This window comes from Micrococcus luteus (assembly GCF_022664405.1).
Classification (GTDB): domain Bacteria; phylum Actinomycetota; class Actinomycetes; order Actinomycetales; family Micrococcaceae; genus Micrococcus; species Micrococcus luteus.
The window spans coordinates 1-41953 of sequence record NZ_JAKRLB010000023.1 but is presented as its reverse complement, the minus strand read 5'-3'; the positions used below and the strand labels follow the sequence as shown (position 1 = coordinate 41953).

At 74.1% G+C, this 41953-nt stretch carries 34 protein-coding genes and 5 tRNA genes; 21 read left to right on the top strand and 18 right to left on the bottom strand.

The features are described 5' to 3' along the window. Nucleotides 1-146: 146 nt before the first annotated feature. On the bottom strand, nt 147-1445 hold the full coding sequence (ispF, locus tag MF605_RS10235) for a 2-C-methyl-D-erythritol 2,4-cyclodiphosphate synthase (RefSeq protein ID WP_134415925.1): 1299 nt from the start codon (nt 1443-1445) through the stop codon (nt 147-149). A 132-nt stretch (nt 1446-1577) separates the two neighbouring features. Beyond that, nucleotides 1578-2060 (bottom strand): CarD family transcriptional regulator, encoded by a 483-nt coding sequence (locus MF605_RS10230; RefSeq protein WP_036384689.1) that lies wholly within the window; start codon nt 2058-2060, stop codon nt 1578-1580. A 201-nt stretch (nt 2061-2261) separates the two neighbouring features. Here MF605_RS10230 and MF605_RS10225 point away from each other — a divergent pair, with 201 nt between their 5' ends. Further along, on the top strand, nt 2262-2813 hold the full coding sequence (locus tag MF605_RS10225; protein ID WP_036384688.1) for a hypothetical protein: 552 nt from the start codon (nt 2262-2264) through the stop codon (nt 2811-2813). 91 nt (nt 2814-2904) lie between these two features. Here the strand turns inward: MF605_RS10225 and MF605_RS10220 are convergent, their stop codons facing one another. Together MF605_RS10220 and MF605_RS10215 are read right to left on the bottom strand one after the other, a co-directional pair. After that, nucleotides 2905-3585, bottom strand: coding sequence for a response regulator (locus MF605_RS10220; RefSeq protein WP_041104721.1), 681 nt, complete (start codon nt 3583-3585; stop codon nt 2905-2907). After that, nucleotides 3582-4811 (bottom strand): sensor histidine kinase, encoded by a 1230-nt coding sequence (locus MF605_RS10215; protein ID WP_036316036.1) that lies wholly within the window; start codon nt 4809-4811, stop codon nt 3582-3584. Before MF605_RS10215 ends, MF605_RS10220 begins: the two co-directional genes overlap by 4 nt. Nucleotides 4812-4974: 163 nt before the next feature. Here MF605_RS10215 and phoU point away from each other — a divergent pair, with 163 nt between their 5' ends. Beyond that, entirely contained in the window at nt 4975-5643 is a 669-nt protein-coding gene (phoU, locus tag MF605_RS10210) for a phosphate signaling complex protein PhoU (protein ID WP_036316039.1), read from the top strand. 61 nt (nt 5644-5704) lie between these two features. Here phoU and MF605_RS10205 read toward each other — a convergent pair whose 3' ends face one another. Beyond that, nucleotides 5705-6463 carry a phosphoglyceromutase gene (locus MF605_RS10205; RefSeq protein ID WP_063189350.1) on the bottom strand — a complete coding sequence of 253 codons (759 nt, stop codon included), beginning with the start codon at nt 6461-6463 and terminating at the stop codon, nt 5705-5707. Between the two features lie 49 nt (nt 6464-6512). Between MF605_RS10205 and MF605_RS10200 the strand changes: the two genes are divergently transcribed. Continuing rightward, nucleotides 6513-7355 (top strand): hypothetical protein, encoded by an 843-nt coding sequence (locus tag MF605_RS10200; protein ID WP_060974309.1) that lies wholly within the window; start codon nt 6513-6515, stop codon nt 7353-7355. Between the two features lie 25 nt (nt 7356-7380). On the opposite strand, the gene MF605_RS10195 is transcribed toward MF605_RS10200, so the two are convergent. After that, nucleotides 7381-7677: a DUF2516 family protein gene (locus MF605_RS10195; RefSeq protein WP_036384680.1), complete on the bottom strand. Its 297-nt coding sequence runs from the start codon at nt 7675-7677 to the stop codon at nt 7381-7383. A gap of 81 nt (nt 7678-7758) precedes the next feature. Here MF605_RS10195 and tmk point away from each other — a divergent pair, with 81 nt between their 5' ends. Next, nucleotides 7759-8418, top strand: coding sequence for a dTMP kinase (tmk, locus tag MF605_RS10190; RefSeq protein WP_134415927.1), 660 nt, complete (start codon nt 7759-7761; stop codon nt 8416-8418). After that, nucleotides 8415-9605 carry a DNA polymerase III subunit delta' gene (locus tag MF605_RS10185; protein WP_036384674.1) on the top strand — a complete coding sequence of 397 codons (1191 nt, stop codon included), beginning with the start codon at nt 8415-8417 and terminating at the stop codon, nt 9603-9605. The genes tmk and MF605_RS10185 overlap by 4 nt, the downstream gene beginning before the upstream one ends. 29 nt (nt 9606-9634) lie before the next feature. Here the strand turns inward: MF605_RS10185 and MF605_RS10180 are convergent, their stop codons facing one another. After that, nucleotides 9635-10369 (bottom strand): HAD family hydrolase, encoded by a 735-nt coding sequence (locus MF605_RS10180; protein WP_044658508.1) that lies wholly within the window; start codon nt 10367-10369, stop codon nt 9635-9637. A 181-nt stretch (nt 10370-10550) separates the two neighbouring features. Between MF605_RS10180 and MF605_RS10175 the strand changes: the two genes are divergently transcribed. Next, nucleotides 10551-10624 (top strand) — tRNA-Thr (locus tag MF605_RS10175). A 74-nt stretch (nt 10625-10698) separates the two neighbouring features. Here MF605_RS10175 and MF605_RS10170 read toward each other — a convergent pair. Both MF605_RS10170 and MF605_RS10165 read right to left on the bottom strand, forming a co-directional pair. Then, nucleotides 10699-11148: a hypothetical protein gene (locus tag MF605_RS10170; protein WP_044658507.1), complete on the bottom strand. Its 450-nt coding sequence runs from the start codon at nt 11146-11148 to the stop codon at nt 10699-10701. Then, nucleotides 11145-12206, bottom strand: coding sequence for an NAD(P)H-quinone oxidoreductase (locus MF605_RS10165; RefSeq protein WP_081097720.1), 1062 nt, complete (start codon nt 12204-12206; stop codon nt 11145-11147). The genes MF605_RS10170 and MF605_RS10165 overlap by 4 nt, the downstream gene beginning before the upstream one ends. Nucleotides 12207-12343: 137 nt before the next feature. Between MF605_RS10165 and MF605_RS10160 the strand changes: the two genes are divergently transcribed. The 3 genes from MF605_RS10160 (at nt 12344) to MF605_RS10150 (ending at nt 17620) form a co-directional block, all read left to right on the top strand. After that, nucleotides 12344-12431: transfer RNA gene (locus tag MF605_RS10160), tRNA-Ser, on the top strand. Between the two features lie 142 nt (nt 12432-12573). Then, nucleotides 12574-14838, top strand: a complete 2265-nt coding sequence (locus MF605_RS10155; protein ID WP_134415929.1) for a bifunctional metallophosphatase/5'-nucleotidase — start codon at nt 12574-12576, stop codon at nt 14836-14838. Between the two features lie 31 nt (nt 14839-14869). Then, entirely contained in the window at nt 14870-17620 is a 2751-nt protein-coding gene (locus tag MF605_RS10150; RefSeq protein WP_208857703.1) for an ExeM/NucH family extracellular endonuclease, read from the top strand. 84 nt (nt 17621-17704) lie between these two features. Here the strand turns inward: MF605_RS10150 and MF605_RS10145 are convergent, their stop codons facing one another. After that, nucleotides 17705-19660, bottom strand: a complete 1956-nt coding sequence (locus MF605_RS10145; protein WP_134415931.1) for an FAD/NAD(P)-binding protein — start codon at nt 19658-19660, stop codon at nt 17705-17707. Between the two features lie 291 nt (nt 19661-19951). Here MF605_RS10145 and MF605_RS10140 point away from each other — a divergent pair, with 291 nt between their 5' ends. Continuing rightward, nucleotides 19952-20830: a PRC and DUF2382 domain-containing protein gene (locus MF605_RS10140; protein ID WP_049146144.1), complete on the top strand. Its 879-nt coding sequence runs from the start codon at nt 19952-19954 to the stop codon at nt 20828-20830. A 196-nt stretch (nt 20831-21026) separates the two neighbouring features. Continuing rightward, a tRNA-Ser gene (locus MF605_RS10135) sits at nt 21027-21115 on the top strand. Nucleotides 21116-21195: 80 nt separating this feature from the next. Here MF605_RS10135 and MF605_RS10130 read toward each other — a convergent pair. Further along, nucleotides 21196-22047, bottom strand: a complete 852-nt coding sequence (locus tag MF605_RS10130) for a hypothetical protein (protein ID WP_134415933.1) — start codon at nt 22045-22047, stop codon at nt 21196-21198. A 195-nt stretch (nt 22048-22242) separates the two neighbouring features. Between MF605_RS10130 and MF605_RS10125 the strand changes: the two genes are divergently transcribed. Both MF605_RS10125 and MF605_RS10120 read left to right on the top strand, forming a co-directional pair. Beyond that, nucleotides 22243-23358, top strand: coding sequence for a polysaccharide deacetylase family protein (locus MF605_RS10125; RefSeq protein ID WP_242821282.1), 1116 nt, complete (start codon nt 22243-22245; stop codon nt 23356-23358). Nucleotides 23359-23454: 96 nt separating this feature from the next. After that, nucleotides 23455-23607 (top strand): hypothetical protein, encoded by a 153-nt coding sequence (locus tag MF605_RS10120; RefSeq protein ID WP_242821281.1) that lies wholly within the window; start codon nt 23455-23457, stop codon nt 23605-23607. Nucleotides 23608-23652: 45 nt separating this feature from the next. On the opposite strand, the gene MF605_RS10115 is transcribed toward MF605_RS10120, so the two are convergent. Next, nucleotides 23653-24804, bottom strand: a complete 1152-nt coding sequence (locus MF605_RS10115; RefSeq protein WP_279638162.1) for an MFS transporter — start codon at nt 24802-24804, stop codon at nt 23653-23655. 141 nt (nt 24805-24945) lie between these two features. On the opposite strand from MF605_RS10115, the gene MF605_RS10110 reads away from it, so the two are divergent. Then, nucleotides 24946-26421 (top strand): phosphomannomutase/phosphoglucomutase, encoded by a 1476-nt coding sequence (locus MF605_RS10110; RefSeq protein ID WP_134415935.1) that lies wholly within the window; start codon nt 24946-24948, stop codon nt 26419-26421. Nucleotides 26422-26431: 10 nt separating this feature from the next. Here the strand turns inward: MF605_RS10110 and MF605_RS10105 are convergent, their stop codons facing one another. Then, nucleotides 26432-28627, bottom strand: a complete 2196-nt coding sequence (locus tag MF605_RS10105; protein WP_134415937.1) for a RecQ family ATP-dependent DNA helicase — start codon at nt 28625-28627, stop codon at nt 26432-26434. A 71-nt stretch (nt 28628-28698) separates the two neighbouring features. On the opposite strand from MF605_RS10105, the gene MF605_RS10100 reads away from it, so the two are divergent. Both MF605_RS10100 and MF605_RS10095 read left to right on the top strand, forming a co-directional pair. Continuing rightward, nucleotides 28699-29157, top strand: coding sequence for an RrF2 family transcriptional regulator (locus MF605_RS10100; RefSeq protein ID WP_002858036.1), 459 nt, complete (start codon nt 28699-28701; stop codon nt 29155-29157). Nucleotides 29158-29251: 94 nt separating this feature from the next. Next, complete coding sequence (locus MF605_RS10095) at nt 29252-30442, top strand: globin domain-containing protein (protein WP_134415939.1); 1191 nt, start codon at nt 29252-29254, stop codon at nt 30440-30442. A 67-nt stretch (nt 30443-30509) separates the two neighbouring features. Here the strand turns inward: MF605_RS10095 and MF605_RS10090 are convergent, their stop codons facing one another. Further along, the gene (locus MF605_RS10090; RefSeq protein WP_049147908.1) at nt 30510-32354 is read right to left on the bottom strand and encodes a phosphoenolpyruvate carboxykinase (GTP); all 1845 of its coding nucleotides are present in this window, start codon (nt 32352-32354) and stop codon (nt 30510-30512) included. 244 nt (nt 32355-32598) lie between these two features. On the opposite strand from MF605_RS10090, the gene MF605_RS10085 reads away from it, so the two are divergent. Then, nucleotides 32599-32672: transfer RNA gene (locus tag MF605_RS10085), tRNA-Arg, on the top strand. A gap of 79 nt (nt 32673-32751) precedes the next feature. On the opposite strand, the gene MF605_RS10080 is transcribed toward MF605_RS10085, so the two are convergent. From MF605_RS10080 to upp, 3 genes are all read right to left on the bottom strand, one after another. Beyond that, nucleotides 32752-33276 carry a SixA phosphatase family protein gene (locus tag MF605_RS10080; protein ID WP_002854135.1) on the bottom strand — a complete coding sequence of 175 codons (525 nt, stop codon included), beginning with the start codon at nt 33274-33276 and terminating at the stop codon, nt 32752-32754. A gap of 70 nt (nt 33277-33346) precedes the next feature. Then, nucleotides 33347-34135, bottom strand: a complete 789-nt coding sequence (locus MF605_RS10075; protein WP_036341497.1) for a winged helix-turn-helix domain-containing protein — start codon at nt 34133-34135, stop codon at nt 33347-33349. A gap of 475 nt (nt 34136-34610) precedes the next feature. Then, complete coding sequence (gene upp / locus MF605_RS10070) at nt 34611-35246, bottom strand: uracil phosphoribosyltransferase (RefSeq protein WP_119217943.1); 636 nt, start codon at nt 35244-35246, stop codon at nt 34611-34613. Nucleotides 35247-35329: 83 nt separating this feature from the next. Between upp and MF605_RS10065 the strand changes: the two genes are divergently transcribed. Continuing rightward, complete coding sequence (locus MF605_RS10065; protein WP_060775573.1) at nt 35330-35836, top strand: nucleoside deaminase; 507 nt, start codon at nt 35330-35332, stop codon at nt 35834-35836. A 74-nt stretch (nt 35837-35910) separates the two neighbouring features. After that, a tRNA-Ser gene (locus tag MF605_RS10060) sits at nt 35911-36001 on the top strand. Nucleotides 36002-36067: 66 nt separating this feature from the next. Here the strand turns inward: MF605_RS10060 and MF605_RS10055 are convergent. Continuing rightward, nucleotides 36068-37156 (bottom strand): alpha/beta hydrolase, encoded by a 1089-nt coding sequence (locus MF605_RS10055; protein WP_134415941.1) that lies wholly within the window; start codon nt 37154-37156, stop codon nt 36068-36070. 105 nt (nt 37157-37261) lie between these two features. On the opposite strand from MF605_RS10055, the gene MF605_RS10050 reads away from it, so the two are divergent. Both MF605_RS10050 and MF605_RS10045 read left to right on the top strand, forming a co-directional pair. After that, complete coding sequence (locus MF605_RS10050; RefSeq protein ID WP_174232859.1) at nt 37262-37720, top strand: 23S rRNA (pseudouridine(1915)-N(3))-methyltransferase RlmH; 459 nt, start codon at nt 37262-37264, stop codon at nt 37718-37720. Next, a partial coding sequence (locus MF605_RS10045) for an ATP-dependent helicase (protein ID WP_242821280.1) occupies nt 37717-41953 on the top strand: 4237 nt, incomplete at its 3' end. The genes MF605_RS10050 and MF605_RS10045, both read left to right, overlap by 4 nt.

Here is a 41953-nt window from a genome sequence, read left to right as displayed (position 1 = left end):
CGTGAGTCATGAGTGGGTCTTCTCGGGCAGGTCGGTGGTGTAGGAACTTCCATCCTGCGGGAGAGGCCCACTCGTCTCATCTCAGCCCGGTACCCATGTCAAGAACCTCATGACCCACAACACCTAGTCGGTGCGCCGACGCGGGCTCAGGCCGCGGGGACGACGAGCGCGGTCGCGATCCCGACCAGCCCCTCCCTGCGCCCGATGAACCCCAGCCGGTCCGTGGTGGCGGCGGAGACGGACACGGGGGCCCCGCCGAGGGCGGCGGAGAGGGCGGCCTCCATCTCCGCGCGGCGCGCGCCCACCTTGGGCCGGGGGGCGACCACCTGGACCGCCACGTTCCCGACGGCGACGCCCGCCTCCGTCAGCAGGCGCAGCACCTCGCGGAGCATGTCCGCGCCGGAGGCGTCCGCCATCTCCGGCCGGTCGACGCCGAACACGGCCCCGAGGTCGCCGAGGCCGGCGGCGGAGAGCAGGGCGTTGCACGCCGCGTGGGCGGCCACGTCCCCGTCCGAGGTCGCGGCCACGCCACGCTCGCCGGGCCAGTGGATGCCGCCGAGCCACAGGGGCCGGGGGGCATCCTCGGGTGCCCACGCGTGCACGTCGGTGCCGATCCCCACGCGCGGCAGGGGGGCGGCCGCGGCGGGGCGGGCGGGCTGGTCCATGGGAGTCTCCTCCTGGGGGATGCGGCGGGCGAGTTCGAGGCGGGCGAGGTCGAGGTCGGCGGGGGCGGTGACCTTGAACGCGGCCGGGTCGCCGGGCACCACCACGACCTCGTGCCCCGCGGCCTCCATGACCATCGCGTCGTCGGTGAGCGCCGCGGCGTCGAGCGTGGGGTCCGTGCGCACGGCCTCGTGGGCCGCCAGCAGGGTGTCCAGGTCGAAGCCCTGCGGCGTCTGGATCGCGCGCAGGCCGGCGCGGGCCGGCGTGGCCGCGACGACGTCGACGCCGCCCCGGCCGGGGGTGACCTGCTTGACGGTGTCCGTCAGGGGCAGGCCCGGGACCGCGGCGACCGCGCCGGTCCCGAGCGCCGCCGTCACGGCCCCGAACACGCTCGGCGGGGTCAGCGCGCGGGCCGCGTCGTGGACGAGGACGCGGCGGGGCGCCCCCGCCGGGGCGAGGTCGGCCAGAGCGCGGGCGGCCGCGGCGAGTCCGGCGCGGACCGAGTCCGCGCGCTCGGCGCCGCCGGGCACGCAGTGCACGGGCACGTCCAGGTGCGGGCCGGCGTCGACCTCGGCGGCCACGCGGCCGGCGTCGGCCTCCACCGGCGGGGTGAGCACCACGACGGCGTCCAGGGCGAGCCCGGCGGCGCGCGCGGCGGCGACGGAGGCCAGGCAGTGGTGCAGGAGGGTGCGGCCGTCCGCGAGGGGGGCGAGGGCCTTGGGCAGCCCGGCGCCGAGGCGGGTGCCGGCGCCGGCGGCGGCGATCACGAGGGCGGTGGGCATGGCCTCATCCTAGGGAGCGCGCCGGGGTCCGTGGCCCGGGACCCCCATGGCGGCGACGGCCGTGGCCGGGGACGAGACAGGGGAGGGGCCCGCGTCGTGGACGCGGGCCCCTCCCCTGTCGTGTGCTGCTCGTCAGCCCTCGAGCACCTTGTCCAGGCGGCCCTCGGCCTCCTCCTCGGTGACCTTCTTGGCCAGCGCCAGCTCGGACACGAGCACCTGGCGGGCCTTCGCGAGCATGCGCTTCTCGCCGGCGGACAGGCCGCGGTCCTGGTCGCGGCGCCACAGGTCACGGACGACCTCGGCCACCTTGTTGACGTCGCCGCTGGCGAGCTTCTCCAGGTTCGCCTTGTAGCGGCGGGACCAGTTGGTGGGCTCCTCCACGTGCTCGGCGCGCAGGACCTCCATGACGTGCTCGAGCCCCTCCGCATCCACGACGTCACGCACGCCGACGAGGTCGACGTTCTCCGCAGGGACCTCGATGGTCAGGTCTCCCTGCGCCACCTTGAGCTTGAGGTACATCTTCTCCTCCCCCTTGATGGTGCGCATCTTGATCTCCTCGATCCGCGCAGCACCGTGATGGGGGTAGACGACGGTCTCTCCGACCTCAAAAACCATGTTGTTGTGCCCCTTTCAGTCGTCTCATTCTATCATGCGGCCTCGTCATGCCGCGCGCGCCGTCACATCGTCGGCCTCCGGATGTGATAGTGGACGACCCGGCGCCACGGGCCGGCCGGCGTCCCGGGATGCGGTAGCCTGACCTGGCAGGACCCCTGCCTCGGGGCTCCTGAGCACGTCATCGCACCTGAGGAGACCTCTGTGAAGAACGCATCCCGGCCCGCCCGGCGCCACCTCGCCGCAGGTGCGCTGGCCGCGGTCGCCCTGCTGGGCGCCACCGGCTGCTCCGCCGTGAGCCCGATCGCCACCGCCATCCAGTACTCCCCCTCGGACGGCATCAACGGCCAGGAGCAGGACTTCCTGAGCTACCGCAACCTCGCCCTCGTCGGCGACGGCGAGTCGGGCCCCGCCCGCCTGATCGGCACCGTGGAGAACACCTCCGGCCAGGATCAGACCTACACCTTCCAGGCCGAGGGCGGCGGCTCCGCGACCCTGAAGGTCCCCGCCGGCGAGAGCCGCAAGCTCGAGGACGAGGCGAACACAACCGTCCTGGAGCGCGAGGGCGTGTGGGTCGGCGAGAACCTGCCCGTGACCGTCTCCGGCAACGGCGGCACCGCCGACCTGGCCGTCCCGCTGCTGAGCGCCACCCAGGAGCAGTACCGTGACCTGCTCCCCGAGGGAGTCGAGCCCTCGGAGGAGGATCTCGTCGGGCACCTCCACGAGGAGACCCACCACTACGGCGAGGAGCACTGACCTCCGCCGGGCCTGCGCCCGGCACGCCACGGCCCCGGCCCCACCGCGAGGTGGAGCCGGGGCCGTCGTCGTCCCGGGTGCAGCGCGCCGGTCAGGCCTCGAACTTGTAGCCCAGGCCGCGCACCGTGACGAGGTAGCGGGGGCTCGAGGGATCGGGCTCGATCTTGGAGCGCAGGCGCTTCACGTGCACGTCGAGGGTCTTGGTGTCCCCCACGTAGTCGGAGCCCCACACGCGGTCGATCAGCTGGCCGCGGGTGAGCACGCGCCCGGCGTTGCGCAGCAGCATCTCCAGCAGCTCGAACTCCTTGAGCGGCAGGGACACCTGCTCGCCGTCCACGGAGACGACGTGCCGCTCGACGTCCATGCGCACGGGGCCGGCGCTGATGGTCGCCGACATCGGCTCCTCCTGGTCCCCCTGACGGCGCAGCACGGCGCGGACGCGGGCCACCAGCTCACGCGAGGAGTACGGCTTGGTCACGTAGTCGTCCGCCCCGAGCTCGAGGCCGACGACCTTGTCGATCTCCGAGTCCTTCGCGGTCAGCATGATCACGGGGACGTTGGAGCGCTGGCGCACCTGACGACACACCTCGGTGCCGGACATCCCCGGGAGCATCAGGTCCAGGAGGATCAGGTCCGCGCTGTCGCGCTCGAAGACGCTCAGCGCCTCGTTGCCGTCGGCGGCGACGGTGACCTCGAACCCCTCCTTCTCCAGGAGGTAGGACAGGGGGTCGCTGAACGACTCCTCGTCCTCCACGATCAGAATGCGGCTCATGCGCTCGTCTCCTTCCGGGTCGGGGGTGCGGCCGAGGCGGTCACCCGGTGACCGCGCCGCTCGGTGACGTGGGCGGCACCCGGCGCGCCGTCGACGGCGACACCGTCCCCCCACTCGGGCAGGCGGATGGTGAAGGTCGACCCGCGGCCCGGCTGGGACCAGAGGGTGACCTCCCCTCCGTGGTTGATGACGACGTGCTTGACGATGCTCAGCCCCAGGCCCGTGCCGCCCGTCTGACGCGACCGCGCCGCGTCCACGCGGTAGAAGCGTTCGAAGACCCGCTCCTGCTCCTCCGGGCTGATGCCGATGCCCTGGTCCGTGACGGTGACCTGCGCGAGCCCGTCCACGGAGCTCAGGCCGATGCCCACCGTGGTGCCCTCCGGGGAGTAGCGCACCGCGTTGTCCACCAGGTTGCGCACCGCGGTCATCAGCTGGTCCTGGTCCCCGTGCACCACCGCGTCCACGCGGCCGCCCACGCGCAGCGCGATGCCGCGGTCCTCGGCGGTCAGGCGCAGGCGGTCCACGGCGTCCGCGACGACGGCGTTGAGGTCCACGGGCCCTCCGTCCTGGACCACGTCCTTGGCCTGCAGCCGGGAGAACTCGATGATGTCCTGCACGAGGGCCGTGAGCCGGCGGGACTCGACGCCCAGCCGTGCGGCGAAGCGACGCACCGCCTCCTCGTCCTCCGCGGCGTCGCCGATGGCCTCGGAGAGCAGGGAGATGGCGCCCACCGGCGTCTTGAGCTCGTGCGAGACGTTGACGACGAAGTCGTGGCGCATGGCCTCGGTGCGGGTCACGTCCGTGCGGTCGTCGGCGAGGATCAGGATGTACTCCTCGTCCAGCGGGGCCACGCGCAGCTCGACGACGAGGCTCGACTGCCCGAGGGGTCCTCGGGGCAGCTCCATGCGGCGCTCGACGATGACGCCGTCGGCCCGCACGGTCCGCGTGAGCTCCCGCAGCTGGTCCTGGACGAGCGAGTGCCCCCGCACCAGGCCCAGGGCGTAGGCCGCGGGGTTCGCGCGCACCACGCCGTCGACGTCGTCCACCACCGCGTACGCGCGGCCGACCACGGAGAGGACCTCGGCGGCGCCCGGCGCCAGGGTGGGTTCGCCGACCGTCAGGTCCACCGTCCGCGAGCGCTCGGACGCCCGGAAGGCCAGCATGGAGGCCACTCCGGTGAACAGTCCGACCGCTCCGCACAGCAGGCCGATGATGACGGGATCCACGGCACCAGACTAGCCTCTGGCGGCCCGGAGACGGGCTGCCCCGGCCCCGCCAGACGCCGGACGATCGGCGTTCATGGGCCGTTCATCTTGCCCTGCCAGGGTGGACCGTTGCCCCGGGGAGTCGGGGTCGGCGGCGCACGGGCGTCGCCGGGGAGAGGAGACCATGCGCGAGCTCTACCGAGCCGACCTCGAACGGCTGGGCCGCGACCTGACCGAGATCGCCCGCCTCGTGCACCGCGCCATGATGGACGCGCAGGCCGCCCTCGAGGCGGCCGACGTGCACGGCGCCGAACGGGTCATCTCGGAGGACGCGCGGATCGACCAGCTGCAGGAGTCCCTCGACGAGCAGGCCGTGCGCATCCTGGCGCTGCAGGCGCCCGTGGCCACGGACCTGCGCACCGTCGTCGCCACGCTGCGGATGAGCTCCTCGCTCGAGCGCATGGGCGACCTCGCCCGCCACGTGGCCCAGCTGACCCGGCTGCGCTACCCCGAGCACGTCATCCCGGAACAGGTCCGGACCGTGATCACCGCGATGTGCGACGCCGCCGTGGAGGTGGCCGAGGAGGTCGTCCTGCTGCTCGAGACCCAGGACCTGGCGCACGGGGACCGGATCGACGCCCTCAACGAGGACGTCAACGCGCTGCACCTGTCCGTCTTCCGCGCGATCGCCGCCCCGGACTGGAGCGCGACGCCGGCCACCACCACGGACGTCACGCTGGCCTCGCGCTACCTCGAGCGGTTCACGGACCACGGCCTGTCCGTGGCCGCCAAGGTGCGCTACCTCGTCACGGGCGAGTGGGCGACCCACCGCCCGGACGCCACCGGCTCCTGACCGTCCCCGACGCCACGGGCCGGGCCCCCGGCGGGGTCCCGGCCCGTCGTCGTCGGACGCGTCAGTGCGCGGAGCCCTGGGCGGCCACGGCGGCGGCGCCGGCGGCGGCGGCCTCCGGGTCGAGGTAGCGGCCGTTCGCGGTGATCGGCTTGAAGTTCTGGTCCAGCTCGTAGACCAGCGGGATGCCCGTCGGGATGTTCAGGCCCGCGATGTCCTCGTCCGAGATGCCGTCCAGGTGCTTGACCAGGGCGCGCAGCGAGTTGCCGTGCGCGGCGATCAGCACGGTCTTGCCGGCCTTGAGGTCGGGCAGGATCTGCTCCTCCCAGTAGGGCAGCAGGCGGTCGATGACCTGCTTGAGGGCCTCGGTGCGGGGGGCGTCCTTGCCCAGGTCCGCGTAGCGCTCGTCGCCGATCTGGGAGAACTCGGAGTCGTCGTCCAGGGCGGGCGGCGGGGTGTCGAAGGACCGGCGCCAGACCATGAACTGCTCCTCGCCGAACTCCTCCTTCACCTGGGCCTTGTCCTTGCCCTGCAGGGCGCCGTAGTGGCGCTCGTTCAGGCGCCAGCTGCGCTTGACCGGGATCCACTGGCGGTCCGCGGCCTCGAGGGCCAGGTTGGCCGTGGTGATGGCGCGCTTGAGCAGGGACGTGTGGACCACGTCCGGGCGGATGCCCTCCGCCTCCAGCAGCTCACCGCCGCGGGCGGCCTCGGCGCGCCCCTTCTCGGTCAGCGGGACGTCCACCCAGCCGGTGAACAGGTTCTTCTCGTTCCATTCGCTCTGACCGTGCCGCAGCAGGACCAGCGTGTACGTGGTGTTCGCCATGTCACCATCCTAGGCGGACCCGTCCCGCCGCTCCCCTACGCTGGAGCCCATGGTGGAGAAGGCCCGGCGGCTGCGCGCGCGCACGACGCCCGGCCCAGTCCCGGCACGGGGCCCGCAGGGCCACATCACCCGCGGCACGACGGCGGCGCAGCGGATGCGCCGGGTGGACCGCTGGCTCACGGACGTGCACGGCCCCCTGCTGCGGCGCACTCCCCGCCCGCTGGCCGTGGACCTGGGCTTCGGCGCGGAGCCGGTGACCGCCGTCGAGATGGCCCAGCGGCTGCGCGTGCAGAACCCGGCCCTCGAGCTGGTGGGCCTCGAGATCGACCCCGCTCGGGTGGCCCGGGCGCGGGAGCGGGCCGGCGGCCTGCCGGGGGTCACCTGGGCGGTCGGCGGCTTCGAGCTGCCCGTGCCGCGGCCGCCCACCGTGGTGCGCGCGTTCAACGTGCTGCGCCAGTACCGGGAGGAGGACGTGCCCGCGATCTGGTCCCTGCTGTGCGCGGGGCTCGCCGACGACGGCGTCCTCGTGGAGGGCACCTGCTCCGAGGACGGCCGGCGGGCGGCCTGGGTGGACCTGCGTCGGGACGGGCCCGCGAGCCTGACCGTGGCCCTCAGGCTGGGGTCCTTCGCCCGCCCCTCGGACGTGGCGGCGCGCCTGCCGAAGGTCCTCATCCACCGGCACGTGCCCGGCGAGCCCGTCCATCGGCTCCTGGCGGAGGCCGACGCCGCGTGGGCCGCGCACGCCCCGCTCGCGGCCTACGGGACGCGGCAGCGGTGGCTGGCGACGGTCGGCACGCTCCGCGCGGCGGGCTGGCCCGTGCTGGGCGGCCCGCACCAGTGGCGGCGCGGGGAGCTGAGCGTGCGCTGGGCGGCGGTGGCGCCGTCGTCATGAGGGCGGCGCCGACGGCGCGGGACCCTCAGCGGCGCAGGGCCGGGCCCATGTCCTGGCGGGGGCCGGCGAGGTAGACGCACGCCACGCACGCGGCCACGAGGCCGAACATGCCCATCCCGCCGCCGGCGAGCACGCCGAGGAGCCCGACGACGGCGGCGACGCCGGTGAGGATCAGCCAGAAGCTCCTGTCCCGGCCCCCGATGCGGGCGAAGTCGTCGGGGCGGCGCCGGACGACGTCCACCAGCGCCCAGACCTCGAGCCCGAGCGCGGCGATCGCCAGGACGCGGAACAGCCAGTGGTCGACGAGCAGGGCGAAGTGCATGGGGGCGCTCATGCCGGTCAGTCTAGGCGGTCGGCCCGGCCGGGTTCCCTCCCCGTCCGGGGCGGCGTCTAGGCTCGAGGCGTGAGCACCCAGACCGAGCATCGCGGCCTGTTCGTCGCCGTCGAGGGACCGGACGGATCCGGCAAGTCCACCCAGGTCCGCGCCCTGACCGAGGCCCTGCGCGCCGCGGGCCACGAGGTGGTGCTCACGCGCGAGCCCGGCGGCTCGGACCTGGGCGAGACGCTGCGAGAGCTGCTGCTGGACCCCGGGCACGCCCCCGTGGACCCCCGCACCGAGGCGCTGCTGTTCGCCGCGGCCCGGTCCGCCCACGCCGTCCGCACGCTGCGCCCCGCGCTGGCCCGGGGCGCCGTCGTCGTCACGGACCGGTATGTGGACTCGTCCGTGGCCTACCAGGGCGCGGCGCGCGGGCTGGGCGAGGCGCGGATCGCCGCCCTGAACGAGTGGGCCACGGACGGCCTCGTCCCCGATCTGACGGTGCTGATCGACGTGGACGCGGCCACCGCCGCGGACCGGCGTGACCGGCGCGCGGCGGGGGGCGAGGGCACCCCCGACCGCATGGAGCGGGAGACGGCGGACCGGCACGAGGCCCTGCGCGCCGCCTTCCTCGCGCGCGCGGCGGCCGCGCCCGAGCGGTACCTCGTGCTCGACGGCGCGCTGCCGCCGCAGGAGCTCACCGCCCGCGCGCTGGCCCGCGTCACCGCCCAGGCGGCCGACCGATGACGGCCCCCGCCCCCGCCGTGTTCGCGGACCTCGCGGGCCAGGAGGCCGCGGTGGCCCAGCTGCGCCGCGCCGCGGCCGAGGACCGTCCCACCCACGCCTGGATGTTCACGGGCCCGCCCGGCTCCGGCCGGTCGACGGCGGCGCGTGCGTTCGCCGCGGCCCTGCAGTGCGAGGTCGCGGACCCGGCGGCGCGCGGCTGCGGCGAGTGCCACGCGTGCCGCACCGTCCTCGGCGGCACCCACCCGGACGTGACCGTGCTGGCCACCGAGGCGGTGAGCTATCGGATCGAGGACGTCCGCGCCCTCGTGGAGGCCGGCCAGTCCACCCCCGCCACCGGGCGCTGGCGGATCTTCCTCATGGAGGACGCGGACCGCATGACGGAGCGCGCCACGAACGTGCTCCTCAAGGCCATCGAGGAGCCGCCGGCCCGCACGATCTGGATGCTGTGCACCCCGTCCCCCGCGGACGTGCTCCCCACCGTCCGCTCCCGCTGCCGGCTGATCACGCTGAGCATCCCCGCCGTGGAGCAGGTGGCGGAGCTGCTGCACCGCCGCGACGGGCTGGACCGCGAGACGGCGCTCACCACCGCCCGGATCTCCCAGTCGCACGTGGGCATGGCCCGCCGCCTCGCGCGGGACCCGGAGGCCCTCGAACGCCGCGAGCGCATCCTCTCCCTGCCGCTCCAGGCCACCGCCGTCTCCGACGCGATGGCCCTGGCCGCCACGTTGGCCGAGGTGTCCAAGGCCGAGGCCGAGTCCGCCGCCGAAGCCCGGGACGCCGAGGAGCTCGAGGCACTGCGCCGCTCCCTGGGCCTCGAGCCCGGCGAGCCCGTCCCGCCCAAGCTCCGCCACCACGTCAAACGGCTCGAGGAGGACCAGACCCGCCGGCGGCGCCGCGCCGTCCGGGACTCGCTGGACCGGGCCATGATCGACGTCATGGGCCTGTTCCGGGACGTGCTGCGCGTGCAGCTGGGGGCCGACGGCGAGCTCATCAACGAGCACCGTCGGGACGAGATCGAGGCGTACGCCCGCGGCACCGCCGGCGACTCGGCCGAGGTGCTCGCCCGGATCGACGCCGTCACCACGGCCCGGGAGCGCATCGCCGCCAACGTGCCGGAGCAGCTGGCCCTCGAAGCCATGATGCTGGCGCTGCTGCCCCGCCGGGTGCGCACCCCGCGACGTCGCTGAGCGGCCGCGCGGGGCGGGCCGGCGCCGGCTCAGCGGGTGCGGACCACCAGGTCCGGCACGTCGGCCAGGCCCGGCACCACCCGGTCCGCGCCCGCCGCCAGCAGGACGTCGTCCGCGTCGCGACCCGTGCGCACGCCGACCACGAGTCCGGCCCCCGCGCGGCGCCCGGCCGTCATGTCCTCCGCGGTGTCCCCGACCACGAGGACGCTGCGGACGTCGTCGTGGTCGAGACCGAGCAGGGCGGTGAGGATCATGTCCGGGTGGGGGACGCCGCGGCCGGCGTCGTCCGGGGAGAGGCTCAGATCCGCCAGGCCCATCCACCCCAGCGACTCGAGGATCATGTTCTGGGTGTGGCGGGCGTAGCCGGTGCAGAGGCACACGTGGAGGCCGAGGGCGCGCAGGCGGACGAGCGCCTCCTCCGCGCCCGGGACGGCCCGGACGCCGTGCTCGGCCAGCAGCGCGTCGAAGGCCGCCTCGAACGTGCGGGTCGCCGCCGCGGCCACCGCCCGGTCGGCGAACACGCGGGGGAACACGGCCGTGCGCGAGGTGGGCCGGAGCGCGCGGAACCGCCGAGCGGCGTCGTCGTGCTCCGGCGTGCCCGCCGGGACGCCGTGCTGGTCCAACGTGCGGGCGAACGCCGTGTCCTGGAGCCCGTGCTCCACGATGGACGTGCCGGACATGTCCACCACGGCCAGGCGGAGGGGCGCGGCTGACGAGGCCGCGGCGGGGGGTGCCGGGGTGCGAGGGGCGTGGGGCAGGCTCATGCGTCTCCCGTCGACGGTGTGTGCCCACCAGGGAACCGTCCCCGTCTGGCCGCGGCGTGGCCTGGGGGTGAACGCCTGCGGAAGGCGCGGGCCACAGTCGGTGGCCCGCGCGCCCGGCCGTGCGGTGGAATCGGGGCCGCGAAACCGGTATGCTCGTCAGCCGTGGCCGTTCACGGTCCGTGCCTCCTTAGCTCAGCTGGCCAGAGCAGCTCCCTCGTAAAGAGCAGGTCGCCGGTTCGAATCCGGCAGGGGGCTCCCCCGGACCCCGCCGCGTGATCACGCGGCGGGGTCCTCTCGTCTTCGGGCCGGCCGTCCGGGGCGCGCCGCCGTCAGAGCCCGGCTCCCAGCTCCTCCGCCCGGTCCAGGTGGCCGAGGGTGCGTTCGGCGTGCCGGCCGACCGACTCCGCCGAGCCCTGGCCGAGCCGGTACAGGGCGAGGGCCTGGGCGGTGGCGGCCAGCTCGTGTGCGGCGCGGGAGAGCTCACGGTGGACGTCGGCGGCCTCGGCCGGGATGTGCTCGCCGTCGCCCTCGTGGTCCCGGTGCAGGCGGACGCACAGGGCACGGACCGCGGGGAGCCGTTCCGTGAGGACGTTGCCGGCGTGGACCACGCCGTTGCGCTCCTCGTGGCTCAGCACGTCCGTGCCCCGCTGGCCCTCCAGCACCTGCCAGTAGCGGTCCAGGGCCCGGCTGAGTCGGTCGTGGGCACGGCGCCACAGCCCCGTGCCGAGCTCGCGGTCGTCGGCACGCTCCTGACGGAAGCGTGCGAAGGGCCCCCTCATGCGCGGTCGCCGGACGGCCGGCGCGCGTCGGCGGGGTCGGTGACGAGCACGACCTTGCCCGTGCGGGTGGCGGAGTCGAACCAGTCGAACGCCTCGGCGGCCTCGGCGAGCGGGAAGCACGCCCCGACGCTCGCGTCGATGCGGCCCGCCGCCACCAGGGGCCACACGGCACGTTCGGCCGCGGCCACGATCCCGGCCTTGTCCACGACCGAGCGGGAGCGGAGCGTCGCCCCCGTGAGCCAGCCGCGCTTGACCACCAGCTTCATGATGTTGAAGTCCTCCGGGACGGCGCCGCCCTGGACCGCGAGCGTCACGATGCGTCCCTCGGGGGCGAGCGCGGACACGTTGGGCGCCAGGTACGGGGCGCCGACGACGTCGAGGATGACGTCCGCGCCGTGGCCGTCCGTGACCTCCTTGACCCACGGGGCGAAGGCACCGGACTCGGCGGCGCGGTGGTCGAACATGTGCTCGGCGCCCAGCCGCCGGCCGAGCGCCACCTTCTCCGGGCCGCCGGCGGTGCCCAGCACCCGTGCACCGAGCGCGGCGAGGAACTGGACGGCGAAGGAGCCGATGCCGCCGGTGGCGCCGTGCACGAGCACCCGGTCCCCGGCCTGCACGCCCGCACGGCCCACGAGCGCCGAGTGCACCGTGCAGGCGACCTCCGGCAGGGCCGCCGCCTCGACGAGGCCGACGCCGTCGGGGACGGCCATGAGCTGGCCCGCCGGCACGGCGACGTACTCGGCGAAGCCCCCGCCGGCCAGGAGCGCGCACACCCGGTCACCGACGGCGAAGCGCCCCTCACCCGGCATCCCGGCCTCGGGTCCCAGCGCCGCCACGGTGCCGGAGACCTCGAGCCCGGGGATCTCGGAGGCGCCGCGCGGCGGCGGATAGCGGCCCTCGCGCTGCGCGATGTCCGCGCGGTTGAGACCCGCGGCGGCCACGTGCACCAGCACCTCGCCCGGGCCGGGGTCCGGCACGGGCTCGTGGCCCACGCGGACGACGCCGTTGTCGCCGGCGCCGGTGAATCGCACGGCGCGCATCTGTGCGGGGACGTCCATGGGGGTCTCCTCCTCTGGTCGGGGGTCGAGGGTCCATCCTCGCGCGCGGGGGGCCGGACTCGCCACCGGTCGCCCGCCGGGCCACGGGCTAGAGTGGGTCCTCGACGCGGCGGCCCACGCCGTCGCGGTCAGGCCCGGGATGGTTGTCCGAGCGGCCGAAGGAGCCGGTCTTGAAAACCGGTGTGCGGTGACCCCGTGCCGAGGGTTCGAATCCCTCACCATCCGCGTGCACACGACGAGAGGCGGCGGGCCGGACGGCCCGCCGCCTCTCGTTCACCTGGGGGCCACCTGGATGTGGTGGACTCGGCGCGTCACCCCGCCGTCCACCGGCGGCGCACCTCTGTCATCACGCATCCCGGGGAGAGCCATGCCCAGCCTGTTCCGCCGCCGTGCCGTCACCACGGCCGCCTGCACCGTCCTCGTCCTCGCGCCCGCGAGCGCGGCGCCCGCCCTGGCCGTCGAGACGGCCGCCGCGGACGAGACCACCATCTCGATCCTGTCCTTCAACGACTTCCACGGCGCGCTGTCCGCGGACTACATCGGCACGCAGTTCGCGGACACCGTGGAGGACTACCGCACCGCGTTCGAGGCCGAGCACGGCGCCGGCTCCACGCTGCTGACCAGCGCCGGCGACCTGATCGGTGGCTCGAAGTCCGTGTCCAACGTGCAGCAGGACAACCCGACGATCGACGTGATGAACGCGCTCGGCCTGGCCTCGCTGACCGCCGGCAACCACGAGTTCGACAAGGGCCTGGACGACCTGCAGGGCCGTGTGGAGTCCCGGGCCCAGTTCCCGGTGCTCTCCGCCAACCTGGTGGACCCGACGAGCAAGGAGCCCGTCCTCACCTCGCACGCCGTCTTCGACGTCGACGGCGTGCGCGTCGCGGTCATCGGCGCCTCCCCCAACGAGCTGTACGCGACCACCACCGGCGCGGGCCTGAAGGGCAACGAGGTCCTCGACGAGGTCGCCGCCGTGAACGCGGTCGCGGACGAGCTGGAGGCCCAGGACGCCGCCGACGTGATCGTGGCCTCGTACCACGACGGCGCCGCCGGCGCGGGCGAGCTGGCCGCCGAGCGGGCGGCCCGGGCCGAGTTCGACCGCATCGTCGGCGAGACCTCCTCCGCCGTGGACCTCATCTTCAACGCCCACACCCACCAGCTCTACCAGTACGACACCGTGGCCGGCGGCGCCCACCGCCCCGTGATCCAGGCGGGCGCCTCCGGCAGCCACCTGACCGCCGTCGAGCTGACCGTGGGCGCCGACGGCGAGGTCACCGGGCTCACCCCGCGCCTGCTGGCCCGGTCCACGCAGGCCCCCGCCGAGGCCGCCGCGGAATCCCCCGTCACCGCCCAGGTGTACGCGATCGAGCAGGAGGCCGTCGCGGTCTTCGAGGACCTGCAGGGCGAGGTCGTGGCCGACCTGTCCGCCTCCATCACCACCGACTACCAGAAGCTGATCGACGCCGGTGGGTCCTGGAAGGCCGGCGGCACGCGCGCCGCCGAGACCACCCTGGGCACCTGGGTGGGCGACGCCGTCAAGCACGCCGCCGAGCAGGCGAACCCCGAGGTGGACCTCGGCGTGACCAACCCCGGCGGCCTGCGCTCCGAGCTGCTGACGGACCGCTTCACCGACGGCGGCGCGTTCCCGGCCAAGCCGGCCGACCTCGTCGGTCGCCTCACCCTGGGCGAGCTGCTCGACATGGCGCCGTTCGGCAACACCATCACCTACTTCGACATCCCGGGCTCCTCCATCAAGCTGGCCCTCGAGGAGAACTGGCGGAACGACGTGCGCAAGTTCACCCTCGGCTGGTCCGAGGAGCTGACCTGGACCTACGACGAGTCCCGCCCGCAGGGGGACAAGGTGACCGGCGTGTGGATCGACGGCGAGCCGCTCCAGGCGGACCGCATGTACACGGTGGCCAGCCAGTCGTTCCTGGCCGACGACACCTGGACGACGCTCGGGGACCCGACCAAGGCCCCCGACGGCTACACCGCCTTCGCGACCGGCCGCCAGAACTTCGTGAACATGGGCCTGCTGGACTCCCAGGCGATCACGGACTACGCCCGCGCCCAGGACGCGGCCCACGGCGCCGTCGCCCCGGACTTCGGCAAGAACGGCGTGCCGGTCACCGACGCCCCCGCCTCGGTCGAGGCCGGGCAGGCCGTCGGCCTGACCCTCGGGGACCTCGTGGTGGACTCCGACGGCGCCCCCGCGGCGACCGCGGTCGACGTCGCCTTCCGCACGGCCGACGGCACCGAGACCGCCCTGGGCACCGTGGCCGTCCCCGCGGGCTCCGAGACCGTCACGCTCTCCGGGATCACCGCCCCCGCCGCGGCGGGCACGGGCGAGCTCGTGATGACCGTGCGCTACGCCGACGGCAGCACGACCGTGGTGCGCCATGCCCTCGAGGTCACCGCGGCCCCGTCCCCCACCGAGCCGGAGCAGCCCGCCCCGACCCACCCGGGCAAGGGTCATGGCAAGGGCCATAACAAGGGCGCCGACCACCCGGGCAAGGGCCGCGTGAAGGGCGAGGACCACCCGGGCAAGGGCCGCGGCGTGCAGCGCGGCGCCGCCACGCACCCCGTCTTCTCCGCCCATGCCTGGCTGACCGCCGCGGGCCTGCCGCGCTGACCCATCGAGAGAGATCGAGACTGAGGACGACATGACCCCCCTGCCCCGCTTCGCCGCGCGCACCGCGGTGACCACCGCCGCCCTGGCCCTGCTCGCCCCCGCCGTGGCCCTGCCCTCCCAGGCCAGCCCGGCCGGCGACTCCCTCGTCATCAACGAGGCGTACACCAACGGCGGCTCCGCGAACGCCGTGTACACCCACAAGTTCGTGGAGCTCTACAACCCCACCGACCAGCCGATCAGCCTCGACGGCTGGTCCCTGCAGTACCGCTCCGCCGCCGGCACGGCCGCGACCCAGGGCACGGTCGCGCTGTCCGGCACGGTGCCCGCGAAGGGCCACTTCCTGGTCTCCGGCGGCTCCAACGGCACCGCGGGCGCCGCCCTGCCGGAGGCGGACCTCGTGGCCGGCGGGGCGTTCAACCCCGCGGGCACCAAGGGCACGATCGTGCTCGCGCGCCAGGCGGGCACCGTGACGGACCTGCCGGTCGGCTCCGTGGTGACCGGTCAGGTGCCGGGCGTCGCGGACGTGCTCGGCTACGGAGCCACGAACACCTTCGAAACGGCGGCCGCCGGCGCCCCCTCGGCCAACGCGGACCCGAAGTCCCTCACCCGCACGAACGGCGTGGACACGGACGACAACAGTGCCGACTTCGCCGTCACCGACCAGGTCACCCCGACCAACGCCGCCGCCACCGGCGGCGAGCCGACCCCGGAGCCCGAGCCGGATCCGGAGCCCGCGCCGGCCCTGACGATCGCCCAGATCCAGGGCGACGGCGCGGCCACCCCCTACGCCGGCCGGCAGGTCACCACCACCGGCGTGGTCACCGCCGTGTACTCCACGGGCGGCTACGACGGCTACTACATCCAGACCGCGGGCACGGGCGGCTCCGCCGAGGACGCCACCCCCGGCGCCTCGGACGGCCTGTTCGTCTACTCCCCGGACACCGTGGGCTCCGTGGCCCTGGGCGACCACGTCCAGGTGACCGGCGAGGCCGCCGAGCACTACGGCCTCACCCAGGTGCGCGTGGGCGCGGGCGGCGTGACGCCGGTGGCCGAGCCGGCCGCCGTCGCCCCGACCGCCGTCGACTTCCCGCTCTCCGAGGCCGACCGCGAGGCCCTGGAGGGCATGCTCCTGGCGCCGACCGGCGAGTGGACCGTGACGGACAACTACGACCTGAACCAGTACGGCTCGCTGGGCATCGTGCCCGGCACCGAGCCCCTGCCCAACCCGACCTCGGTGGCCGCCCCCGGCGCCGAGGCCCAGGCCGTGGCCGCGGACAACGCGAGCCGCCTGATCGTGCTCGACGACGGGGCCACCACGAACTTCATGCGCTCGCCGGGCAACCAGAATCCGCTGCCGTACCTGGACGCGGACCAGCCGGTGCGCGTGGGCGCGGGCCTGGAGTTCACCACCGGAGTCATCCTCGACTGGCGCTTCGACGCGTGGTCCTTCCAGCCGCTGGGCCACCTCACCGACGCCACGGCGGCCGCCGTCCAGCCCGTGACGATCGAGGACACCCGCCCGGCCGAGGCCGCCCCCGAGGCGGTCGGCGGCAACGTCACCGTCGGCAGCTTCAACGTGCTCAACTACTTCACGACCCTGGGTCAGGACGTGGCCGGCTGCAGCGCCTACCGCGACCGCGCCGGCAACCCCGTCACCACGAACGGCTGCCTGCCGCGCGGCGCCTACACCTCCGAGGCGTTCGCCCGCCAGCAGGAGAAGATCGCGGCCGCGATCAACGGCCTCGGCACCTCGGTGGTCGCGCTCGAGGAGATCGAGAACTCCGAGAAGTTCGGCCTCGACCGGGACCACGCGCTGGCCCACCTCGTGGAGGCCCTCAACGCGCAGGCCGGCGAGCAGCGCTGGGCCTACGTGGCCTCCCCGACCGTGCGTCCCGCGCTCACGGACGAGGACGTCATCCGCTCCGCGTTCATCTACCAGCCGGCCGAGGTCACCCCGGTGGGCGAGTCGGTGATCCTGGACGACCAGACGAACTTCGACAACGCCCGCGAGCCGATGGCGCAGCTGTTCCGCGCCGCCGACGGCACGTCCGAGGGGGCGGCCGGCACCGAGTTCGTGGCGATCACCAACCACTTCAAGTCCAAGGGCGGCTCCGGTGCGACCGGGGGCAACGTGGACGCGGGCGACGGCCAGGGCGCGTACAACGCGGACCGCGTGGGCCAGGCCGAGGCCCTCGTGGCCTTCGCCGAGCGCATGAAGGCCGAGACCGGCACCGACCGCGTCCTGCTCATGGGCGACTTCAACGCCTACGAGAAGGAGGACCCGATCCGCGTGCTCGAGGCGGCCGGGTACGTCTCGCAGGGCGCGCTCACGGGCGAGTACTCGTACGCGTTCGGCGGCGCCGTCGGCAGCCTGGACGGGATCTACGCCTCGCCGTCGGCGGCGACGGCGATCACCGGCCAGGACATCTGGATGATCAACGCGAACGAATCCGTGGCCCTGGAGTACTCGCGCCACAACTACGTGGCCGAGGACCTGTACTCCGCGGACCAGTGGCGGTCCTCGGACCACAACCCGATCTTGGTGGGCCTCCAGCTCGACGCGCCCGTGACCGAGCCGACCCCGGAGCCGGAGCCGGAGCCCTCCCCGGGCGAGACCTGCGACGGCGTGACCGATCCGCGCGGCGTGCCGGGCAAGCCCGCGAACTCCGTGCGCGAGTGGCTGCGCTGCGTGGGCGCGACCCCGGGCCACGGCGGTGACCACCCGGGCAAGGGCCACGGCCCGGAGCACCCCGGCAAGGGCCGCGGGCCGGCCCGTCCCTGACGGGGCGCGGGGCGCCGCCCCCGGCATGACGACGGCGGGGCCGTCCGGGATCCACCCGGGCGGCCCCGCCGTCGTCGTGGGGGCTCAGCCGGCGAGCACGGCCGCCGCGGCGGCGTCGGCGTCGGCGAGGAAGAGGGCACGTCCGGTCGGATCGGCCCCGGCCTCGGCCGCGATCGCGGTGCCCCACTGCACGCCCGAGAGCTGCAGGCCCAGCACGAACACGTCCGCGTGGACCGTGCCGTCCGCGGCCCGCAGCCGGTACGGGCGGGCCGTGACGTCGAAGCCGGTGGCGGGCACGCGCACACCCTCCTCGTCCTCCCACGTCCCGGCCGCGGCGACGCCGTCCGCCAGCATCTGACGGACCAGCGGGGAGGCGGCGGCCTGCACGCGGTTGGGCGGCATCATCGCCTCCACCAGCCAGGCCCCCTCGACGACGGCGGGCCCCAGCGAGTCCTGCGCGCCCACCTGGGGGCTGTGGGCGGTGAATGCGTGTTCCTCGGCCTCGACCACGGGCGCGGGGCCGGCCCAGGTGAGCAGGCCGGCCCGGTGCACCGCGAGCATCTGTTCGACGCGCCACAGGGGCGGGCCGGAGGCGAGGCCCTCGACCAGCGGCTCGAACCAGCCCTGGACGTCCCGGATGCGGGAGGCCTCGGCGATCCGGCCCTCGGCGATCCACGCCTTGATCCGCAGTCGGCCGGCATGGAGCGCGCCGACGGCCATCATGAACGGGGACTCCTCCCCGAGGGCGGCCTCCACGCAGGCCTGCTCCATGAGGTCCGCGACGGCCCGCTGATAGTCCTCATGGGAGGTGAACACGGCGTCCTCGAACGGGGACCCATAGGCCAGGATGTCGAGGAAGCGGCGGCCGGGGGCGTACCGCTGGAGGAGCTCCTCGGCGTGCGCGGAGGTCACGGGGGCGCCGCGGCCGGCCTCCTCGAGCTGGCCGACCAGCTCGCCGAGGAACCGGCGCGCCTCGACGGGCCCGCCGAGGATCTCGGGCTGGGCCCGGACGAGCGTGGCGTAGTAGTGCCGGACCACGTCGCGGTGCAGCAGCGGCCAGAGGTGCTCGGCGAGGTCCAGGGCCCCGTGCCGGGCGGCGAGGTCGTCCACGGCGGCGTCGGAGAGGTAGCTGAGGGTGACGCCGCGGGGCACGAAGGCGTCCACCTCGGCCTTGGGCAGGTACGGGATGCCGCGGCGGGACATCAGGTGCAGGCGCGGCTCGTCCCCCGACGGCTCGTACCGCAGGGCCCGGCCGGGTCCGTCGCCGGTGCGGCGGTACACCCCGCCCCGGCCCTGGGTGAGCTGGGCCAGCAGGTCGAACGCGTTCAGGCCCATGCCCCGCACGAGGACGTCCGCCCCGGCCTCCACGGTCTCCCAGTCCACGTCCGAGGGGATCTGCGGGCCCTGGTAGTGCAGCTCGTCCCTGCTCCGCGCGGCGGCGGCCATCCGGTTCTGGCCGGGGCTGAGCTCCGCCGGCTGATGGCCCAGGCAGAGCACGACGGCGTCCGCGTCGAGCGCGGAGACCGCACCGTCGGCGTCGCGCAGCTCGAGGCGGGCGCCGCCGTCGGGCCGGGGGTGCAGGGCGGTGGCCTCCGCGCGGTGCTCGACGACCTCGACGACCTCGGGGCGGGCGCGCAGCCCCGCGACGACGTCCTTGTACAGGTGCCGGAGGTAGCGCCCGTAGACCGCTCGGGCCGGGTACTGGTGGCGGCGTACGCCGAGGCTGGCCTCCGGGTGCACGCGACGCCACTGGTCGAAGGTCTGGGCGGCGGTGGAGGGGCGCAGACCGGGGTTGTCGGCGGCGCACGCGGTCGGGAAGAACGCGGGGGTGTTCATGAGGTACAGCTCGGACTGGTCCGTGCGCCACACCCGCCCTGGCCCGGGCGGGTAGGGGTCCACGACGTCGATGCGCAGCCGCCGGGGGTGTGCGTCCGGGGCCGCGCCCTCGAGCCGGGCGAGGATCCGCTCCAGCAGCATGACGCCGCGGGGGCCGGCTCCCACCACTGCGAGGCGGCGCTCGGCCACCAGGGGCTCGGACATGGGGCCTCCACTCTCCTCGGGATCGTTTTCACGCCTGCGGCGCGCATATTCCACACAATATCGGTGGCCGTCAAGGGTCGCGAACCGCATGCGCCACACTCCCACCGATCCCCCAGGATCCACAGCAGGCACGGACGGAGGATCCGCGTAATCATGCGGATCACACCGAGATTCTGGGAGAAGTCTGGGAATTGGGAATCTGGGGGGCCAATGGTTGACGCCACTCGGGCCCATGGGGAATTGTGAATGAGCGTAAGGCAACAAAACACCAATTCAGAAGGAGAATTCCTCATGGACCGCAACGCTCTCGACCAGCTGCAGAACTCCACCGTCTTCGCCACCGACGGCGACAAGATCGGCTCCGTCGGTCAGGTCTACCTCGACGACGTCACCAACGAGCCCACCTTCGTCACGGTGAAGACCGGCCTGTTCGGCGCCCGCGAGACCTTCGTGCCGCTGCAGCAGGCCCAGACCACCGCCGACGGCATCACGGTGCCCTTCGAGAAGTCCTTCGTGAAGGACGCCCCGAACGTGGACGCGGACGGCTCGCTGACCCCCGAGGAGGAGCAGCGCATCTACGAGTACTACTCCATGGAGTACTCCGCCGCGGATCACGACGGCGACGTGCGTCGTGACGACGTGCGCACCGACGCCGGCGCCGCCGGCGTGGCCGGCACCGCGGGTGTGGCCGGCGTGGCCGACCGCCGCGACGAGGCCGTCGTGGACGGCGACCGCCGCGACGTGACCGACCGTGACCGCCGCGACGTGACCGACGCCGACTCCGTCGTCGTCAAGGACGAGCACCTGAACGTCGGCACCGAGCGCCGCGCCTCCGGCCGTGTCCGTCTGCGCAAGCAGGCCTACACCACCACCGAGACCGTCGAGGTGCCCGTCACCCGCGAGGAGGTCGTGGTGGAGCGCGAGTCCGTCGACCCGAACTCCGCCGAGGCCCGCACCGCCGGCCGCGACGGCGACGTCGAGGTGACCACCTACGAGGAGACCCCGGTCGTCAACAAGACCGTGGACGCCGAGAAGGTCTCCCTGGGCAAGCGCCAGGTGCAGGACACCGAGACGGTGACCGAGGAGGTCCGCCACGAGGACGTCAAGGTCGACGGCGACGCCACCGATCGCGACCTCGACGGCCGCAACGACCGCAAGGATCGCATCTGATCTGAACGGACGCGTCGGCCTCAGGCCGGACGACTGACAGATCACGCGGGGCCCCGGATCCATGGATCCGGGGCCCCGCTCGTGCGCGGTGGTGATCCGTCCGTGAGCACGCCGCTCCTTTGCCCTGCCCTGGCCTGGCGCGCTAAGCTGAACCGGTCTGACCGCGCGTCGCCCCGTGCGAGGCGCGCCGGACGGAGGAGACGTGCCAGAGCGGCCGAATGGACTTCACTGCTAATGAAGGGCTCGACGAAAGTTGGGCCGGGGGTTCAAATCCCCCCGTCTCCGCGAGAGAGGGCCGGAATCCACGCGATTCCGGCCCTCTTCGCGTCTGCGCGCGGGGACCTGACGTGTCGACCGGCTGGTGACTAGCCCTCCCCGCGGCGCTCGCGCATGCGGCGCAGCAGCTCGTACGCCTCCGGGACGGAGAGCTCCGAGTGGCTGGACAGCTGGACGGCGGCGGACTCGAGGTTGCCGTCCCGCACCATGGCGGAGAGCTGGTCGCGCAGCCACGGCGGCAGGTCCTGCGAGGAGAGCCGGACGGACTCCGTCCCCCGCATCACCTCGACCTCGAAGGGGAGCTCCTCCTCGGCGGGGGCGGCGGTCCACTCGGCCGGGACGGTCAGGGTCGTCAACTCGTCGGCGGACGGCGCCGTCGGACGCGGCGCGGCCGAGGCGTGGTCGGTGTCCTGCCGGGCGTCGTCCTCGGCCACGGCGTCAGAGGTCTCGCGATCGGGCGTCTGGGCGTCCGGCTCCCCCCGCCCGCTCGAATCCTGTCCGGGCCGCTTCGGCCCGGGGGTGTCGGCCGGGGCCGCGTCGTCCCGGTGGGGCTCCCCATGATCGGCGGGAACGGGCCCCGCGACTCCGGCGGACGTGGCGTCCGGTTCCTGCGCCGGCTCGGAGTAGACCTGCGGATGCACGGCGAGGGACTGCACGTCCATGACGGCGTCCTTCAGGCCGCGCCCGGTGTGGGCGCGGTAGTCGCGCACGGCCTCCATCACGCGGCTCTGGGCGATGTGCCCGTACACGCGCCGATGGGCGTCCTCGTCCAGCAGCCCCGCTGCCAGACGCGCCCGCTCCGGTCCGATGTCCAGCCCGCGGCCGGACGGCGTGCGCTGGTCCGCCGCCTGACGCGCTCGACCGGCCGACATCCACCGGGCGGCGGCGAACGCGAGGGCGCCGATGACGACCACCGCGAGGACAGGGACGAGATATTCCATGCCTCCAGTCTAGGTGTGGCCCGCGAGGGCCATGCCGGCGGCCGCGGCGCCACATCACAACCTGGTCACAGTTCTGCCAGGGCTCCAGAGCCACCGAGGGCCTCGCCTACGGTGGAGCGTGGAGTTCTCCGTGCCTGGTCACGGCGGCCAGGGAGGAGACACTCCGCCCGCCACTCGACCGAGCCAGGAGACCGCATGTCCTTCCCCCGCCCGTCCGCCCGCACCGTCGACACCCCCTCGCCCCGGCGACGCCGCTGGTGGGGGACGTCGGTGGCGCTCGCCCTCGTGCTGGTCGGCTGCGCCGCCCCGCAGGGGGACGAGGGGACGGCAGCCGGGTCCTCCGGCGCCACGGACGCTGCCGTCTCCTCGCCCGCATCTGCGGACGGATCCGAGGCCTCGTCCTCGCAGGGACGGTCCTCGGATGCGGCCTCCTCGCAGGCTGCGGCGTCGTCCGGCGAGGGCTCGCCGTCGGCCGCCGCAGACCCCGCGGGCCCCGCGGTCCCCCTGGCCGCCCGCTCCCATGAGGGCGTGCCGATGCGGGCCTTCACGGCGGAGGAGCGCCCGCCGCAGTTCGTCCTCTTCTCCTTCGACGGCGGCCGTCAGGACGCGCGCTGGAAGACCTTCCTGGACGCGGCGGCGGACTCCGACGCGAAGTTCACGGTGTTCCAGTCCGCGATCAACCTGATCGAGACCGCCAACCGGGAGAACTACACGGCGCCCGGCAACGAGCCCGGCTACGTGGGCACGGAGTTCGGCGGCGACGAGGCCGAGGTGGCGCAGCGCATCGAGAACATCAACACGGCCCACGCCGCCGGCCACGAGATCGGCACCCACTACGCGGGCCACCTGTGCGCGCCCACGAGGTACGGCGCAGACCAGTGGTCCACGGCCGAGTGGGAGCGGGAGTACGGCTCGTTCGCGGACATCCTCTCCGACCCCGGCGCCTACAACCCGGGCAGCTCCCTGCCGGCGCTGGAGGTCACCCCCGACGACGTCAAGGGCGGACGTCTGCCCTGCCTCGACGGGGAGTGGGACCAGCTCGTCCCGATGTGGAAGGACAACGGACTCGAGTACGACACGTCGCGTGCCGCGGCCGCCTCCGGCGTCGCCTGGCCCTACCAGGAGGACGGGATCTGGGAGTTCGAGATGCCGATGACCTGGTCCCCCGTGCTCGCCGAGAAGGACGCGGCCAGCCCGTTCGTGATGGCGATGGACTACAACTTCTGGATCTCCGGCAACGGCGGCAAGGACATCCCGGAGGACGTCGCCCGACTCACCGACTTCCAGTACCGCACCTACCGCTACATGTAGGACTCGGCGTTCGCGGGCAACCGCGCCCCGCTGGTCTTCGGCAACCACTTCAACGACTGGGGTCTCAACGCGTTCAACCCGGCTGTGGAGAAGGTCATGCGCGAGGTCTGCGTCGAGGAGGACACCTACTGCGTGACCTACCAGCAGATGATCGCGTGGCTCGAGCTGCAGGACCCGGAGGTCCTCGCCGCCTGGCGCGACCAGGCCCGGTCCGCCACCGGCACGGATGCCGAGGCCCTCGGCTGGTGACCCGCGGGTCGGCCCGCTGACACCCGCCCCCACGACGGCCCCGGCTCAGCGCGCCGGGGCCGTCCCGCGTCCGCGCAGCACGACGACGGCGCTCACCAGGGCGGTCAGCACCAGGGCCAGGACCATCAGCACCGTCCCCGGCCACCCGTGGGACTCGTGGAACACGCCGCCCAGCCAGCCGAAGAGACTCGAGCCGGCGTAGTACGCGAAGTTGTACAGGGAGGTCGACTGGGCGCGGCCCGTGGGGGCGGCCGTCCCGGACCATGCGGAGGCCACGGCGTGGGCGGCGAAGAACGCGCCCGTCACGAGCACGAGGGCGGGCACCAGCACCGCCGGATGCGGGACCAGCGTGAGGGCGACGCCCGCCGCCATGGCCGCCGTCGCGCCGGCCAGGACGGGCAGCCGTCCCACCCGCGCGGCCAGCCGGCCCGCGCGCGGCGACGACCACGTGCCCGCGAGATAGGCGAGGAAGACGAGCCCGGCCGCCGTCGGCGTCCAGGAGAACGGCGGGCCGAGCAGGCGGTACCCCACGAAGTTGTACAGCGCCACGAACCCGCCCATCAGCAGCGCCCCCTGCAGGTAGACGGCGACGAGCTCCGGCGAGCGCAGGTGACCGCGCACGATGCGCACGAGCGTCGCCGGGGAGGTGGGCGACGGCGTGAAACGTCGGGCACGCGGCGTGATCGCCAGGAAGCCGACCGTGCACAGCACCCCGACCACGGTGACGGCCAGCATCCCGCCGCGCCACGAGGACGCCTCCGCGACGGGCAGGGCGAGGAGCCGGCCGGAGAGCCCGCCGAGGGTGGTGCCGGCGATGTAGGTGCCGGCGGCCGCCGCGACCGCGTGCGGGACCACCTCCTCCGCCAGCAGCGCCACGGCGAGTCCCGCGACACCCCCGTGCGCCATGCCCTCGAGCAGGCGCAGGCCCAGCATGGCCTCGAACGTGGGTGCGAGGACGCCCGTGAGCGCGCACGCACTGGCGGAGACCATCGAGACCACCATGGCGCGTCGGCGGCCCCACCGGTCCCCGGCCACGGACCACGGCACCACCGACAGGGCGAGGCCGAGTGTGCTGGCGGAGACGAGCAGGGCGGCACGGTCCGCGGGGACGCCCAGGTCGTCGCTGACGAGCGGCAGCAGGCCCTGCGGGGAGTAGAGCTGGGCGAACGTGGCCACCCCCGCCAGGAACAGCCCGATCAGCAGCCTGCGGTACGCGGGCTCCCCGGGAGCGGCCGGCGCGGGTCCCGACGGCGGGACGGCCGGGGGCCCCGCGCTCGGGGGCGGAGTGGTCGGGGGCACGCCCTCACTGTATCCAGGCTGTCCACTACGATCGGTCGGGTGACTACCTCGACCCCCTCCCTCGACCTGCACGACTCCTTCAAGGCGTACGACGTCCGCGGCATCGTGGGCGAATCCATCACGGCGGAGAGCGTCCGCGCGGTGGGCGCGGCCTTCGTGGACGTGCTGGGCCTGGCCGGTCAGACCGTGCTGGTCGGCGGGGACATGCGCCCCTCCTCGCCCGCGTTCATGACGGCCTTCGCCGAGGGTGCCACGCGCCGCGGCGCCGACGTCGTCACCCTGGGGCTGATCTCCACGGACATGCTCTACTACGCGGCGGGCGTGAAGCAGGCCGCTGGCGTGGTGTTCACCGCCTCGCACAACCCGGCCGAGTACAACGGCATGAAGATGGCCCAGGCCGGCGCCGTGCCGGTCTCCTCGGACACCGGGCTGTTCGAGATCCGCGACGCGGCCCAGGCCTACCTCGACGCCGGTGAGATCCCCGCGGCCGAGACCACCGGCACCGTGACGGAGGAGGACATCCTCCCCGGTTACGCCGCGTACCTGCGCTCGCTCGTGGACCTGACGGGGGTGCGCCGCCTGAAGGTCGTGGTGGACGCGGGCAACGGCATGGCGGGCAAGACCACCCCGGCTGTCCTCGGCGACGCCGAGCTGGCCGCCCTGCCGCTGGAGATCGAGCCGCTCTACTTCGAGCTGGACGGCACCTTCCCGAACCACCCGGCCAACCCGCTGGAACCGGAGAACCTCCGGGACCTGCAGGCCGCCGTCGTGGAGCACGGCGCGGACATCGGCCTGGCCTTCGACGGCGACGCCGACCGCTGCTTCGTGATCGACGAGCAGGGCGCCCCGGTCTCCCCCTCCGCGGTCACCGCCCTGGTGGCCCGCCGCGAGATCGCCCGCGCGAAGGCCGACGGTGAGCAGACCCCCGTGGTCATCCACAACCTGATCACCTCCCGCGCCGTCCCCGAGCTCGTGGCGGCCGACGGGGGCCGGGCCGTGGAGACCCGCGTGGGCCACTCCTTCATCAAGGCGGTCATGGCCGCCGAGTCCGCCGTCTTCGGCGGCGAACACTCCGCGCACTACTACTTCCGCGACTTCTTCAACGCGGACACCGGCATGCTCGCGGCCATGCACGTGCTGGCGGCCCTGGGCGGCCAGGAGCAGCCGCTGTCCGAGCTGGCCGAGGAGTACGAGCCGTACGTGGCCTCCGGAGAGATCAACTCGCAGGTCGTGGACAAGGACGCCGCCGTGGCCGCGGTGGTGGCGCAGTTCGCCCCCGCCGTGGGCGAGGGCGTCGGCGAGGGCCAGGCCGTGCACGAGGACTTCGCCGGGGTGGCCACCACGGTGACCCGCATGGACGGCACCACGGTCGCCGCCCAGGACGGCACGTGGTGGTTCAACCTCCGCCCGTCCAACACGGAGCCGTTCCTGCGCTACAACGGCGAGGCCCGCACGGCCGCCACCATGGAGGCGCTCCGCGACGCCGTGCTGGCGATCGTCCGCGCGGAGCGCTGACCGCGGCGGCTCATCCGGCCTGGGCGAGGACGAGCGGCAGCACCCCCTGGGCGCCGGCCTCGCGCAGCACCCGCGCAGCCTCGGCGAGCGACCACCGCGAGTCGACGAGGTCGTCGACGAGCAGCACGGGGCCGTGGCGGCCGGCGTCCGGGGCGGTGCGCAGCATCTGCGCCATCGACTCGGGGACGGCGAACCGGCCGTACACGGACCCGAGCCGGTAGGCGCTGTTGCCGCCCGGCCCGGCCGTGGGGCCGCCGCGCGCGTGCTCGAGCGAGCCGAGGAACGGAAGCCGGCCGATTTGGGCGATCCCCTCGGCGAACGACCCCACCAGCTGCGGGCGGGTGCGCGAGGGCATCGCGACGACGGCGATCGGCCGCGTCCGCCACCCCCAGCCGGCCAGGACGTCGACGGCGCCCCGCAGGACCTCCTCCGGCACCGGGGCGTCCTCCCGGTCCAGCAGGTCCCGCAGGACGGTGCCCCACCCGAGGTCTGTCAGGCGGGCGAGCGCGCGGCCCTCCTCGGCCTGTGACTCGGACGCGATGCGCCCCTTGACGGGCACGCCGAGCCGGTCCATGCCCGAGGGCCACATGCGACGGGGCTCGATCGGCACACCGGTGCGGCGCAGGGCGGCCTCCGCGCGCTCACGCGCCGCCCCGTCCGATCCCGTCGGGTACCAGGGGCCGGCGCAGACGTCGCAGCGGCCGCACGGCGCGGCGGTGGGGTCGTCCAGGGTGCGGGCCAGGAACTCCATGCGGCACCGGTCCGTGGTCTGGTAGTCGAGCATGAGCCGCTCCTCGGCCCGGCGGGCCTCGGCCACGCGGGCGTACCGCTCGGCGTCGTACGTCCACTCCCGCCCGGTGGCGCGCCAGCCGCCGCCCACCCGCTCGACCGCCCCGTCCACGGCGAGGACCTTGAGCAGCAGCTCCAGGGAGGTGCGCTTGATCCGCACGGCCGGCTCGAGCGCCGCCACGGAGAGGGCCCCGCCGTGGTCCGCGAGCGCCCCCAGCACGGCGCGCGCCTGCTCCTCGTCCGGCATGGAGGCGGTGGCGAAGTACTCCCAGATGCGACGGTCCTCGGGCCCGGGCAGCAGGAGCACGTCCGCGTGGTCCGTCCCTCGGCCGGCGCGGCCGACCTGCTGGTAGTACGCCACGGGAGAGCCCGGCGCACCGAGGTGCACCACGAACGTCAGGTCCGGCTTGTCGAAGCCCATGCCGAGCGCCGAGGTGGCCACGACGGCCTTCACCCGGTTTGCCTTGAGGTCCTCCTCGATCTCGGCGCGACGCTCCGGGTCCGTGCGGCCCGTGTAGGCGACCACCTCGTGCCCCGCCTCGCGCAGGGCGCGCGCCGTGTCCTCGGCGGCGGAGACGGTGAGGGTGTAGACGATCCCGGAGCCCGGCAGGTCCCCGAGGTGGTCGAGGAGCCAGGCCAGGCGCGCGGCCGGGCTGGGCATGCGCAGCACGCCCAGGCGCAGCGAGGCGCGGGCCAGGGGGCCGCGGAGCACGAACACGTCCTGCTCGGAGGCGACGCCGAGCTGCTCCACCACGTCCGCCACCACACGGGCGTTGGCCGTGGCGGTGGTGGCCAGCACGGGCACCGCGCGCGGCCCCTCGGCGGGAAGCAGCCCGATCAGGTCCCGGATGCGGCGGTAGTCCGGCCGGAAGTCGTGTCCCCAGTCGGAGATGCAGTGGGCCTCGTCCACCACGAGCAGGCCCATGCGCGCCACGAGGTCCGGCAGCTGCTCGTCCCGGAACCGGGGGTTCGTGAGGCGCTCGGGCGAGATCAGCAGCACGTCCACCTCGTCCGCCGCGAGCCGAGCGCGGACCTCGTCCCACTCCGTGGCGTTCGCCGAGCTCACGGACACCGCGCGCACGCCCGCCCGGGCCGCGGCCGCGACCTGGTCCCGCATGAGCGCGAGCAGCGGGGAGACGATCAGGGTGGGCCCTGCGCCGCGGGCGCGCAGCAGCAGGGAGGCCACGAAGTACACGGCGGACTTGCCCCAGCCGGTGCGCTGCACCACCAGGGCGCGGCGGCGGTGGGCCACGAGCGCCTCGATCGCCTCGAACTGCCCGTCCTTGAATCGCGCGTCCGTCCGGTCCACGAGCCGACGCAGGACGGCCAGGGCCTCCTCGTGCAGCGCGGCGTCGCCCCCCGGTACGGAGGTCTCGGGGAGGCGGGGGCCGGCGTCGGGGTGCGAGGTGGCGTCCATGGCGTCAGTATGCCAACCGGCCCGGACACCGCAGGCGCGGCGGGGCCGTGCACCGGTGGGATGATGGGGGGATGAAGCTGAGCGCCTACACCGACGTCTGCCTGCGGGTGCTGATGACGCTCGCGGCCGCCGAGGGCGAACGGCTCACCAGCCAGCAGATCGCGGACCGGATCCAGGTGCCCTACAACCACGTGATCAAGGCGGTCGCCGAGCTGCGCCGCCGCGGGACCATCGAGGTGCTGCGCGGTCGGCACGGCGGGGCCATGATCGCCGCGGCCGGTCTGGACCAGCGTGTGGGCGAGCTCGTGCGCTCGCTGAGCAGCCGCGACGAGGTGATCGACTGCGCCGGGCGCGACTCCGGGGTGGCGTGCCCCTACGCCGGCGACTGCCGCCTGCGCGGCGCCCTGCACCGCGCACGCGAGGCCTTCCTCGCCGAGCTCGACACCGTGCGGATCCGGGATCTGGTGAGCGCTGGGCCTGTCGGCGGGCCCGTGCTGCTGGGCCTGCCGGAGATCCCCGTGGCGCACTGACGGAACGGGCCGGGGGCGAGTTCCCGGCGGCGACGGCCGGGTGTAATCTGGCAAAATCAGCGCAAGATTCCCCACCGAGGAGACGGAGACCCCCGTGCTGTCCGAGAAGTCCCGCCCCGTCATCGAGGCCACCGCCGCCGTCGTCGCCGAGCACATGCCGGAGATCACGCCCCTGTTCTACGCCCACATGTTCGAGGCCCACCCCGAGCTCCTCGACGGCGTCTTCTCCCGCGCCAACCAGCGCAACGGCGAGCAGGCGCAGGCCCTCGCCGGCTCCATCGTGAAGTTCGCGGTGCACCTGCTCGAGAACCCGGGCACCCTGCCCGAGGCCGTCCTGTCCCGCATCGCCCACAAGCACACCGCCCTCGGCATCGTCGAGGAGCAGTACCCGATCGTCTACGAGAACCTCTTCTGGGCCATCGGCGAGGTGCTCGGCGACGCCGTCACCCCCGCGGTGGCCGACGCCTGGACCGAGGTCTACTGGCTCATGGCCGACGCCCTCATCAAGATCGAGAAGGGCCTCTACGCCCAGCAGGCCAACGACAGGATGTGGACGGATTGGAAGGTCGTCGCGAAGGAGCCCACCGGCAACGCGGCCGTCACCTTCCGCTTCGAGCCGGCCGACGACACCCCGCAGACCCGCGGCAAGGCCGGCGGCTACGTGTCCGTACGACTGAAGGTCGAGGACGGCCTGCGCCAGTGCCGCCAGTACTCCCTCTCCGAGAAGGCCGGGTCCACCACCGAGCGCGTCATCACCGTGAAGCTGGACGAGGGCGGCGAGGTGTCGCCGATGCTCATCCAGAACGTGGAGGTCGGCGACGTCATCGAGCTGTCCAACCCCTACGGCGACATCACCCTCGAGGACGAGGACTCCACCGCTCCCCTGGTCCTGGCGACCGCCGGCATCGGCATCACCCCGGCCGCGGCGATCATGGACGCCCTCGCCCAGCAGGGCTCGGACCGCCAGGTCCTCCTCTTCCACGGCGACGCGTCCTGGGAGGCCGTGGCCCTGCGGGAACAGGTGACGGAGTCCCTGGCGGCGCTGCCGCACGGTGACGCCCGCCTCTTCCTCGGGGTGCGACCCGAACAGGACCCCGAGGGCGTCACGACCGTCGAGGGTGTGATGCACTTCGACGACGTCGAACTGCCCCGCGACGGGCACTACATCCTGTGCGGCCCGCTCGCGTTCATGCAGTCCACCCGCTCGAAGCTGATCGACGCCGGCGTGCCCGCGACGTCCATCCGCTACGAGATCTTCGGCCCGGACCTCTGGCTCGCCGCCTGATCCGGCCCCGGAGCGCGGAACGGCCCGCACCCCTCACGGGTGCGGGCCGTTCCGCGTGCGGCGGGGCTCAGGCCTGGGCGAACCGGGCCTTCTGCGCCTCGAAGCGCTCACGCACGACGGCGGGCAGCGACTCGCCGAACCGGCCGAGCCACTGCTCGATGAGCTCGTTCTCCTCGGCCCACTCCGCGGCGTCGACCTTGAGGGCGTCCTCGAGGTCCTCGGCCGACACCTCGATGCCGGACAGGTCGAGCGAGCCCGCGGCCGGCACGAGACCGATCGGGGTCTCCTCGGCCTCGGCCTTGCCCTCGAGGCGCTCCACGACCCACTTCAGGACGCGCGAGTTCTCGCCGAAGCCGGGCCAGGCGAAGCCGCCGTCGCGGTTGCGGCGGAACCAGTTGACCAGGTAGATGCGCGGCAGCTTCTCCGGGTCGGCCTTGCCGGACTCCCTGACCCAGTGGGCCAGGTAGTCGCCGGCGTCGTAGCCGAGGAACGGCAGCATGGCCATCGGGTCGCGGCGCACCACGCCGACGGCGCCGGCGGCGGCCGCGGTGGTCTCCGAGGAGAGGGTGGCGCCCTTGAGGATGCCGTCCTCCCAGTCGAAGGCCTCGGTCACCAGCGGCACGGTGGTCTTGCGGCGGCCGCCGAACAGGATGGCGTCCAGCTTCACACCCCGCGGGTCGCGGTACTCGTCGGCCAGCATGTCCGTCTGCTCGATGGGCGTGCAGAACCGGGAGTTCGGGTGGGCGGCCGGGGTGCCGGACTCGGGCGTCCAGTCGTTGCCGCGCCAGTCGGTGAGGTGCTCGGGGACCTCGTCCGTCATGCCCTCCCACCACACGCCGCCGTCGTCGGTGAGGGCGACGTTGGTGAAGATGGAGTTGCCCTTGGAGATCGCGCGCATGGCGTTCGGGTTGGTGGACCAGCCGGTGCCGGGGGCGACGCCGAAGTAGCCGGTCTCCGGGTTGATCACGCGGAACTCGCCGTCCTTGCCGGCGCGGATCCAGGTGATGTCGTCGCCCAGGGTCTCGGCCTTCCAGCCCTCGATCGTGGGGTCGATGAGGGCGAGGTTGGTCTTGCCGCAGGCCGACGGGAAGGCACCGGTGATGTGGTAGGACCGGCCCTCGGGGTTGGTCAGCTTGAGGATCAGCATGTGCTCGGCGAGCCAGGCCTCGTCCCGGGCCATCACGGAGGCGATGCGCAGCGCGTAGCACTTCTTGCCGAGCAGGGCATTGCCGCCGTAGCCGGAGCCGAAGGACCAGATGGAGCGCTCCTCGGGGAAGTGCACGATCCACTTGGTCTCGTTGCACGGCCACGGCACGTCCTGCTCGCCCGGCTCCAGCGGGGCGCCCACGGAGTGCACGGCCGGCACGTAGAAGGCCTGCTCGCGGGACATCTTGTCCAGCACGTCCTGGCCGATGCGGGCCATGATGCGCATCGACAGGACCACGTAGGCGGAGTCGGTGATCTCCACGCCGTACTTCGGGTCCTCGGCGTCGAGGTGGCCCATCACGAACGGGATCACGTACATGGTGCGGCCGCGCATGGCGCCGGTGAACGCGTCGTCGAGGATGCCGTGCATCTTCGCCGGGTCCATCCAGTTGTTGGTGAAGCCGGCGTCCTCCTCCTTCTCGGAGCAGATGAAGGTGCGGTCCTCCACGCGGGCGACGTCGGCGGGATCGGAGAACGCGGCGAAGGAGTTGGGGAACTTGTCCTCGGCCAGGCGGGTCAGGGTGCCCGCCGCCACGAGCTCGTCCGCGAGGCGGTCGCGCTCCTCCTCGGAGCCGTCGACCCACTGGACGGAGTCCGGCTGCGTCAGCTCTGCAATCTGAGCGACCCACTCGCGCAGCTGGGCGTAGTCCGTGGGCGCGTCCGCCAGGGCGCGATCCGCGAACGAGGTGGTGGCGTTGTCAGCCATGGTGGAGAGTCCTCCCATTGGGGTCCGGGGCCGTTCCGTCCCGTCCACTCCGATGCGTGCACCGCCGAAGCGCGCACCACATCGTTGTGGCCGCACGGTCCTGCCATGGTACCCGAGCCCGGCTATCATGGCCGCGCCCCCGCCACACCCCCGACACAGACCGCCGCAGACCGTCGATTTGCACTTCGCCGGAGAGGTCCTGTAGTGTTCTACGAGTTCGAGCCGCTCCGGCGGATCGGATGATGCGCCCATAGCTCAGCTGGATAGAGCGTCTGTCTACGGAACAGAAGGTCAGGGGTTCGAATCCCTTTGGGCGCACGATCGGAAGGCCCCGCTCCTGCTGGAGCGGGGCCTTCGTCATGTCGGCGCGCCTCTGCCACGCGCGCCGCCGCGGAGGTCAGCGCCCCGGAACCACGAAGTGCGTCAGGGCGGCGTCGCGGCCGTCGAGCTCGGCCCACGGCTTCTCCACCCGGAACACCTGCATCCCGAGCGTCGGGTAGTGCTCGCTCATGCGCAGCGCCGCGTCCTGGTCCGAGTCCAGGCTCATCAGCCGCATGCCCAGCTCCTGCACCCACGGCATGTGGCCCACCACCAGCAGCCGTCGCGTGGTCTCCTCCGTCTCGTTGACGACGGCCAGGGCCCGCGCCGCGTCGGCGCCGTAGAGCCGCGGGTCCAGGTAGGGCGTGGGTGCCAGCTCGCCCAGGCGCTCGCACACCCACACGCACGTCTGACGGGTGCGCAGCGCATCGGAGCACACGACGGCGTCCGGGACGAGGTCGTGCTCGCGGAGCCAGTCGCCGGCGGCGGGCGCCTGGGCGTGGCCTCGCTCGGCGAGCGGGCGGGCATGGTCGTCGGCCGCGTCGGGCCAGCCGGCCTTGGCGTGCCGGAGGACGATCAGGGTCTTCGCGTCGGCGGTGCTCATGCGGCCAGGCTACGGCGACGGCCCCCGCTCGGGTGAGCGGGGGCCGTCGCCGGACACGGGCGGGCGCAGGTCAGATGCAGTACTCCGGCGCCGCCCACACGACCACCTCGGGGTGGCGGTAGAAGCGGTAGCCCTGGCCGCGCACGGTGCGCACGGTGTTCGCCAGGCGGCCGAGCTTGGCGCGCAGTCGGCGGATGTGCACGTCGATGGTGCGCTCGTTGGGCACCTCGTCGGCGTTGCGCCACAGGGCGTCGAGCAGCTCCTCGCGGCCGACGGTGCGCTCACCGTTCTCCACGAGGTAGTTCAGGAGCTCGAACTCCTTGAAGGTGAGGTTCAGCGACTCGCCGTCCAGCTGCACCTCGCGCCGGGACAGGTCGATCAGCACACCGGGCTGGCGCGTGGACACGGGGGCCGGCGCCTGTGCCAGGTCGGGACTGGCACCGCCCTGCACGGTCGGATCGCCGAGCACCTGGCGCACGACCTCGAGGTCGCGGCCCTCGGCCCCGGCGGGGGCCAGGGCGACGGCGGCGTGCGACTCCGCCCCGGGGACGAGGGACTCCACGTAGTGGCGCAGCTCGTTGGCCAGCCGCGTGAGGGAGGTGCCGGCGGCCGAGGCGGCCAGCTCGTCCATGCCCACGTAGATGACGAACCCGCGGGCCTCGTTCTCCCGGGCCACCGCCTGGGGACCCGGGATGCCGTTCGGCGCCAGGACCGGCGTCGGCGCCGTCTGGGAGTCGGGGGCGTCGGTGCCACCGGCCAGGCGCAGGCCTGCGCGGGCCTGGCCTCGGCGGGACATGCCGTCGGCCCGGCGCTGCGCGTTGCGGACGGAGATGTGCACGTATCCGGCGGACTGACCCATGGCCACCACTCCTCTTTCGGCTCATGGCCCCTCCACCGCTCGGTCGGTGCGGCGGACGAGGCGTCACATGACAAGAATGTGACTTCACCGAGGGGACTGGCAAGTAACGTTCGCACTTTTGTCTCATTATTTGAGAAGAAGAGTCCTGAATGTGCTCAACATCACTATTCGCGGATCGGAATAGCGTCGCGCCGTCGCTCGGCTCGCCCGCGGGACTCTTTTCATTGTTCGACAGGGGAGAGTGCACCGCAGGACCAGTGCGTATGCGGAATATTTATGCAGGCGACTTCCAGGCATTCCATATGACGCCATAATGACGGGTCACAGCGGGCCATGACGTCCACTAAATGGACGACACATTCGCGGCTCCGCTTGACGTCCCCGCCGGAGACGCTCCCGTGAGACGACCACGGTCCCCGCCGGGTGGGGGCGGGGGCCGTGGTCGTCTCGTGGCGGACGCGGAGGTCCGTTCAGGTCATTCCGCCAGACCGTAGAGCCGGTCGCCGGCATCGCCGAGGCCGGGGACGATGTAGGACCGCTCGTCCAGGCGCTCGTCGACGGCGGCCAGGTACAGGTCCACCTCGACGTCGCCCAGCGAGGCCTCCAGCCGCCCGATGCCCTCGGGCGCTCCGAGCAGGCAGAGGCACGTGACCCGCGCCGCGCCGCGCTGGTAGAGGAAGCGGATGGCCTCGATCAGCGTGCCTCCCGTGGCCAGCATGGGGTCCAGGACGAACACGTGACGCCCGGACAGGTCGGCGGGCAGCCGCTCCGCGTAGGTGACGATGTCCAGCGTCTCCTCATTGCGGGCCATGCCGAGGAACCCGACCTCGGCGGACGGCGCCATCTTGGTCATCCCCTCCAGCATCCCGAGCCCCGCGCGCAGGATCGGCACGACCAGCGGACGCGGGCGGGCCAGCCGGAAGCCGGTGGTCTCGGTCACCGGGGTCTCGATCCGCACCTCCTCCATGGCCACGTCGCGCGTCGCCTCGTAGGCGAGCAGCATCACAAGCTCCTCCGTGAGCTGCCGGAAGATCATGGACGGGGTCTTCTTGTCCCGCAGGACGCTGAGCTTGTGGGCCACGAGCGGGTGGTCGACGATGTGGACGCGCATGGCGCCCACGGTACCGCCCGCGCGCGCCCCTCCGCCCGAGCCCGCGCCCGCGGGGGCGCCGCCACCGCCGCTAGGCTGGCCGCGTGTCCGCCCCCGTCCCCTCCCCCGCGCCCACGGCTGAGCAGGAGCACGCGTGGATGGGCCTGGCACTCCGGGCCGCCCGCGCGGCCGGGGCGGCCGGCGACGTGCCGATCGGCGCCGCCCTCGTGGCCGGCGACGGGACCGTCCTGGCCGTCGTCGGGAACGAGCGGGAGCAGCACCACGACCCCACCGCCCACGCCGAGGTCCTCGCGCTGCGCCGCGGAGCGGAGCTGCGGGCCGCCGCCGGGGCGGGCGACGGCTGGCGCCTGACGGACTGCACCCTCGTGGTGACCCTCGAGCCCTGCCCCATGTGCGCCGGTGCGCTGCTGCTGGCCCGGATTCCGCGCGTCGTGTTCGGGGCGTGGGACCCGAAGGCGGGCGCGTGCGGATCGGTGCTGGATGTGGTCCGCGACCCCCGCTTCAACCACCGGGTGCAGGTCCGCGCCGGCGTCCGTTCCGAGGAGAGCGCGGCGCTGCTGCGGGGGTTCTTCGCGGCACAGCGCGACTGAACGCGCCCGTGCCCGACGACGGCGGGCGACCGGTTTGGGCGCGCCGCCACGGCTCGGGTAGGGTGTCCTGGTCTGGTGACGTGTCCGAGCGGCCGAAGGTGCAGCACTCGAAATGCTGTGTACGGTAACCCCGTACCGTGGGTTCAAATCCCACCGTCACCGCCAGATGTGCAGCCCGGGAGCCTCGTGCTCCCGGGCTTTCGCCATGCCGGGGCGGGTCCGGCCGCCGGCTCAGCGCGGCAGGACGGCGTCCAGGAACGAGGCCACCGCGGACCACGAGATGGAGGCGTGCACGGCACTGGCCGGCACACCGGTGCGGAGCACCTCAGCGCTGCGGGTCTTCGCGGTCATCATGCCCAGGTCGTGGCCGCCCTCGGCCACCGAGTAGAACGCGGTGCGCAGTCCGGCGGCCTCGGCGGCCCGGTACAGCTCGAGGCTCTGTCCCCACGGGACCGTGACGTCCTTGCGCCCATGGACGACCAGCAGGGGCGGCGAGTCCGGGCGCACGTGCGCGATCGGCGAGGCCAGCCGGGTCAGGCCGCCCGAGGCCAGGACCGGCACCCCCAGCATGTCCGACTTGGTGCTGTGGTCGTCGAGGTGGCAGTGCTCGAGCCGGTTCGCGCGGTTGTAGTCCGCGCACGCGCCCGGGAGCATCTGGCGGTTCATCCTCAGGAAGTCCGTGGGGCCGAAGAAGTCCACGATCGCGTGGACGCGGTCCTCCTCCGGGATCGCGTGGCCGCCGTCGGGCACCTCCCGGCCGGGCAGCGGCACCTGCTCGCGGTCCAGGTCCTGTCCGCCCGTGAGGCCGGCCATGAGGGCGTTCCAACCGCCCGACGACGAGCCGGCCACGGCCACCCGCCCCGCGTCCAGCTGCAGGCCCGGGGCGTTGCGCCGCACCCAGCGGACCGCCGCCGTCGCGTCCTCCACCTGGGCGGGGAACGTGCCCTGCTTGGAGCTGCGCACCGAGAACGCGGCGACGGCGTAGCCGTGCGGGACCAGGCCGCGGGCGACGTCGACACCGTCGCTGTAGCCGCGATCGCTGCGCCAGCCGGAGCCCGCGTTCCACACGAGGACCGGGAACGGGCCCTGGCCCGGCGGCCGGTACACGTCGATGCGTCCGGCGCGCCCGGGCAGGGCCGCGTACGTGTGCCCGGTGGAGCTGCGCATGCCGTACAGGGCCGTCGCGTTGGCGCCCAGCGGCCCGGCGGGCGCGCCGGCCAGGTCGGTGACGACGGCCACCCCGCCCACCGCGAGGGCGCCGACCCCGAGGCCGAGCGCGGCGCGGCGGGACACCCGCGGGGACCGTGCGGTCGACGTCATGGGCCCCCTTCCGGTGCGGAGCCAGGCACCCCGCCCCGGCGAGCGTAACCGAGCGGCGGGGGCCGACCCCCGTACCGTGTCCGCGGCCGGTGCGATCATGGGGCCATGTCTGTTCGGGTGCTGGCCATCGGCAAGAAGCATGAGGCGTGGGTCGTCGACGGGATCGACCGCTACGAGCGGCGCCTCAAGAAGCCCTACGACCTCTCGTGGCGTCTGCTGCCGCACTCCGCGCGGCAGGAGGAGGCGGCGCGCACGGAGGAGTCGGACCGGATCCTGGGCGCGGTCGGCGCGGACGAGCACCTGATCCTGCTGGACGAGCGGGGGACGGCGTTCGACTCGCCGGGTCTGGCGCGGCACCTGCAGAGCCGGTTCGACGTCGGCGCCCCGGTGACGATGGTGATCGGAGGCGCGTACGGGGTGGACGCCCGGGTCCACGCCCGCGCGGACCGCGTCTGGTCCCTGTCCCCGCTCGTCTTCCCGCACCAGCTCGTGCGGCTGATCCTGGCGGAGCAGGTCTACCGAGCCCAGGAGATCTCCGCCGGCCGACCATACCACCACGCATGAGCGGGCCCGCGGAGACCGCAGCGGGCTCGGCCACGCCCGCGGCCGACGTCGTCCTGGGCCGGTTCACCGAACCCACGCGCGCCTGGTTCACGGGCGCGTTCGAGGCCCCGACGCCGGCCCAGCTCGGCGCGTGGGACGCGATCTCCTCGGGGCGGCACGCGCTGGTGATCGCGCCGACTGGCTCGGGCAAGACCCTCTCCTCCTTCCTCTGGGCGCTCGACTCGTTCGTGCGCGAGCCCGCCACCGAGGGGACGGCGGCCACCCGCGTCCTCTACGTCTCGCCGCTGAAGGCGCTCGGCGTGGATGTGGAGCGGAACCTGCGGGCCCCGCTGGTGGGCATCACGCAGACCGCCGCGCACCAGGGCAGGCCCGTGCCGCGCGTGCGGGTGGGTGTGCGCTCCGGGGACACCCCGGCGGCCGAGCGGCGGCGCCTGCAGCAGGATCCGCCGGACATCCTCATCACCACGCCCGAGTCGCTGTACCTCATGCTCACCTCGCAGGCCCGAGCGGCGCTGGCCGGGGTCCGCACGGTGATCGTGGACGAGGTGCACGCCGTGGCCGGGACCAAGCGCGGCGCCCACCTGGCCGTCTCCCTCGAGCGCCTGGACGCCCTGCTGGACACGCCGGTGCAGCGGATCGGCCTGTCCGCCACGGTCGAGCCGGCCGCCGAGGTGGCCCGGTTCCTCGGCGGCACGCAGCCGGTGACGGTGGTGCGGCCCGCCTCGGCCAAGCGCTGGGACCTGACGGTCACGGTGCCGGTGCCGGACCTGACGGACCTCTCCTCCCCCGCCGCAGCCCACGACCTGGGGCCCGGCTCCTCGACGGGCGGGCTCGGCGACGAGGGCGCGGTGACGGGCGGGTCCATCTGGCCGCACGTCGAGGAGCGGATCGTGGACCTGGTGGCCGAGCGGCGTTCCACGCTCGTGTTCGCCAACTCCCGGCGCCTGGCCGAGCGCCTCACCGGTCGGCTCAACGAGATCTGGGAGGCCCGCGCCGAGGCGGCCGCCGCGGCCGAGCACCCGGACGCCGTCCCCGGCTTCCGCACACCGGACCCGACCGGCTTCCACGGCCCCGCCCAGGTGGCCGGGCAGACCGGCACCGGATCGGGCACCGTCTCCGACTTCGCCCGCGCCCACCACGGCTCCGTGTCCAAGGAGCAGCGCGCCATCGTCGAGGAGGCGCTGAAGACCGGCCAGATCCGCTGCGTCGTGGCCACGAGCTCGCTCGAGCTGGGCATCGACATGGGCGCGGTGGACCAGGTGATCCAGGTCGAGTCGCCGCCCTCGGTGGCCTCCGGTCTGCAGCGCGTGGGCCGCGCCGGCCACCAGGTGGGTGAGGTCTCCCGCGGCGTGTTCTTCCCCAAGCACCGGGGCGACCTCGTGGACACCGCCGTCGTGGCCGAGCGCATGACGGCCGGGCGCATCGAGTCGCTGCGGATCCCCGCCAACCCGCTGGACATCCTCGCCCAGCACACCGTGGCCGCCGTCGCCGTCGCGGACCTGGACGCGCAGGAGTGGTTCGACCTCGTGCGCCGGTCCGCGCCGTTCGCCACGCTGCCGTTCTCCGCCTACGAGTCCGTGCTCGACCTGCTGGCCGGCCGCTACCCCTCGGACGAGTTCGCCGAGCTGCGCCCGCGCATCCTGTGGGACCGGGAGAACGGCACGCTCGCCGCCCGCCCCGGCGCCCAGCGCCTCGCGGTCACCTCGGGCGGCACCATCCCGGACCGCGGCCTGTTCGGGGTGTTCCTGGCCTCCGACGGCGGCGCGGACGGCACCCCCGGCGGCGCGGCGGCCGGGGACACGGCCGAGTCGGCGGGCTCCGCGTCCGCGGGCTCGGCCCGCTCCGGCGGGCGCCGGGTCGGCGAGCTCGACGAGGAGATGGTCTACGAGTCCCGCGTGGGGGACGTCATCCTGCTGGGCGCCACGAGCTGGCGCATCGTGGACATCACCGCGGACCGCGTCCTGGTGCTGCCCGCCTACGGGCAGCCCGGCAAGCTCCCGTTCTGGCGGGGCGACGCCGCGGGCCGGCCGGCGGAGCTGGGCGACGCCGTCGGGCGCTTCCGCCGCGAGCTGGACGCGGACCCCGAGGCCGGCCGCACCCGCCTGGCCGCCGCGGGCCTGGACCCGTGGGCGCAGGACAACCTGCTGGCCTACCTGAAGGACCAGCGCGAGGCCACCGGGGTGCTGCCCACCGAGCAGACGCTCGTGGTGGAGCGGTTCACGGACGAGCTCGGCGACTGGCGCGTGGTGCTGCACTCCCCCTACGGCATGGCGGTGCACGCCCCGTGGGCGCTCGCGGTGGGGGCGCGGCTGGCGCAGCGGTACGGGCTGGAGACCGGCTCGGGCGCGGCGATGGCGGCCGACGACGGGATCGTGCTGCGCATCCCCCTGATGGACGCGGAGCCGCCGGGCGCGGAGCTGTTCGAGTTCACGGCCGAGGAGCTGGACGAGATCGTCACGGCGGAGGTCGGCGGGTCCGCGCTGTTCGCCGCCCGGTTCCGGGAGAACGCGGCCCGGTCCCTGCTGCTGCCGCGCCGTGACCCCGGGCGGCGGACCCCCCTGTGGCAGCAGCGGCAGCGGTCCGCGCAGCTGCTGGACGTGGCGCGGAAGCACCCGCGGTTCCCCGTGATCCTGGAGACCGTGCGCGAGGTGCTCCAGGACGTCTACGACCTCCCTGCGCTCAAGGAGCTCGCGGGGCGGGTGTCCTCGCGGGCCGTCCGGCTCGTGGAGGTCACGACGACGGCGCCCTCGCCGTTCAGCCAGTCCATCCTGTTCGGCTACATCGCCCAGTTCATCTACGAGGGCGACTCCCCGCTGGCCGAGCGCCGCGCCGCCGCGCTCTCCCTCGACCCGGCGCTGCTGTCCGAGCTGCTGGGCACGGAGGAGCTGCGCGAGCTGCTCGACGCCGGGGTCATCGCGGAGGTCGAGGCCCAGCTGCAGCGGCTCGCACCCGACCGGCGCGCCCGCGGGGCCGAGGGCGTGGCGGACCTGCTGCGCCTGCTGGGGCCGCTGTCCGTGGCCGAGGCCGCGCGGCGCACACGGGCCGAAGGGGAGACGGAGGAGGCCGCGGACGAGGCCGCCGTCGCCGGGATGCTGGCGGAACTCGAGCGCGCCGGCCGCGCGTTCCGCCTGCGCCAGGACGGGGTCGAGCGGTTCGCCGCCGTCGAGGACGCCGCCCGCCTGCGGGACGCGCTCGGCACGCCGATCCCGCACGGAGTGCCCACCGCATTCCTCGACCCGGTCGACGACCCGCTCGGGGACCTCGTGGGCCGCTATGCCCGCACCCACGGCCCCTTCACCGCCGCCGAGGCGGGGGCCGCGCTGGGACTGGGCGGCGCCGTCGTGCTCTCGGTGCTGCAGCGTCTGGCCACCGAGCGCCGCGTGAGCACGGGCGCGTTCCGGCCGGAGGGCACCCCCGGGGCCGCCGGCCTGGACGCCGAGTGGTGCGACGCCGAGGTGCTGCGGCGGATCCGCATGCGCTCCCTCGCCGCGCTGCGCGCCGAGGTCGAGCCGGTGGACCAGGCCGCCCACGCCCGGTTCCTCGCCGACTGGCAGCACCTGCGGCCGCGGACGGGGCGCGACGGGGCCTGGCGGCCGCCGGCCACGCTCGAGGGCGTGGACGGGGTGGCCACCGTCCTGGACCAGCTGGCCGGCACGCCCCTGCCCGCGAGCGCGTGGGAGTCCCTGGTGCTGCCCGCCCGCGTGCGGGACTACGCCCCCGCCCTGCTCGACGAGCTGCTGGCCACGGGCGAATACGTGTGGTCGGGCGTCGGGGAGGCCACCGGCAACGACGGCTGGGTGGCCCTGCACCCCGCCGACGCCGTGGACCTCACGCTGCGCCTGCCCGAGCCCGCGGAGGAGACACCGGCCGACGCCGCCCTGCGCGCGGCCGTGCTCGAGGTGCTCGCCGGCGGCGGGGCCTGGTTCTTCCCCCAGCTCGTGGAGCGGGTGCGGGCGGCGCAGGCGGCGGGCGACGACGGCGACGCGGGTGGCGCAGGCGGGGCGGGCGGCCCCGACCCGCACCGCGACCCGGCCGACCTGGCCCGCGGCCCCGCGGTGCTGGGCGCGCTGTGGGGCCTGGTGTGGGACGGCCGGGTCGGCAACGACACGTTCGCCCCCGTCCGCGGCCTGCTCTCGCTCGGCAAGACCGCGCACCGCACCGGCCGGCAGACGCCGCGGGCCCGCACCGCGCGGACGGGCGGGGCCGCGGGGGCGGCGGCCGGGCGCGGGCAGA

What these genes read in the sequence shown, in the direction of transcription:
- MF605_RS10220 (WP_041104721.1), bottom strand. Translation starts at nt 3,585, where the DNA reads ATGAGCCGCATTCTGATCGTGGAGGACGAGGAGTCGTTCAGCGACCCC.
- MF605_RS10230 (WP_036384689.1), bottom strand. Translation starts at nt 2,060, where the DNA reads ATGGTTTTTGAGGTCGGAGAGACCGTCGTCTACCCCCATCACGGTGCT.
- MF605_RS10090 (WP_049147908.1), bottom strand. Translation starts at nt 32,354, where the DNA reads ATGGCTGACAACGCCACCACCTCGTTCGCGGATCGCGCCCTGGCGGAC.
- MF605_RS10130 (WP_134415933.1), bottom strand. Translation starts at nt 22,047, where the DNA reads ATGGAATATCTCGTCCCTGTCCTCGCGGTGGTCGTCATCGGCGCCCTC.
- MF605_RS10125 (WP_242821282.1), top strand. Translation starts at nt 22,243, where the DNA reads ATGTCCTTCCCCCGCCCGTCCGCCCGCACCGTCGACACCCCCTCGCCC.
- MF605_RS10165 (WP_081097720.1), bottom strand. Translation starts at nt 12,206, where the DNA reads ATGGACGTCCCCGCACAGATGCGCGCCGTGCGATTCACCGGCGCCGGC.
- MF605_RS10205 (WP_063189350.1), bottom strand. Translation starts at nt 6,463, where the DNA reads ATGGCGAACACCACGTACACGCTGGTCCTGCTGCGGCACGGTCAGAGC.
- MF605_RS10120 (WP_242821281.1), top strand. Translation starts at nt 23,455, where the DNA reads ATGCGCGAGGTCTGCGTCGAGGAGGACACCTACTGCGTGACCTACCAG.
- MF605_RS10150 (WP_208857703.1), top strand. Translation starts at nt 14,870, where the DNA reads ATGACCCCCCTGCCCCGCTTCGCCGCGCGCACCGCGGTGACCACCGCC.
- MF605_RS10195 (WP_036384680.1), bottom strand. Translation starts at nt 7,677, where the DNA reads ATGCACTTCGCCCTGCTCGTCGACCACTGGCTGTTCCGCGTCCTGGCG.
- ispF (WP_134415925.1), bottom strand. Translation starts at nt 1,445, where the DNA reads ATGCCCACCGCCCTCGTGATCGCCGCCGCCGGCGCCGGCACCCGCCTC.
- MF605_RS10170 (WP_044658507.1), bottom strand. Translation starts at nt 11,148, where the DNA reads ATGAGGGGGCCCTTCGCACGCTTCCGTCAGGAGCGTGCCGACGACCGC.
- MF605_RS10180 (WP_044658508.1), bottom strand. Translation starts at nt 10,369, where the DNA reads ATGAGCCTGCCCCACGCCCCTCGCACCCCGGCACCCCCCGCCGCGGCC.
- MF605_RS10105 (WP_134415937.1), bottom strand. Translation starts at nt 28,627, where the DNA reads ATGGACGCCACCTCGCACCCCGACGCCGGCCCCCGCCTCCCCGAGACC.
- MF605_RS10155 (WP_134415929.1), top strand. Translation starts at nt 12,574, where the DNA reads ATGCCCAGCCTGTTCCGCCGCCGTGCCGTCACCACGGCCGCCTGCACC.
- MF605_RS10140 (WP_049146144.1), top strand. Translation starts at nt 19,952, where the DNA reads ATGGACCGCAACGCTCTCGACCAGCTGCAGAACTCCACCGTCTTCGCC.
- upp (WP_119217943.1), bottom strand. Translation starts at nt 35,246, where the DNA reads ATGCGCGTCCACATCGTCGACCACCCGCTCGTGGCCCACAAGCTCAGC.
- MF605_RS10185 (WP_036384674.1), top strand. Translation starts at nt 8,415, where the DNA reads ATGACGGCCCCCGCCCCCGCCGTGTTCGCGGACCTCGCGGGCCAGGAG.
- MF605_RS10080 (WP_002854135.1), bottom strand. Translation starts at nt 33,276, where the DNA reads ATGAGCACCGCCGACGCGAAGACCCTGATCGTCCTCCGGCACGCCAAG.
- MF605_RS10200 (WP_060974309.1), top strand. Translation starts at nt 6,513, where the DNA reads ATGGTGGAGAAGGCCCGGCGGCTGCGCGCGCGCACGACGCCCGGCCCA.
- MF605_RS10050 (WP_174232859.1), top strand. Translation starts at nt 37,262, where the DNA reads ATGTCTGTTCGGGTGCTGGCCATCGGCAAGAAGCATGAGGCGTGGGTC.
- MF605_RS10100 (WP_002858036.1), top strand. Translation starts at nt 28,699, where the DNA reads ATGAAGCTGAGCGCCTACACCGACGTCTGCCTGCGGGTGCTGATGACG.
- phoU (WP_036316039.1), top strand. Translation starts at nt 4,975, where the DNA reads ATGCGCGAGCTCTACCGAGCCGACCTCGAACGGCTGGGCCGCGACCTG.
- MF605_RS10145 (WP_134415931.1), bottom strand. Translation starts at nt 19,660, where the DNA reads ATGTCCGAGCCCCTGGTGGCCGAGCGCCGCCTCGCAGTGGTGGGAGCC.
- MF605_RS10075 (WP_036341497.1), bottom strand. Translation starts at nt 34,135, where the DNA reads ATGGGTCAGTCCGCCGGATACGTGCACATCTCCGTCCGCAACGCGCAG.
- MF605_RS10055 (WP_134415941.1), bottom strand. Translation starts at nt 37,156, where the DNA reads ATGACGTCGACCGCACGGTCCCCGCGGGTGTCCCGCCGCGCCGCGCTC.